Origin of the sequence: Chryseobacterium barbadense (genome assembly GCF_042849955.1) — a bacterium.
In the GTDB taxonomy this organism is placed as follows: Bacteria; Bacteroidota; Bacteroidia; order Flavobacteriales; family Weeksellaceae; genus Chryseobacterium.
Map to the genome: position 1 here is coordinate 1 of NZ_BAAFHL010000001.1, position 57671 is coordinate 57671.

A 57671-nucleotide genomic window follows, 5' to 3' on the forward strand; every position below is an offset into this window, starting at 1 on the left:
AACCGGATGTTAGGGTTTTATAGCAAGGATAACGAACAAAAAAAGGCTGAAGCGCAAGTTTCTATTTTTCAGTTACCAGACAATAAACGTTAAAAAAAATATATAAATGGAAAAAATATTGATCCTTGACATTGAAACAACAGGATTCCTTCAAGCAGGTGGAAAAATCGTTGAAATCGGAATTGTAGAACTTGACCTTTCAAATGGTGAAAGAAAAATCATATTTGATGAGGTTACACACGAAAAAGGAATCACCAAAGATGAGGTTGAAAATTCCTGGATTGTTAAGAATTCAAATCTTACTGTTGAAGAAATAAGAACATCAAAGTGTTTGGATGTGTTGAAACCAAGAATTCAAGAAATCCTGCATTCTTATCAACACGGATCCACGGCCTTCAATAATGTTTTTGACTTTGGATTTATGGAAAACCGTGGCTTTGTCTTTCCTAAAAAGTTGGCATGTCCCATGAAAATATCAACCAACATTTGTAAGATACCAAAATCAAGCGGGTTTGGTTACAAGTGGCCAAAAGTTGAAGAAGCCTTTGAATTCTTCTTTGGAAAAACCGGTTACATCGAATCACACCGTGGGGCGGATGATGCATTTCATGAAGCTGCAATTGTATATGAACTTTTTAAAATGGGAAAATTTACAATTTAATGACATGCCAGACTATTATTTCATAGACGCGAAAGCATTACGGGTTGAAAATTTAGTTACATACAATGGCAGCGTATTTAAACTAAAAAAGATTTCAAAATACAAAGTAACTGCAGATAGAGGGAAAGGGGATGTTGAATTTGATATTGGCGATTTATCACCGTTGAAAATCACTGAATATTGGTTGAAAAGATTAAATTTTGAATTTGATGAGTTTGAAAAGCCAAAAATAAAAGTCCCTTCCGAACTTGGATATGCCAAATTTGAATTGAGTGAAAACGGTATTTTCTTAATTGACGGCGATCAATCAACAATTGGCAAAGAATTAAGATTTGTTCATGAGGTGCAAAATTTGTTTTTCGCATTAACTGGTGAAGAAATGAAAATCAGTGAGTAACATTAAGATCATAAGACCACAAGAAGGGTATCAAATGAAAGCCCTTTCATCCCCTGCCGATATTCTTGTTGGTGGGGGTGCTGCCGGTGTAGGTAAGACAACCTGTTTATTGTTGGAACCATTAAGACACATCAATAATCCAAACTTTGGGACTGTTTTCTTTCGTAGGACTTCACCAATGATTAAGGCAGAAGGTGGATTATGGGACGCTTCGCAAAACTTGTATAAATCCATAATTGGAAGTGAACCAAGGGAATCAACATTGGAATGGTTCTTCCAATCAGGTGCAAAATTTAAAATGTCGCACATGGAATATGAGAAAAACAAGTACGATTGGCAAGGTGCAGAAATTCCGCTTATTCTTTTTGATGAGTTGACGCACTTTTCACAGTCAATGTTTTTCTATATGCTTTCAAGGAACCGTTCCATGTGTGGTGTTGATCCTTATGTTCGTGCAACGTGCAACCCAGATCCGGACAGTTGGTTGGCTGATCTGGTGGATTGGTGGATTGAACAAGACGAAAAATCCCCCAATTATGGATATCCGATTCCGGAACGTCAAGGAATGCTGCGATATTTCACAAGGGAAAACGGAAATCTTATTTGGGGTGATTCTGCACAGGAAGTTTATTATAAGTGCAAAGATTCCATTGATGAAATGATTGCGAGATCAAAGGGCATAATCACCGTTAAGGACCTGATTAAATCATTTACCTTCATTGGTGGTTCAATCTATGAAAACGTTGAACTATTGAAGGTGAATCCGGCTTATCTTGGAAACTTAAATGCACTTGATGAAAATGAAAAATTAAGGCTTCTTGGTGGAAACTGGAAGATTTCTTTGAAAGGTGATGATATCTATGATTCAAAAAAATTCAATGATATGTTCACCAATAGTTATGTTCCGGAAGGTGAAATGTTTATTACAACTGACATTGCAATGAAAGGATCTGATAAATTCATCATTTATGTTTGGTCCGGGAAAAGGTTGATTGATTTTCATATCATGGAAAAATCAAAAGGAAATCAAGTCATTGATCTTATCAAAGACAATTCATTCGCACACGCCGTTCCTTATTCAAGTATTGTATTTGACAACGATGGTGTTGGTCAATTTGTTGATGGATTTATTGACGGGGCACGGGAATTTAACAATGGTGCTGCACCATTACCAAATGATGAAACCGGCAAACCTGAAAGTTATAAGAATTTAAAGGCTCAATGTTTTTTTAAATCTGGGGATGCAGTTGCCAGGGGTGAATATTACATCACACCTTATGCAGCTAATAAACGCTATGATGATAAAATGACTTTGAAAGAACGAATGTTGTTTGAAAGGAAAGCAATCAAACGTGGCAGCATTGACAAAGATGGAAAATTGTGCGTTATCAAGAAAGAAGAAATGAAAAATTACCTGAACGGCCAATCCCCCGATGTGATGGATTGCTTCATGATGCGCGAATGGTTTGAATTCAAGGTAAATCAAACTTCAAAAGTAACATCCCATTCATTAAGGGATTATGACAATGGTCTTGAACTGTTGGATTTTTTAAGATAAAATATGTAACATTGTTACATAAATTTTATATATTTACACTTTAAAACCAATCTATTAAACAATTAGTTATGTTAAACCCGGAACAAGTACAAGAAACGATCAACGATGTTCAGGAACTAAAGGATAAAATCCTTGAAAGACATCAACAAGATCCAACCTTTTGTTTAAGAACCGAAAGCGTTTTTAATCAATACATCAACTCACTTTCCTACATTACAGGAACCGTAAATCCGCAAACTGCTTCTTATGGTTTCACCCCTCAACCTTTAAAATCTGTTATCGGTAAACCTATTGGGGAAAAGTCTTCAACAAAATTAAATTTACCCGTTATCAGTAACGATGATATCGAAGCATTCAAAGAAACTGTTCAACTTTTACATGATGGCTTCCTTGATCGTGAAAATGTTCAACTTTTGGATTCATTAAAAGAAATCGAAATCCGTGGTGTTGCAAACATCGCCGGTCTTGATGATTTCCGTGAAGCTGAAATCAATGGGGCTTATATCGAAAAGATCAAGGAAAAGATCAAAGCCAATAAAGACTTGGAAACTGTAAGGGAACAAAAGAAACTTGAACTTCAAGGTGGAGCACCGGTAATTGAACCTGCACCGGCCCCCGTTGTAGATCAAGCACAAAATGAAGGATCTGCACCGGTAACAACACAAGAAGATTCCCCGGCTAATAACACCCCGGATCCTGCAGATAAGACAGCCGGAAAAAACGAAAAGCCTAAAACACAAAACACAAAGAAATAATGGATTTTCATTGGAAAGGAAAAACTTATTCTCTTCCGGTAACTATGAATCAAATCACAGTTCGTCAAAGAATTGAATTTGATGCACAGTATCGGGACCAGATCATTCAACTTCAGGAAAATGTTTTCAGAACGGATGAAGAAGGAAACGAATTGGAAGTTGATGAAATGGATGTTTCATTGCTTAATGTTTCTGTTGCTGCAATGAATCTTTCATATTTCACCGGAATCCCGATGAATGAAATTGATTCTGAAATGTCGGTTGATGATGTGATGAATTTATATTTCTCATGCTTTCATCAACTGTATGAAGAACAAAACAATATTGAATTGCGTGAAGAATACTTGTTCAGGGATGAATTTTGGAAGATAGAACCGCCGGTGCTTAGTCATGAAAGCAAGATCACATTCAATGAATTAATCACTTCCAAGCAGGTTATTAAGCAAATGCAGGAACTTTCAGCCGGTAAATGGGATGCAATCCCAATTCTTGCTGCGATCTATCTTAAAAAAGAAGGTGAAGTGTTTAACGAAAGTTGGCTTACACCTGGTAACGAAAGACTTGAAATGATGTATGATCTACCAATGGATATTGCCCTGGCGATCGCTTTTTTTTTGCAAAGTTCAATGAATATGTATTTGAAAACTTCAGCGTCTTTTCAGGGGGAAAATCCGGAGACGGACCAAATTTAGAAGCACACTTTGAAAAGTGGGGATGGCTTTCTTTCTTGACGTTTGTTGCTGAAAAAGGAACAATCTTTTATAAGAACAACGGAAAGTCTAATTTGGATAATATCAAGGAAACAAAGGCTTATGACATTCTTCTTTGGGCTTCAGAACAAAAGGACCATGAAGAATTTATACAAGAATATTACGAATCTTTAAAAACAACATAGTATGAATACATGCGCATTCGGATCCCCTTCTTATGAAGGTTTATCTTCCAGACATTGTGAATCTGGTAAATCAATCGAAAATCCAAGGAAAACACCTACACAGGGACTTTCTGGAAAAACAAATTTTCATCACAAATTTAAAAGTGGTAAAAAACCACAAGGAAAGTTTACGAGTATGAAAGCTAAATAATTAAAAAGCACTTACCCAGAAAGGAATTTAAAAATTGGTAATAGTTTCATTTAGGTTTCATTCAGCGTAGAAGATCATTGTAAGTGCTAAAATGCCGATTTGTTCGAGTGGTTAGAAGGTAGTCTGCAAAACTACACACGCGGGTTCGATCCCCGCAATCGGTTCGATTAGGATTTTTCTTTTTCATTATGTGTTTTCCCGACTGGCTTATGTCGGTCGGGTTTTTTCAAAAATATGTAACAATGTTAAATATTATTAACCAAATAAATTTTAAAAAATGAATCAACAACAGCAAGATTTTGAAAAATTATTCAAGGAAAGACTTGAATCAGTAAAATTTGAAATTCCAAAAGAGAATGCCGACAATTTAATTCCAATCTGGAAAAAATTGATGGATGTGAGTTCATTATATCACCTGGACTGTGATCTTAAAATTCATGCAAGTATTATGAATGAATTGTCAAAAGATCAGCCGGAATTTAACCTTTTCACCGTTTCATTCCTTCTTAACACACTTACAAGAACATCACCGAAGGAATTGGGAATCACAGCCGGTGAATATCATGTGTATTTATTCTATTCGGATGATCTGTCAAAGAAATGGAATGAATTGGTTTTGCCAATCAGGACTGAACTTATGAATAAGCTGCAAACACAGGCTGCATTACAGCAACCAAAAAATGGCAGAAATGTAATTCCACCATTCAAAGGAAGATAATATGAAGACTGTAAAATTAATTGCCGTAGGAATTAACTTTCAAGTAGCAGAAGCACTTGCAAAACAGTTTGAATTAAAGTGTTTTCATAGGGAATTGGGTTTCAAAATGGATGGTTGGTATGTGACCGATGATGAAATTGTTTTTGATATGAAAGGATATGCAAAGGCAAAAGCGGGAAATTGTCCGGTTACTTCAGAACCATTTACAGCGTTACCAAGGCCAACAATTAAGAAATATCCATTAGGCGGAATTCTTTCAAATGAAAAAGTTGGATTTGCAGAAGATTTCAATGAAGTTGGTGCAAGAATGCTTGAAGCAATTCAATCTGGAATTAAAAAACCTGAAATCGGTTTGATGCCTGAAAAGATTTGGCAGGAACAAAGGTTGAAATCTATCAACGAAGCAATTGAAAGATACAACAAAAATCAACAAATTATTCCTGTTGAATGGATCCGTGAAAGAAACGAATTAATTGAAAAAATCCATGGAAACAAAGCAGCAACTTAATAAAACACAGCTTGGAGCCGGTTGCGTTGTGATCGTAATTATGGCTGCAGTTTGTATTGGCTTAGGGTTTATTATTCATAAATATTGGTTTTGCGGATGTTAAAACCCTTTCACATATTAAAAGGTTGGTTCCGGTCCTACTTCTGGGCTTCAGAAAAAGTTAAAACACTTTCTGAACAAAGGCTTGAAGTGTGCCGGAATTGCCCTTTTGCTGTCGAAAAATCATTTCTAAAATTCAGAGAAAATGAAGCAGTGGAAGAAAAAACGAAAGCCTGTCAATTTTGTGGGTGTCCGGTTATTGAGAAAAGTTTGGTTAAAGAAGAAAAATGTCACTTAAACCTATGGAAGAAATAAAATGCAACGGAAAAACAATTTACTTATCCCAAAGATTGGCAAATACTGCAATGAACTCAATAAAAAGGACAAGTCATAGAAATAGTATCCCGAAACGATCCTATTTCTGCAAAGAATGTCACGGCTGGCACTTAACAAGTAAAAGAAATAAACCAAACATTGAAGAAGGTGAATGAATTAAATCTATATCAACTATTTAAGGACATCATATCCAAATCAAAGGTGATGAGGAGATTTGTTACCGCTCCGAACTTCGGGAATGAACTCAATAAGAATAATGCAGGGGAAATTTTGAATGATATCCTGGAAGGAATTAATGACGGCAAGAAATATCCGATTTGTATCATGTTTCCACCCGTGGAATTACCGGATTTTGACAACAATTGGAGTAAATACAAATGTAGATTGTTATTTCTCACCACTCAACATAATGACATCAACGGAACCCAAAACAGAAATCCCTTCAATAACCTTTCCCGACACACTATTGAACAAACATGGAAAGATATGGGAGTTTGTGCGAAAGACTTCAGGAGGTTTTTAAATGAAGTGATTGCCAAAAATCCAGGGTCCGGAATTAATGAATGCTCTTCTGTAGATGTTATTGAAAGGTATTCAGGTGTTGGCAATGACAAACTTGCAGGCGTGGGGCTGTCTTTTGATATTCATCTTGCTGTTAACTGTAATATGGAAGACTATTCCGAAGCAGACATAAATAATTTTGAAATAAACACAACTGATATACATCCACATCATGAGCATTAAGAAAATAGCCCAACAAATTCCGGATGAAGTAAGAAGCCAGGTTCTTCTTACTGATAAGGACGTAATATCAAATGCGGTTGCAGTATGGGAAAATGAAAACATGCAAACACTTTTGAAGGTTTGGCACACTTTCATAGAGCCGCAAAAGGAGATTACTTCATGTCCTATTTGTTTAGGTAACATACTAACCAATTTCGTTCAAATGAAGCCTATTTTGATCGAATTAGAGAACGATTTTAGAAAACTGGAATCATTATGAAACAAGTGTTTCAAAAAGTAGAGGACCTGTTGTCAACTCAATTAGTCAAACAATTAGCAGATCAGGGACACCGATTGACGGGATCTCTTGAGAATTCTATTATTAATTCTGCAAGGATTATTGAAGGAAAAAACAGGACGGAACTTTTTGGATTTGCTCTTGACTATGCTCAAGATCTTGAGAAAGGAACAAAAAAATTTGGCAGGGACCATGTGCAGGAATTATACAAGTATTTCCTTTTGAGGGGGTTTAATAAGATCCAAGCAATGGAGGCTGCTGTATTAACCAATAGAAAGCACCGTCAGGAAGGAATGCCAACAAAAGCTTCATCCAGGTTTTCAAAAACAGGGGAAAGGAAAAACTTTATTCAAAATACCTGGAAGGAAAACGAACAAAAAATTGATTCATTGATTGACCAGGGAACGGACCAATATTTCAACGAAATATATAATCTACAAAAATCTGAAACCATTTAATTATGCCAATTACAGGAGTAACATATCAGCCGGGGACTTCTTCATTAAATTCTGCTTACAGACCATTTATTTTCAGATGTAAGGCTAAACTACCAAATGCAACCGCCCAAAACTATATTTGTCCGGTTGTTTATTGTGATATATATGTTGAGGGTGTTTATTATAAGACACTTTCCAGAACTCAATTTATTAATGATGAAAATCAAAATCCTGAATATGAATTTGATATTCAAGATGCAGTTCAGGAATTAATGGGTTACAATCTGCCAAAAATGGAAGGTGAAACCATTGAAACGTTTCCTAATACCATAAAAAAGATTTTTGTTAAGTTCAGAAACTCATATTCGGACAGTAATGGTTTCGTGACATCTGAACAACCTGTACCCGTGCAGGGAACTTCAACAACCCCATCCGTTTCCGGAGGTGGTACGCAATCAAATGAAGTGTATGTTTTGAATTCAGCCATTCAGCATGAAGAAAATCAAAATCTTGATGAACTCCTTGCTTCTTATCAAACGGGATTATGGTTTAGCAACGCTTTTCCTTTAACGAAAAGACCAAAGGAATTTAAAATTTGCGCAAATGACAGTTCGCACTTTCCTTTTGTATCAAGCATAAAGCCAGAGAAGATTTGTGTGAAGGCAAAAAAGAAAACGGGTGAAATTATTGATTTATGTAATGATCTTTTGGAGGCATGTCCGAAGCTTATGAATATTCAGTACACAATTACCGAAGATCAAGTAAATAATGTTCAGGTTATAGAATTTACCTGGACTAATCCTCCGAATTTGCCCCCAGTACCTTATGAAGTTAAAATTTACCGAAGATCAACAGGATCAACCGGACCGTGGTCCACTTTGCAATTTACAGCAAATCCAACCCCGATAACCTCTCAAACAATGGTGGTCCCATTTGGGTTTTATGATTTTGTTTTTGAAATTGTAGGAGCCTGCAAAGACCTTAATTTTAATGAACTTCCAATTCTTTATAATGTTGGAATGGTAGAGTTACCAGACAACAACCCACCGAGTGTCAACATTAAATGGCAGGATAATAATGGAACTGAAGTTAGGGTTTGTACTTCAGTTTGTTCAGCTTATACAATACTTGTTGATGCTACGGATCCGGATAATGATATTTCAACGAAAGAAGTATTTGTGAGTAATGACAATGGAACTACCTGGTTAAGTATCATTTCCAATTTAACCGGAAATACATTTTCTACGGGAACATTGTCAACTATTGGGACAAGATTGTTTAAAGTGGTTGTTACTGATTTAAATAACAATACAGCTACTTCAAATAACCTTTCTTACACAAAACAACAAGCAATAAATTCACTTTATAGAAAAGTAATAACAGGAATTTCATGTACAGCTAATGGAGATAGCCCAACCAATTATGATGTTTGGTGTACAGGATCTAATGATTTTGCATTCTCTGATAGTGGCTTAATAAATACTTCTGTTGGATTCATAAGATTAAAAGTTGCAGGGACTTCACCTGAAATTGGGCTTACTAAATCCGGCGGTGGGGTTCTGGTTATCGATGAAGTTATTCCTATTAATACATTGTTAACGGCTTCTTATGCAGCAGCCGGGCAAAATCCGCCTTCTGCTTATCCGTGGGGTTATCCGGCAAATGTTCCACCGGTAATTTACTCTTTTGAATATAGTGCAAACGGAACAACAGGTTGGACCCCTTTTGATCTTTCTATTGATGATTAATGTTAGCAAAATAGAAGTTTTAAAACTGTTGGCGCAAATTGACGATGTCATATTTGTGGGAGGTGCATCTGAATATTTGCAAGGGATCAAAGCAGAATTGAATGATATTGATATTTCAGTGAGTAGTAAAGAGGTTTTGAATGAAATCGGTTATGTACATACTAATTCAGATAATTCTTTTTACGGACTATCCGGAAAGCGTGGATTCATTCCTTTGAAATCTGTTTTGATTGACGTCTTCATAGATGAAAAAAAACCGCAATTCAGGCTTGTTGACAGCTTCAAATGTGAAACGGTAGATTCTATGATTGCATTACAGGAAAACACCTTGAAATTGGGCTTAAAAACACTTTCAGACAAAACAAGAATAAAACTTACAAACAACATAAACAGATTGAAATCATGGCAAGTATAGAATATAATGTTTATTACATCCCGGAAGGCGTTCCCAATATCCAGGAATATTTTCCAACCATAAATTTCAATGAGGTTGAAGAATGGACTGTTTATGTAAAAGATTCAACTGACACAGTTCTTGCAACATCCCGTGTCAACAAATTGGGTTGTTGCTGCCTCGAAGGAAAATCCCGAATTCATTTTATTAATTCTTTGGGGGAAATTGATTCAATCAACTTCATCCGTGTCCTTGAAGAAACAGAAGCCAAATCCGATACATGGGAAAAAAGCCTAAAGTTTCCATTAGATAAAACAAAAGGAGGGGTATACCGTAAAAATATTAAATCAAACGAATCTTATGAGGTTGAAACTAAATGTTACAGTGAATCAGATCAATATTGGTTCAAAGATTTAATTGCCACACCTAAAGCTTGGATTGAAACTTTTCTTCCGAACGGGTTCCAGGAAAGTACCGAAAAACAATTTATTCCTATTGAAATAACTGACATAAAACTTCCAACTAAAAAGAACACTGGAAGGTATGAATATATTGTGAAAATCAAGTTTTCAATGAGTAATGACAATATAACTTTAAGATAATGGCAGGGGATTATTTAAAACTAACAATGGAGAATCAGGAATTGGATATCGACACCAATTCAGATTTTCCGATTGCTATAGATTACCAACTTGAAGATGTTGAAAACTTTCAGGCTAAAAAAAGCAGCGAATCAACTGGGATAAAGCTTCCTGCAACAACGAACAATCAAAAAATCCTTAATACTTTCAATAATACTTCTGTTGAAGATCTCACGCCAAACGAATTCTTCAAAGGTATGAGACGGATCGTTATTGAAGCCAATGGGGATGAAATTTTCATCGGAAAAGCAATTCCGAAAAGAGCATACAGTATTTCCGGAAAGCCAACTTCTTTTGAGATTGATGCATTCGGAAACAATGGGGATTGGATCATTGACATGAAGGAACTCACGTTGTATGAAGTTTTAAAAAAAATTGAACTTACTTTCGATAAAACTACTATAATTAATTCATGGCAATTTGATGGAACTAATGAAGATTTGCCCTATGTTTTTGCGCCTGTGAAATATGCTGATCCTTTGGATCTTGATGTTGGTAACGATAAAAATTATCACATCAAAAATTTCCGTCCGGCAATATCTAAGTTTTTCACCATTTTTTGGGCTTTTCAAATGTTTGGCTACAAAATAAAGAGTGATTTTTTAAATACAGCTTATTACAGAAGACAAGTCATGCCCTGGACCTTTGGGAATTTTCTTTCTTCAGGTGGCAACAAGTATGATATTCATAAGTTTTTGGCTAAAAGTGATGTTGAAAGGAGATTTGAAGATATTGACGATTTTGTTGATTTGAATGTTCTTGATACACCAACCCCGCCGTGTTTTGACAATAACAATACTGTTGCTAATGGTGATTACACTTATTCAAACAAGGAAATGCGTTGGAAATACAACACGCCTCATTATGGACCTTTAGAAGTAACATTTTCTCATAAGATTTTTTATGATTACAAGATAGATCTTTCCTCTATTGTAGAACTCAATGTTTTTTGGTACAAAAAAGACGGGGTTTCCGGTGTGACAACCCAGATGCAGCAAAATCAAATTTTCGACCATCAAGCACCCACTTTTGGCAGTACCGAAGGAAGCAACATGGAAACCGTATATTTTTCAACATTAGTACAACCCAATGACGAAATAATTTGCAAAGTAAAAGTTAGGGTTGATCCAAGTAAAACAGCAACCGTTGCCAGATGTATTCTAAAAGTTGAAGAACATCAGATCGATTACTTTAAAATTCCCATTGGTGGTCAAGTAACCTTTGATTCATATTTGCCATTACAGAAATACAAGTTCCTTGATTTTTTAAGGGGTGAGGTTGACTTGTTTAATTTATCCTTCCAAACGGATCCTGTTAATAAAGTTGTCTTGATTGAGCCAACTCATGAATATTCTGAAACACACGATTTATCACAGAAAAAGAAAGGTTATTTCAATGGTGACTTTATCGACTGGACTGATAAAGAAGATATTTCCAGGGAAAGCCATGTAGAAATTTATAATAGCAACGCCCGGGAATTCGTGTTCAAGTTTAAAGATGATTCCAATGATGGAGCCTTGAAAATTGTTCAGGATCGTTACAAAATAACTCTGGCTAGTGGTAAATACTTGTTTTCTGAAAGATTCAAAGCAGAAAAAAAGGAGTACGAAAACCGGTTTTATTCTCCTACCATGCACTATTTAGTTGACGAATTTTCCGATGTTACTGGTGAAGCACCACAAATGATTTGCCTTGTGCCTGAAAATATTTCCAACACATCAAGTGGAGAATCTCAAAACACTTTTTTACCGAAATCAGCCTATTATAAAGGGGTTATTTCTGGTGTAGGAGGTTGGAGAATGAAAGACCATACCGGACAAATAACCACATATAACACATTCCCGTTCATGTTTGCGGTTAACTACAAGAACGGCGGTGAAAATGATCCCATATTATCGTATTCAGATGAAAAAATCGGAAGCGGATCCGGTGTAGTTGGCAGGGGTTTGATCAAAAGATTCTTCTGGCAAAGGTTGGCAATTATGAATGATGGCAGGCAGCTAAACAATTATGTGATGCTGAATAATAAGGATGTAACCAATTGGTTCCACAGGGAAAGGATTGTTTTTCATGGAGAATTGTTTGAACTTATAAAAATTGATGGTTACAAGGCAATGAAAGGAATTTCCACCGGGTGTTTATTAAGGAAATGGGTTCCGATCACCGAGCGGGAAAGTAAAAACACCTATCCCAGTGAAAAAAGTATTCTTACTGATGCTGTTGAAGTCCTGACAGAACCAATAAGTAATTCAGACAACACAATAATAGACAAGGTTTTTGATACTCAATATAATCGCTTAATGTGTTTGTATACGGATATTCCTAGATAAAAATTTTAAACCAAAATATTGCAATTATTGCAATAAATATTAAATATTATGGCTAACATTACCAAGATTTACGAAATAAAACTTCAGGGACAAGGAGTTCTCCTTGAAGAAATGAAAAAGGTAAACAAGGAATTTGATGATTCCAGGAAAAAATGGAAGGAACTAAAAGACCTTATTTCAAAAGGGGGGCTTTCTTCTGCTGAAATGGCAAAATATAAGGAAGAAATGAATCAAGCGAAATTGGAGACTGAACGCTTGAGACAAGAGACCATAAGATTAAGGAATGAAAGTCTTGCATTAGGTAATGCCAACAAACAACAGGCTAATGATCAGAGAAAAGCCCGTGAAGAAGCCCGCCAAACAGCCGGGGAATATAAGCAATTATCCCGTGAACTTACCGAATTGCGAAACAAAGCAAAAGACACTGCTGTTAAATTTGGAACGGATTCAGGCGAATTCAAAAGGGCGCAAAATGAAGTTAATTTATTGGACCGCCGTTTAAAGGATATTGATGCACGTTTGGGACAATATCAACGAAATGTTGGTAATTATCCTGGGAATAATATGCTTCAAGGTCTTAATAAAAACACAATTCAATCTTTAAGCGGGGCGGGGCTTGGAAGTGTGATTGCATCCCAGATCAATGAAGCCAAAAACAAAGTTCGTGAACTTGATGTTGATCTTGAAGGATTAAAAAGAAGATTGAATACTGTTAGAACTTCCGGAACCGGGGATCTTGAAGCCATTCAAAGGGAGATTATTGAAAACAGGAATGCAGCTTCACAATTTACCCGTGAAATTGATCGTATTCAAACTGAATTGCGAAATACTGGAACAATCGGCGGTCAAGTCACCAACAATCTAAAAAACTATTTCCGAAATCTGAAAGGAGAAATCACCGGCTTTATGGTTGGTTTCTTCTCCTTTCAAACTGCTATGGCTAAAGGTCAAGAACTGATTGATAACACATATCAGTTAGCAGATGGGGTCTCAAGCATGGAAGTAGAATTGGAAAAGGCTGCGGGTGGTGCGCAAAAGTTAGTTGATAAACTTGCTGAACTTGATACCAGGACCAAACTTCCGGAATTGGTCAATATCGGAAACATAGCAATCAAAGCCGGGGTTGATGAATCAGAACTTGTTGGGGTTGTTTCTGGAATCGACAAAATTAAAACTGCATTCGGTAAAGATTTCGGCGATGTTGAAGAAGGCACGGAAAGCCTTGTTAAATTGATCAACGTTTTTGAAAACGGAAATGTTACGGAACAACAAATGCTGAAAACCGGGAACGCCGTTAGAACATTGGCAAATGAATCCGTTGCATCCGTTCCATTCTTAAATGATTTCGCTAAAAGGATGGCAGGTCTGAAGGGGATTTCAGACATAACCCTTCCTTCTGTTTTGGGATTAGCTTCCGGATTTGAACAATATGGTCAAAGTGCAGAAGTCTCATCCACTGCATTAGTGCGTATCATTCCCAAAATCGCAAGCGATACGGAAAAGTTTTCAAAGTTTGCTAAAATGACACAAAAGGACTTTTCAGACCTGATCAATTCAAATCCGGCTGAAGCCCTTATTCGTGTGGCTGAAGGAATCACAAAAGACAAAGTAAGTATTGAAGAATTGATTCAATCATTGGGCGATTCTGAACTTGCTAAAAAAGGAGGTGCGGGGATCGTTTCAGCATTAGGGGTATTGGGTAAAAATTCCGAAACCTTCAGAAAAAGCATCAAGAGTGCAGGAGAAGCGTATCAAGATACTTCCAATATAACTACAGCATTTGAAAGAAAGAATCAGAATTTATCTGCAAGTATGGATAAATTAAAGAAAAATTTCGTTGATGCTGCAAACAATCAAAATTTTCAAAACTTCCTTAAAGGTTCAATTGCACTCATTGGAATTTTAACTTCTGTAATTTCCGGGATCCCTTTATGGGCTTGGTATACCATTATTGGATTGCTAACATTGGCATATTATGAGAATATAAAGGCATTAGCAATTTCAATTTCTCAATCAATTGTATATGCTGCAAGGACCATAATCGGAAATGCATTGATTACGGCCTCTAATCTACTATTAAGGGCGCAAACTATAGCGTTATTGGCAACAAATACTGCTTGGAGAATTTTAAATGCTACTGTTTTATTCTTTTCAACGATAATTCCAGGTTTAAGAACCGCCTGGATTTCCTTAAATCTTACAATTCTGGCAACCCCAGTTGGTTGGATCATTGGCGGTTTGGCTGCAATTGGTGGGGCTATGGTATTAATGAGTTCTAGGGCTGAATCGAGTGCAGAAAGCTTGAAAAAACAAGGTAATGCAATCAAGCAATCAGCAACGGAAATGAAATTAAATGCTGAAATCACTAAAAAATCTACCGAAGCAACTGTTGACACGATTTCAAAAGTTGAAATTCTCACCCGTATTCTTAAAGACAATTCCGTTGCTTATGATACTAAGAAAAAAGCTATTCAGGAATTAATCAATTTGAATCCTAAACTTTTAAGTGCCTTAACATTAGAGAATATTAAGACGGCAGAAGGAACAAGAATTCTTGAAGAATACAGAAAGAAAATCCTTGAAGTTGCCCGGGCAAAAGCTGTTCAATCTCTTGTTGAAGAAAAGCAGAAAAGGCTTACCGAACTTGAAATGCAGGCGATTAATGACGCAAATAATAAGCTTGAAGCCGATAAGTATAAAAACGATGTTTTTGACAAACGTTCCTGGGGGGAATTCGCCCGTGGTGTGGGTGGTTTGGTTGGAATCGGTCCGGGTGATGCTGAAGATGTTTATAATAATAACTTAAAAGAAAGGATTTCACTCCAAAAAGAACTTAACGTTCTCACCAAAGAGCAGGTTCAAAATGTTGTTTCCGGAAAATCAACAGATTTCACAGGCGGTGGCGGTTCGGTATCTTCCAGAACTTTGGCGGCTTTGCGTGAAGAAATCCAGGCATTAACCGAAGAATTCAACCAAGCAGAAATTGGATCGAAACGTTATTATGAACTTCAAAAAGAGATTAAAAGCAAACAGGATTACCTTGATTCTCTTACGAAAACTGATAAACGAATTGATAAAGGTTCCCGTCTTACAGGAACTCAAAAAGATTATTTAAAGGATCTTGAAGCTAATAGGAATGATCAGTTGGCTATCATTGAAAAATCATTTGTTAAAGGTGAGATTTTAGAAGAAGAGTATATCAGAAAAAGCCTAGCCGTTAATGTATCTTATTTTGATAAAAAAATTGCCTACCTGAAGAAAGGGAATGCAGAAGAAAGAAAACAAGAATCTCAAGCCCAATTGGATAAAATTAAGGCGTACAGGGATGCGAATGATAAGCTGTATGCATTAAACAAAAAAAGGCTTGATGATGAATTGAAAAATGAAGAAGATTCCATTCAAAGGAAACGCGATCTGGTTTTAAATTCTCCATACTCAACGGGATTGGAAAAGTTGAATGCTGAAAAAAAATATTATGAAGAAAGCACAACAGCACAAATTTCCTACAACCAAAAAATGTTGGATCTACAAATTCAATATTCAAAAAATTCTGTTGAAGAAGTTAACGCTTTAATGAGACAACTCAAGGAAAAACTGGATGCTGAAAACAGAAACAAACTTGAATACACAATATATGTCAGAGTTGAAACATTCAATATTATCGACAAGGAATCAGAGAATTTGAAGAATATTAATTCAATTCAGGCTGCTTCAGATTCTAAACTTGTACTTCAGAATAAAGAGTTAAGCAACATTCAAAGAAAAATAGAACTTCAGAAAATTTCTGCCAGATTAGAGTTGCAAAATATTAATATAGAACTCGGTAATCTAAATGCTAAACTTAGATTTATGGATGCTGAAATCATGGCGGGGAAAGAATTAACTGAACAAGATTGGGAAAGATGGAATCTTTTAAGAAAACAAAAGGAGGAACTAGAGTTTCAAAAAGCACAAGCCGAAAACAATGTTGCGGTTTCAGGTGCAGCGGTTCCGGTCGGCGCCCCTGGATCCGGTGTTTCCGGTCTTGCTTCTTCTTTGGCAAACAGCTTAAAAGATGGAAACGGACAATTCCTTTTGGGTGGTAAGGATGTTTCTGAACAATTAGGATATGCCATTGCTCAATCTTTCGATATCGCTCAACAGGCTATGAATAGTTATTTCGACATGGAACGTCAAAGAGTTGAAGAAAGCAAACGATTGGCCTATGAAAGAATTGATTTGGAAGCAAAACAACTTGAAAGATTTGCACAGTCTTCAGCTGAACGAGAAAGTATCGAAAGACAAACAGCAGAAAAAAAGAAAAAAGCCGATAAGGAAGCAGGTGAAAGGCTTAAAAAAATTAAAAAGTCCGAAGCTAGAATTGCCTTCTTGTTAGAATTAGGGAATATTTGGTCAACCGCTATGCAATTGGGACCGATTGCCGGTCCTATTATGGGGGCGGTTTTATCAACTATTGCAACCGTGCGATTTGCTGCAACAATGGCAAACATTGATAAAGTTAAGTATAAAAGAGGGGGTAAATTTTTAGGAAGAGGGGGAAAACTAACTGGTCCTTCACACACAGAAGGGGGAATGCCTGTTTATGATCCAAATACAGGTAACAAAGTTGCTGAAATGGAAGGTATGGAAGGAATTATCAATGCTGATTCCATGAAAGATAAAAACACATATACCGTTTCCGGAACCCCTTCGCAAATTGCATCAAAAATAAATTCAATTAGCGGTGGTGTTGATTGGGATGGAGGCGCTACCATGAAGAAATTCATGAAAGGCGGAACATATCTTGGAAGCAACTTGCAACCACCGGTCTTCCGAAGCTATTACGAAAATCCAAGCTATTCCCAATCCGGAAGTGAAGGAAACAACGAACGTATGGAAAGAATTGAAAGAAGCATTGAAGAAATTGCAGCTATTCAGAAAAGGGAATCCATGAAAAAGGTTTATTTACCGCAACGTGATATTGATAATGCACAAAAAGAAAACAAACAAAGATCAGAAATTGGAACACTATGACATTTGAAGAATTAAAATTTGAAATACTTGACCGCCAAAGAAAAAAAGAAATAAGCAAGCTTTTTCACCTTTACGTTAAGGCTGAAACCTATCGTGATATTTTGGCAATTGTAAAATCTGAAGGAAACTTCCGTTGGATTTTAAAAAATGGATTCCGAGACCTCATACAATATTTCCCGGTTGAAGATCTGGAAATTGAGGGCTTTTACGATCGAGAAGTTGAATTGTCTGATATGTCAACAGATATAATCATTCTTTCTAATGGAATTTTAAATTTAAGCCAAACCGGAAATAAACGATGTAGGGTTATTTGTGATGGTGGGAGGCTAAATATTACCCAAAATGATTTTTCAATGGTGGAAATAGAATGTTATGAAAGATCTCTTGTTTACATGACAGCAAATTCTTATTCGTATGGCTATATTACCACAAGGGATCAATCCAGCGTATCAATAACCGGGAATGATAATACAACTTTTGTGTTGTATGGATTCGGAAATTCATATTCATCTGCTGAATTACAACCCAATTCATACGTTAATTACAAACTTGAAGATCAAGCCAGATTTAATTTTATAATATAAATTATGAGTGAAAAAGACACTAAACCAAAATTGAATTTTCAGGATAAACATGAAGCCCTTGATATGGCAATAAAAGATTTTGATCAGTTTTGCAGATATGCAGGTATTGACACCACTCAATTAAAAGTCTGCATTGAAAGAAACAAAGGGTTAACAATGGGACAGATCTCCCAAAAACTTAATGTTCCAAAATCAACAGTGAGAAATATTTGTGAACGCTGTTTTGATTAAAAAGTCGTGCCTTATTTTGGCACGAATTTATTGCAATTATTGAAATAAACAACTCTTTCAAAATACCTTTGTAATTGACAAATAAGGGTATGAAAGAGAATCCAATATTTTTTAATTATAAAGTTTCCAACAGTGGTGAAAGACTTGATGTTTTCATTGATGGAACCATTGTGGATGCAGAAACTCAAGAAATTTGGAAAGAGTGGTTCAATGATGATACTTCTGTATCATTTAAGTCTTTCCGAACTGAAATTCTTGATTCCGGTTTAAAAAATATCAGAATTACAATCAATTCTTTTGGCGGTCAAATTGGCGATGCTATGGCAATGCATGACTTCATTAAGCAACTTGAAAATGATGGTTATGCTGTTGAAACCATAGGAATGGGAATGATTTGTTCTGCTGCAACTTATCCATTATCTGCTGCGAAAAATTCAAAAATTTCTCCGAATTCTTGGTATATGATCCATAACGTTTCCGGTTTTGCCTGGGGTGATGTGAATGAAGTTGAGAAACAGGCTAAAAACTTGAGAAGTTTCAACAACAATATCCGTGATTTCTATGTGAATCTAACAGGTAAATCCAAAGAACAAATTGAAGAATGGATGAACAATGAAACCTGGTTCACTGGAACACAAGCGGTTGAAAATGGGTTTGTTAAAAGCACAACCGATCAGAAGGAAGAATTTAAGCCAATCAATGTAGCAAGTTGGAATTTTAAAAATAAAGCAGCTTTAACGGCTTTTAATTCCATCGCCAACGGATCCAAACCCCCTATTGAAAAACTCGAAAATTTAAATGAATACGATATGAACAAAATTGTTGATGCAATTGTTAATGCTTTCAAGTCCAAAAATTTGGTTGTAACTGAAGCCGGACAAAATGCCGAAACATTAACGGTGGAAAACCTTACAAGTGCCTTGAATGAGGCTTTTAAGGACTTTAATATTGAGCCAAAAGAACCAACTGAAGAGCAAATTAATAATGCGCTTACTAATTTCTTCAAGGAAGGTTTACCTGCTAATATGATCACACAGATCACTAATGCAGTGAAAGAAAATGTTAAGCCTGAAAACTTCAAAGATTCTGAAGAATTCAAAAATTTTGAAAACAGAATCAGCGATATTGAAGAGAAAGCGGCAAAAAATTTTGGTCAAGCAAGACCCAACAATAAGGGGGGTGGGGCTGAATCCAAATATGATGCTGAAGATGTAGGCTTTGAAGAATAATAAAAATTTAAAAATAATATGACTGGTTTTGAAAAGGATGTGCTGCAAAATCAACTTTGTGAAGGTTGTGAATGCACCGGCTTTGCTGCGAAACTGAATTATGCAGTTGATACAGAAGCCAAAACAGTAACAATCACCGATGCTTCTACCTTTGGGGCGGGCGATGATTTGAATGTTGCCAACGTCCATGTTTATGACAAGGACGGGAATGAAAAACACGAGCAAATTACCGCTGACGGTGGGAATGTTGTCTTGGATGTTTCAAGTTTGAATTTATCAAGTATTGACATTTTGGGGACCGTGATTTCCACAAAAGGTTGTAAGGCTGATTTAGGCATTTACAACATTGGAAGTGTCGCCCTTTCTGGATCACTTGGAAACAAAAACAATCAAGGAGTAAGAGACTAAAGAATTAAGCTATGAACGAAAGATTTTTAGTGGGACCAAAGAGCTACTACGAAATGTTAGTAAAACCACATTTCGCGGATCTTCTTCCTGATGGTTCCTTTAACGGAACTCTAAATGAGTTCACTGTGATGGATGATGTTTCCAGTAAAAGAAAAATTGTTGAGATTCTTGGAAATCAAAACATCTTGAAACGCAGGGATGCATCTTGTAACATCGTTTTCTCATCAGTTGGTAAAGCTTCCATCAGACAAATCGAAACAGATGAAATTTATGGAGCCACCAAGCATTGTGAAAACGAATTCTACAAAGGATGTTTGGAAGATTTCAGAAATAAGGATCCAAAATTCAGGGATTATATTATGGATTTCTTCATGAAAGCAATCAAGGTTGATATTACTTCCAATGCATATTTTGGAGATATTGACCGTGCGAGTGATGGAAACGGAATTTGGAGTTGGAACGTTTTTGATGGAATTTTTAAGCACTATGCAAAATTCATCAATGATGGAACAATAAAAGCTAATCAAACAACCGCTTTTGCAGAAGGTGAAATCACTCCAACAGATGGGAAAAATTATTTGGATTGGGCTTATAAAAATCAAGATATTTTCTTGAAGCATCTTCCGGATAATATGAAGGCTTTCTATGTTTCTCAATCTATTTTCGATGCGTATGAAGATTTCTTGATCCTAACAGGTGGTCAAAACAATATTGTTTTGTATCAAAACGGGTTCAAAAAACTGAAATACAAAAATATTGATGTTTTGGTAGAAACAACATGGGATCCAATCATGTTTGCTTTGAATGGTGGTGTTAAGGCTCATGCCTGCATTCTGACAATCAGAGGTAACTTCATTTTTGCAACTGATAAATCCTATGGAGAAGCAACACCGGCGGGTGTTAAAGCTTTATTGGTTTGGTATTCTAATGATGATTTAACTTGGAAGTACGCCAACTTCATGAGAGCCGGAACCGGAATTGCTTATCCAGAACATTCTGTTATTGGATTAACAAATATTGGATAAAAAAATTTAACAAAGAATATTGCATTTATTGCAATATTCTTTCCTTAACAATTTAAAATTTTTTAATTATGCTTTGTGTTACACTACAATCATATACAGCACCATGTTCAGCAACAACAGGCGGTGTTTCCGATATCTGGGTTTTTGATCCTTCGGATTTCAACTGGACGCAAGATGGTACTACAAAAAGCTATACCGCTGTTGCTTTAAGAACGGGGGCGGTTCAAGAAGAAGGAGCCAAAATGCACCAACTTAAATTCCAAAGAAAAGAAGCCGAATTCAAATTCAAGCATACTTTGAACGGGTGTTCAGTGAAATATGAATTTGATATTGATGCACAACTTCCAAATCTTTCCCAGGAATTAACCAATTACCTTGTAAGTCTTGATTCTGCCGGATGCTGCTGTGGATTGGGACTTATTGTAAGATTGAATTCCGGGAAAATATTTGTTCTTGGAGAAAGATACGTAAACGGAAGTACAATCCCTTATTTTGAGGTCGTAATGAACGGTACGGAAGGGGGGTCCGGAAGAAAGATGGAAGACTTCAACGGTGCTAAAGTCATGTTCAAGGCTGAATATGGCAGAATGGCAAACGAATTCACAGGGAATGTTTCTGTGATCGAGGCTTTTCAATAGGAGGTGATTCTCTTAAAAAAATCTTCGATGATACGTTTGACGATACATTTCAATAATCATGTTTTCAATAAAATCGAAATATAAAAACAAAGTGGTCGGGTTTAATGGCTCGGCTACTCCCCTCGGGGAACGTGATGATCTTGACATACTGGCAGAAATTGCAGTAAGAAGTCAAGATCCAACCTTGCTTGTTCTGTTTAGCAAAGTTCCAACAGAAGAAGACATCAAAAAATATAAGGCAAAAAATTTCTTAAAAGAAGAAGTCCCAAACAATGACTAGTTCTGTGAAAGATAAGAAGAATATTACTTCAAACGTTGCAACGCTTGATGCTAAAAACCCGATTCCCTTTGAACCTTCAGGGGAATCAAATGCATTTCATCTTAACAGGAGAACAAGGAGATATTTGCCTTTTCTTGAGCCAAAGGACAATTTCTTTCAATTATTATTAGAAGCAAAATTACTTTCTCCAACTAATAATTCATGCGTTAATTCCAAAACCAATTTTTGTATTGGAAAAGGACTTTATATCAAGGATAATGTTAAAAATAAAGATTTTGAAACATTTATTAAACGTGTCAACAAAAAAGGACAAAGCCTTGATAAATTAATTAAATCCGTTTTCAATAACCATTTCACGGTTGGAAACAATTTCGTTGAAGTTATTAGGGGAAAAATTGGAGAAAAAAAATTTGTTTGGCTAGTGAACCGTCCTTTTCTTGATTGCAGATTATCATATCCGAATGATGATGATATCTGCAAATCAGTTTTTATTTCTAAAGAATTCAGACGAAAAACAGCCTGGACTTTGGTTGATGATAAAACAGTGGAATTACCTGTTTATCGTGGTGATGAAGAAATGGCATGGTACAAAAGTGATTCAGGAACCGAACATTGTATTATTCATGTGAAAAATGATGTTCCAGGTTATGAATATTATGGAATGCCAGACAATATTGCGTCTTTGCCTTACCAGATTTTAGAATATAAAAATGTAAGATACAACCTTGATATCATTGACAATAACCTTGTTGCAGGGGGTGTTATCTTTTTAGAAGGAAATGTTACCCAGGAAGAAGGAAGAAAGGTTGGTCAAGATATTATATATTCTCACACAGGAGACGGGAAAAGAGGTCGTTGGACTGTTGTAACCGGCGGCAAAGGAATTACCAATTCAGCAATGCAACAATTTGATGTTAAAACTGATGGATCCTTTCTTAAACTTGATGAAAGTGTTGAAAATAAAATTGTGGATTCCAACAATTGGGACACTGCTTTATATGGTCAACACCAAAATTCCACTGGGTTAGGAAATGGAGGTTTTGCCTATTTATCGGCTGTTTTTGACACAAAAAATAAAACTGTAATTGAGCCAACACAAGAATTGATCTTCCAAGATTTAATTAAACCATTCTTTGAAATTTATGATAATTGGATGGGCACAGAATTCAGCGAACTTGATCTTGCATTTAGAGCCGTTTCACCTGCTTCATTTATTGGTGAAATTGATGTGAATTCTTGCTTAACCAAAGATGAAGGAAGGGAAATCCTGGGGAAACCTGCTATGGAAGATAAAAATAAAGGTTCAGAATTTATCACAACCTCAAAAAACAAAAAAGATGTACCGGCTTAATCACTTAAAAAGGGATGTATTAATTACCCCTGATGAAGTAATTTTTCACGCTCCAACTGATCAGGCAATTGATGAAAGACAAATTTTGCAAAATATTATTGTTGCAGAAGAACGTTGGATTGCCAACGCAATTTGTGATAAATTTTATGAAGACTTTATTACTAAAAAAAACATTAGGGTTACGGAAACCAATAAGGCTGACTTAACTATTAAAATTAACGCTTCTCTTGAGGCTGATGGTTTAAATCCAATCAAAGAATCTGATCTTAAAATTGGGATGATAATTAATTCAATTGAATTGGTTGATAACCCTTGGTATGTAAAACTTTGGGAAAGATTTCTTTGGAAAATTACTGCTGAATGTGTTGATGTCGCTGCAATTATTCCAACATGGTTACGACACACTTCATTAGGTCAGCAGTTGAATAATCCCAATGCAATCGGTGGGAATGGTGCTTCTTCTGCATCCGGTGGAGTTAAAGAAGTACAATTGAAACTAAATTCTGCTATTCAGGACAGAATTGATCCTTTGCTTGAAAGAATGCATTTGTGGATATGCCAAAATAAAGAGCATTTTCCCCTCTATTGTAAAGAGTGTGGGGGGTGCGGGTGTGATGGGGATTTAAAAGACGTTGACGGTGTTTCCCATATCAGAAAGACAAATTTTATTACAAACATTTATGAAGATTAAAAGCTATGAGTTACGAAACTATTCAAGAAAGATCCAACCAAATAAGAAATGAAACACAAGCGAAAGCCAATTCTAAATCCAGAATTGCTGATCAGTTTGATGATGTTGTAAATTATTTTGAAGAAAAGATAGAAGCAAAAGCTTCAGGATATAAAGGTTATTTGAGAATTTCAGATAACGAACCTGTTGGTGGATGGGAAATAGGGTTGTATAAATTATTAGAATTTGGAGAATATGACAATTTAACTCCTGCACAAGATGAAAATGGCAATCCAACTAACATTACAGCAGAAGAAGGAAAAATAAATGATGCTTTTTTCGATGGCACAGTTTGGAGAAATTCAAAAATTACTATTCCTCAAGCTGAAAATAAAATCGAAACTTGGGTTCCTGGAAATTATTCAACAGGTGATCAGCGAATAAATCCAGCAGATGAAACAATATATGAGGCCAATGATGTTGTGACAGCTTCAGATATTCCCGGAATTTCTCCAAAATGGTCAAAAAAAGTAGGCGGATTTTCTGAAGAAAAGTTTAATGAACTAGCAGAAGAGTTTAAAACCTATACTTTAGAATCTGCTGACGTGTCAGCAATCAATTTTACTCAGAATATCGCACCGGGCGCAGGATCTTCTATTTACATTGAAAAAATAACTGAGGCTAAACACATTGATAAGATTAGAATAAAAGTTCAGAGTAATGGTGTTGGGGATTTCACGCTTAAAAGAAGTGGTGTAAAAATAGAATTTGCTTCCAACATTCCGCTGGTAGCTGGATGGAATGAATTTGCGGTTGATTTAGATATTGAACCAAATGACAATATCGGATATAATACTGCCACTTCAACGGCAAGTCTTTATTTTAAGGATGGAGGCACCGGAAAATATATTGTAGATAGTGGTACAGAATTCCCAGGAAGTTTAGCCATTGAACTTTATTCAGCAGAAGGCCAAGTTAACACTTTTGAGCAAATCGTTAAAGCTGATTTGAGTGGAAATTCAGGTGAAACACTTGGTACATCTGCATTTAACGCTATCAATTCCTTAGCTAAGCCTAAATTAAGGGAAATTGACTATGGAGTTGTTTCTGCTTTCAATTTGCCGGATGAAACAGATTTATTAGGAAACAATAAAATCACAGTTACAGGCTCCTCAATAGCAGGAAATTTCCTTTATAATGATTATGCCTATACATTAGCTTTTACAGTAACTTTCCAGGCAAGATATACAACAACAAAGACAATTGCTAATATAAATCTTGGCACATATACATTGGATATTATTGCAGGAGGATCAGGGATATTCGGAAACATAGGGGCGCAGCAAAATGGTTTTAATTTAGCATATGAAAACTCTACTGTTAAGTTTGTCATTGTTGCAGATGCTTATTTTCTTAATATGTACGTTAACGGCACTCGTGTTGGTTTCCTTAACAAGAGTAAAAAGGCAACTCAGGTAAATTTTACTTTAAACAAACAAGACAGTAAGAGTTTTGGCAATATTTGCCTTTGGAATAGAGACATCTCAGAAGATCGAATCACACAGTGGAATTTGGATCAAAACCCATTCAATTTAAAAGGAATTAAGGATAAGCTTTTTCCGGCAAAAGGCTACCAAATCAGTGATCATTTATTGACAGGGAACCCATATTTTGAAATCCCTGCTGAACAATCAATTGTAAAATTCAAAGGAAAATATTTCTTGTATTTCACGGCTGCAAAATCTACACCGACAACTTTTATTGAATCTGGTATAGGTGTGGCAGTTTCAAACCGCCCTGATGGTGGATTTATGATGTACACTGACGATGTTGTTATAGGAGGAGATCGTAACAAGGCAGGCGTTACTAGGGCAATGGCTTCATGGGCAGGTGTTGTTGGGGATTATGTCTACATATTCGCTGCTATGGATTATACAGCATCAAATGCAGGAGGGAAAATATTTAAGTCTTCTGATGGTTTAAACTTTACATTAGTTGGTAATTTCATTACTTCTGGAATCTCATATTTAGCAAACATTTCTATATTCCCCGAAAAAAAGGGAAGTTATTATTATGGTATAGCTGAAGGTAAGCCGGGATCGACTTGGAAATCTTATCTGGTAAGATCACTAAATTTTGAATCCGGATGGGAAGTTGTACAAATGCTTACAAGCTTGGAAGTAACTTCAAATCAAATGTATGGTGGTCCTGAATTATTGAGATCAGCTAATGATGACCGCTGGATGTGTTTTTATCATGCAGCACATGAGCCGTCAAGTCCTTCAACTAATTCGCCTACTTCCCTATATTACGCAGAATGTTTCGACACCGAAGCACCTATCAACTGGGTAAACAAAAAGAAAGTATTAGATATAAATGATGAGTTGGATTTTTACGCTGCATATAACTGTGACCAGGTTGCAACACCTCAGTTATTTGAAGAGAATGGGAAATTATATCTTTCTTACGTTTTAGCTCAGAATGAACCAACACTTCACTGCCAGATTAGAGTAATTCAATTTGACGGAACAAAAGAAGAACTTGTTGGAGCTGTACCATTAGAATACGATAAAAACCCAGTTCTTAATCTGGGAAGCAAATTCAATTTATCCACGGTATCTGATACCAACTTACAATATCCTGAAGCGTTTACTAAAATTATTGCTTCGGGGACATCTATTACAAATGGAGTTGGCTCTGACGGTTCTACAGGAATTACTGAAGCAAATACTTGGAGATCTAAAATTCAAGCAACTCTTACAAGTTTTACGGGCAGGACAATTACGGTTGTCAATGGAGGTGTTAACGGTCAAAACACTACAGGCATGAAGAATAATCTGCCAGCTTTGCTTAGTGGAAATACTGGGCAAGTAGTAATTCTGGAAGGAGCTATTAACGATGCTCAGACAGCAGGCGTAGGTCTTCCGGTATCCACAACCATATCGAATTTAGGCTCTATGATTGAAATGGTGATCAATTCAGGTAATTACCCTGTATTGTCTACGCCGATGCCACTTGATTTTTCTAATTCTACAGTAGCAGCAGCCTACACAGTTCAGAAAAGAGATAATCTTGTACTCGCAGTACACATGTTGGCTAAGAGATATAAGATAAGATTAATAGACTTTGATAAAGCAGCAGAAAACAACGTGAGCTTGTTGGTTGATGGTATCCACCCGAATATCAATGGATATGCCTTCATGTCAGATTTAATAACTCCAGAATTAGTATAACCTTTTAAATATAATTTATGATTTTAGAGTTTTTAAAAGGCGACTATGCGGCGATAATCAACAAGCTAATTGTTGTTGGTATCTTATGGAGTGCTGTACTCCTAGCGATGATTATTGATTTTTATTTTGGTATTCGCAAAGCAAAACAAATTGGAGAAGTTAGAAGCTCAGAAGGCTATAAAAGATCTGTTTCCAAATTCAATCAGTATTTCGGAATGTTGCTTTACGCTTTCATTTTCGATGCTATTGTACCGATTTCATACTTTTTTGAATATCCTATTTCTGCCATTCCAGTAGTTTCATTATTAGCCACGGTAGCACTTGTATTCACAGAAGCAAAATCAGTTCATGAAAAGGCCGATGAAAAGCAACGTAGAAAGGTGAACGCTTCTATATTTCAAGTTTTAGAGCTTATTGAAAAAAAGGATGAAGTATTTAATGAATTATTAGAAAACTATAAAAAACAAAAAAATGAGAATAACAGCACTGATAATGGTGATACTCCTGCTAATGGGGTGCAAAACTAAAAGAGCTGTCAAAACTTTAGATATTTCAAGCGAAATTTCTAAAACTCAAATAAAAAAAGACAGTAGTAAAAATGTATCGAAAGTCCAGGAGAAAAATATTGCGAAAGAAAATTCTCATGTTGAAAAGAAAAAAGAAAATCAAACGGACATTGAAGTTACGGGCAAAGCTCAAACTGGTGTTCCAATTGAAATCTACAACATTGAGAACGGCGATACTCTACAAGCTATTAAAGTTACCGGGAATGCAGAAGTTCAAGTTCGATCCAAAACATCGAAATCGGACCATTTAAAAAAAGAAAATTCATCAGAATCAATTATTGATAAGTTAAAAGAGTTTTCTGAAACAATTGTAAATGAGAACAATGTAAAAGAAAGAGTTCAGAATGTCAAGAAAAAATCCAAAGAAGCTGTTACCCGGACCGGTACTCTTTGGAGTTTCGGACTTATTGGAGGGCTTGGGGCATTTGCCATGCTATTGATTGCATTATTTATTTACTTTAAAAATTACAGAAAGAAATGAAAATTTCACAAAAAGGTTTAAACCTCATCAAAGAATTTGAAAGTTTGCATGATGGTGATCTAAAGAAAATCGGCTTGCAGCCAAAAATGGATCCTGTGGGAATCTGGACCGAGGGTTGGGGGCATGCAATGCGAGATAATAAAGGGAACTTCATCAAAGGTCCAGAAAATAAAGTTCTTGCCGAAAAATCAGCAACAATCCACACCTTGGAAGAAGCAGACAATGCCTTGTCTGAAGATATTAAGTCGTTTGAATTGTTCGTTACTAGGAAATTAAAAGTTCCTGTCAACCAAAATCAATTTGATGCTCTGGTTTCTCACACTTATAACACAGGTGGTTCTTCTACCTTGTTTGATCTTATTAATAAAAAAGCCTCAAAAGAAGCAATTTATAATTGGTTTACAAAAAAATATATTACATCTAAAGGGATAAAATTAAAAGGCTTGATAAGAAGGCGAAAAGCTGAAGCGGATTTATTTTTTAGTTAAAACTTCACATTACGGAAAACCGTTTCTATAATTTAAGAATCCCCTTTAATTTTATTGAATGGATTACTTATTTATAGAAAAATTAATTATAAATTTTATTATTATTGATTATCTGAAGGATGGTTTAAGTCAACATGAAATTGCCGAAAGGCTTAAAGAAAATGATATTAAACCCAATAGTTTAAGTTCTATTGAAAAACGCATAAATCAAATTAAACATTATTATAATGCAAAATCTATGTTTCATTTAGCTTGTATTTTACATAATAAAAAAGTTTTATAAAGTACGGAATCCCGTAACTGTGAATAAAAATTATATTGTATATTGCATTATATTAGAAACTTACAAATGAAAAAGATTTTATATTCATTTTTATTATTTCCTGGTTTTGTTTTATTATCTGCTCAAAATAATAAAGCTGTAATGGAGGTTAATTACGAAACAAAAATGATTTCCGATAGTTTAAACAGGGATAAGGTAAATATTTACGCTTCAACGTTATTATGTAACAATGTAGAATCTGTTTATTTCAGTAGAGAAGCTAAAGCGTTTTATAATGGTACATCAAAAGAAACAATAAGTACAAGCGCGGGGGCTATCCCTAAATATCCAAAATCTGTTGGCAGCGTTTACAAGACGAAAGAAAATTTATCCGTTTCACTTCCTGTTGGGAAATATATATTTACTTATGAAGAACCAAAATTGAATTGGGAAATTTTGAATGATACCAAGGATATTAAAGGATTTAAAGCCCGATTAGCAAAAACAATAACCGATACCGGTGATACTTATTTTGCTTGGTTTACCAATGATATTACAATCCCTGATGGACCATTCCGTTTTAAAGGTCTTTCCGGATTGGTTCTTGAAGTCTACAATAAAAATAAGACAATCGAAATTTATGCAACTGATATAAAAAAGTCAGATGAACTGATTGAGCCACTGAATTACGGGAACGATGTGAAGACAAAATCTAAACAGCAATTTTTGGAAGCAAGAAAAAATTATACTGAAAACCCGTCAATGTATAATGGAAATTTAAAAGTTGTGGATTCAAATGGAAATGACAGAACAAAAATGATGTCAGACCGATTAAAAAAAATGAACACTTTCCTTGACTAACTTTAATATTTAATATAAAAATTTCAACTATGAAAAAATTACTTTTCGTGGGCGCATTAGCCCTTTCAACATTAACTTTTGCAAATACAAAAGAAGAAGTAAAACCAGAAGTTAAGCATGAAAAAACAACAGAGGTTAAGAAACTAACCCCAGAACAACAAAAGGCATTAGCATTATATTTTGCTTGGTGGTCCGTTTCTTATACAAATGCTTGTGGAACAACAAACACTGTGTTTTTTCAATCTGATAATCCAGACGGAAGCCAGGCATTTATTAGAGAATTGGCATTTGCAGTTAACTCAACTTATGATGTTTGCTAAATAGCAGCTAAAATGATGTAAAAAAGCACCTTTTAATGAGGTGCTTTTATTTTTATATACAAATGTCAATGTTTTTATTTTTTTCAACTTGTTGTTCCTCATAATCAACCGCATAATTCAATGTTGTTCTTTCGGTTGTATGTCCTGCAAGTTCCTTTCCTTTTGATAGTCCGTATAGATTCGTAACCATGTTAATATATGAGTGTTTTAAAGCATATCCCGTAATATTTAACCCAACCTTTCTTAAATATCTTGAAGCGATACGATATAAACTATTCGCAGTTACAGGTTCATCATGTGGCATTTGGTTAAAACTAAATAAATATTGATTAGGTTTGGCAATGTCATATAAAGTTTTCCAATAATTCCACGCGTGAAAATTGATAGGTCGCATTGCCCGTGTATGCATCCCACCTTTTTTTAAATTGATCCAAAAAATGCTTTTATCAATTTCAACATCTTCTTTTTTTACATGGACCATTTCTTCAAACCTACTTCCGCAATAAAAGAAAATATACAAAAAAACATAAACATTATAATTCAGTTCTTTTATTGAATGAAATTTTTTCCAATCTTCAGCCGTTCGGATAATTGCTTTTTTGGCGGATGTGTGTTGAAGTTTTGAAATTCCTTTTACAAAATTCACCTCGAAAATATCAAGATCCGTGAAAAACTTAAAACATGATGAAATGTGAGATTTTGTTTTGTTTACACGGTAATTGCTATGTCCGTCATTTGTCATTCGCAGCAACATTTGTTTTATATCCCCTTTTGTGATTTCTTTGATTGGCTTAACATGGATCCGCAGCATTTTCGCATATTTTGAAATATGCTTCATACTGTTTGTCATATCGTCAATATGAGATTGAACACCTGGATTATTGTCAATAGCGGACTGCATGGCAGCCAAAAACAGCGTTTTCCCGTTTATGATAGGTATTGCATTTGAAGAATCATATTCTTTGGTTTTGGGGTTATATCCGCGATCCAACATATAAATTTCTTCATCAATAAGGCGTTTTGTTTCAGAAACACGTTCTGCATGGTCCTTAATGTGATTCATTCCTTTGAATGATGTATCATGCTCGACACCTTTTTGATCTATAAAGGTATAACGAACAATCCAGTCTTTTGAGATTGATTTTTTTGAAGTTTCCCAATTTATGGGATAAACCTTCATGTTAGAATAAGATTTCATTTTTGCACGGTTTTTTGCACGATCTGAAATCTAACGAGAATAAAGAGAATTTTTTAATTTTTAAAAATCTCCGCAAATCCTTTGTGGAAGGGGATTTGCGGAGTAGTACCCCAGGCGGGACTTGAACCCGCACGCCAAAAGAGGCACAGGATTTTAAGTCCTGCGTGTCTACCAGTTCCACCACCAGGGCGTGGAATGGAGCGAAAAACGGGATTCGAACCCGCGACCCCAACCTTGGCAAGGTTGTGCTCTACCAGCTGAGCTATTTTCGCATCGAATAGTGCGGATGAAGGGACTCGAACCCCCACGCCTCACGGCACCAGATCCTAAGTCTGGCGTGGCTACCAATTACACCACATCCGCTGGTTTTGTATGTTTCTTTTAAAGAACTTCTTTCGTTTTTGTGAGTGCAAATATAGGGCAATTTTTTGTATTTGCAAGAGTTTTCAGAGAAAAAATTATTTTTTTCACAAAATTTGTTGGGGAGACATTTTATTACATTTCATTTTATTACTTTTACATCGTTAATATTTATGATATGGAATTACAAGGAACGGTAAAGAAACTTTTTGATGCTCAAACATTTGCGAGCGGATTTCAAAAAAGAGAAATGGTTATTTTAACCCAGGAACAGTATCCACAGCCAATTAGCATAGAATTTCTTTCTGATAAGATCAGTTTATTAGATAATGTGACTGAAGGAGAAAATGTGAAAGTAGGAATCAACATCAGAGGGAGAGAATGGACTTCTCCACAGGGGGAAACCAAATATTTCAACTCTATTACAGGATGGAGATTAGAAAAGGTTTTTGATAACGGTTCTGAACCTACACAAGCTGCTCCGTCACATTCTGCAGCACCGGCATCAAATGAAAATCCGTTTGCAGGAGACGATGATGATGATTTACCTTTTTAATTAAGATAAACAACGAAATATCAATCCTGCTTTTTAAGTGGGATTTTTTTCTGAAAAATGGTTCGATTAGACGAAAACGAAATTTCTTTCCCGGATCCCGAGCTTTATGACGGGCATGAAGGACTTATTGCATTTGGCGGCGATCTGTCTGTAGAAAGAATTTGGTTTGCCTATCAATTGGGAATTTTTCCCTGGTATAATCCCGGGGAAGAAATTCTTTGGTGGTGTCCGGACCCAAGATTCGTTTTGTTTCCTGATGAATTGAAGGTTTCAAAATCCATGAGGAAAATCTTAAACAAAAACGTTTTTACCTTCACGGAAAATCAAAACTTTAAGGGAGTGATCAAAAACTGTCAGAATGCCAACAGAAAAGGACAATCGGGAACCTGGCTTTCAGATGAACTGATGGAAGCTTTTATTAAGCTTCATTCATTTGGACTGGCAAAAAGCATCGAAGTGTGGCAAGGCGAAGAACTGGTGGGAGGATTTTATGGGTTGCAAATCGGGAATGTTTTTTGTGGCGAAAGTATGTTTGCCAAGGTAAGCAATGCTTCAAAGGCAGGTTTTATCCACTTTGTTGAAAGCTATAAAGATAACTTAGAGTTAATTGACTGTCAATCGCATACCGAACATCTGGAAAGTCTTGGCGCCAGAATGATTCCTAAAAAAGAATTTTTAAAAATTTTACACAAAAACAATGAACGCAGATAAAGAAAAATGGATTCTTTTAATTGTACTCACCATTATTTGGGGATCATCTTTTATTCTGATCAAGAAGTCACTGGAGCATTTTAATCCGTTTCAGGTAGGAGCTTTAAGGGTTCTTATTGCTGGAATAATTTTATTGCCAATAGCGATTTCCAAGTATAAACTGTTCCCGAAGAAACATTTAAAGTGGCTTCTTCTGGCTGCGTTTACGGGAAACTTTATTCCTATGTTCTTATTCCCTATTGCAGAAACTGAAGTAAGCAGCAGTATTGCGGGAATCATCAATTCTATGATGCCGATCTTTGTGATCATCGTCGGAGCTTTAGTCTGGAAATTTGAAACCACGAAAAAACAGATCGTAGGAACGCTGATCAGTTTCACAGGAGTTTGCCTACTGGCTTTTGGAGGTGGTGAAGGTGGTGAATTTAAGCTCGTTCCGATATTATTACTGCTTTTGGCAACATTATGTTACGCTGTGAGCACCACCACGGTAAAATCTAAATTGATGGAAGTTTCTTCCACTATTCTTTCGGCTTTTGTATTTTCTTTTGTTTTATTCTTCCCTTCTATTATTGCTTTAGCATTTACGGGGTTTTTCTCCACTTTCAGCTTTAATGAGGATAATATGATGGGATTGATGTTTGTAAGTCTATTGTCCGTTTTCGGAACAGGATTGGCCATGATGATGAATTATCGCTTACTAAAAGTCTCTTCTCCTCTTTTTGCCTCAACGGTAACTTTACTGATGCCCATTGTTGCTATTATCTGGGGTATTTTAGACGGTGAAAAACTCACTGTGATGCAATTCGTAGGAGCAGCAGTTATTATTGCCGGATTGATCTTCCTGAGAACAAACCCCAATGTGATAAAAAAATAAATCCTGCATTTCTGCAGGATTTTTATTTGTTCTGTCATTCAAATGACAAATGTTTTAATTTTTCTTTTTCACTCTGGCCTTAGCTTTCTTCACTCCATCTTTGATGAACGGATATTTCTTCTGCATATCCTGTACAAGAGAAGAGTCGAGTTCCAATGCCTTTTGTAAAGCTTCCGTCGCCTTCTCCTGATCCTTAAGATTGAAGTAACAGTTGCTGAGCTGATAATATAATTCTGCTCTTTCGTGCTTCTTCACGGCATTGATTAATACTGTAACAGCTTCTTCATACTCTCCCACAAGCATCAATACTTCGGAATATGCATACCAATTATAAAATCTTGACGGTTCAGCTTCAACCAGTTTTTTCAGGCAGGAAAGGCTTTCTTCAAACTTTCCGGAATCAATGAATAAAAAGGCTAATCTTTTCTGATAGTCGAGATTGTTTTCATTTAACTGAGTAGCTTCTTTGGCGAAGTGTAAAGCTTCCGTCATTCCCCCCATTTCCTCGTACAGGTATGACTGCTCCATCATCGAAAGATAAAACTGAGGGTCTTCTCTCAAAGATTTCTGGAAGGAATTAAGCGCTATGATCGGCTGCTTCAATGCTTTATAACAAAGTCCTATCTTATAAAAAGTAAATGCTTTAGTATATTCCAGCTCCAGCATTTCCTCGTATACTTCAATGGCTTTTTTATATTGTCCTAAAGCTTCGTAACAAGCTGCTTTATTTGCATATACTCCAACGGAATTTGAATTGATCGCCAACAGGTAATCATATCCTTTGATGGCTTCTTCGTAATTCTTTCTGTTGAAATAAAACTGTCCGTATTCAAACCAGGCGGTTTCGGAATAAGGAAATTCATCTAAATATTCATTCAGAAAGGCTATAGCCTCCTCACTCTTATTCAGGTCGCTGAAGCAAATCATACAGTTTTCCAGCGAGTATTCATCCGCCGGATCTTCTTTCAATGCTTTTTGGTAATGTTTAAGAGCGTTAAAGGGATCTCCCAGGTTCACATATTCATCCGCAATAAAGTTGTGAAGGAAGTTTTCTTCTTCCCCCAATTGTAATGCTTTTTTACAAATTTCAATGGATTTTCTCGGATTTCCCAGGTTCGAATAATACTTGGCGTAGCAAACCAAAAAGTCTGTGTTCTCCATGGAAGAACCTTTCAGCTCATCAATAAGCTCTTTTGCCGTATTATACTCTTCCCATTCCAGAAGAACTTCAAGTTTTTTAATCTTGATATCCAAAGAATTGGGATGGAGCTTAAGGCCATAATTCACTGCATTATCTGCGTAATTAAAATCTCCCAGCTCCAGGTAGTAAACGATAATGTCTTCTAATTCTTCTGTATCGAAATAGAATTCATCATGGTTTTCCATCATTTCTTCGAACTTTTTCACAAGTTCATTTCCAAAATACTCTTCCAATATAAACAAGTTTAAGATCTAAGACTTGAGATATGAGATATACAAATACTCGGTTCTGAAAATCTTAATACTATAAAGTTAATAATAATTCTTTTTTAAAATGATGAAAATGATGTTAAAATTTTTAGATCAGGCTATTAATTTTTTCGATCATTTCATCTGCTAACTGATCGGCTTCTTCCTGGGATTTTGCTTCTGTATAAATTCTGATGATCGGTTCTGTATTCGACTTCCGAAGATGAACCCAGTTGTTTTCAAAATCTATCTTTACACCATCCACCGTAGAGACCTCTTCTGTTTGATATTCTTTTTCCACTTTAGTTAAAAGAGCATCTACATTGATCTCCGGAGTCAGCTCAATTTTCTTTTTTCCCATAAAATAACTTGGGTATCCTGCTCTTAATTCGGAAACAGTCTTATTTTCTTTGGCCAAGTGGGTTAAAAATAAGGCTACTCCTACTAAAGAATCTCTTCCGTAATGCAGATCAGGGTAAATAATTCCTCCGTTTCCTTCCCCTCCGATTACTGCATTTTTTTCTTTCATTAAGGTAACCACGTTTACTTCACCAACGGCACTCGCAAAGTAGTCTGAGTTGTGAGAGCGGGCAACGTCTCTCAAAGCACGGCTCGAAGAAAGGTTGGAAATCGCTACACCGTTCTTATTCTTCAACAAATAATCGGCAACCGCTACCAACGTATACTCTTCGCCAAACATTTCCCCTTTTTCATCAATTAAAGCTAATCTGTCCACATCCGGATCTACCACTATTCCTAAGTCCGCATTCTCTTTTTTCACCAGTTCACAGATATCTCCCAGATGTTCTTTCAAAGGTTCCGGATTATGCGGGAAATGTCCGGTAGGTTCGCAATATAGCTTTACTGTTTCACAACCAAGTTTATCTAACAGCATTGGGATTGCGATTCCTCCTGTAGAATTCACAGCATCTAAAACCACTCTGAAGTTTTTGGATTTAATGGCTTCTACGTCTACCATTGGTAAATCAAGAATCTGCTGAATATGAATATCAAAAGCATCATCTCTGGTTTCATATTTTCCTAAATCATCCACTTCTGCATAGTTGAAGTCTTCACTTTCAGCCAAAGCAAGAACTTCTGCCCCGTTTTCTCCGCTGATGAACTCTCCTTTTTCATTTAATAATTTAAGAGCATTCCATTGTTTCGGGTTATGGGAAGCGGTAAGGATAATTCCTCCGTCTGCATTTAATTCGGGAACCATTACCTCAACAGTTGGTGTAGTAGAAAGCCCTAAATCAACTACATTGATTCCCAACCCTTGTAAGGTGGCCGTTACCAGAGAAGAAACCATTTGTCCTGAAATTCTGGCGTCTCTTCCGATGATTAATGTTAAATCCTTTTTATTTTTATTATTTTGAAGCCAGGTTCCGAATGCCGAAGCAAATTTTACTACATCAAGCGGCGTTAAGTTGTCGTTTACTTTTCCCCCAATAGTTCCACGGATTCCTGAAATCGATTTTATTAGCGACATTATATTTTGTATTTTTTAGTTGTTCGTTGTAAAATTTTGTGCAAAGATACTTATAAAATAGGAACCTGTTTTTGAATTTTATCATAAGTATTTTTTACGGCTTTGGGTGGTGCAAAACGATATCCGATATAGATTAATCCGTATGTATTATTATTTTCAACGATATAATTATCCCTTTGATCATAGGCCGTCGCATTAAAATTAAACTTTCCGCCGAATAAAAAACGGTCTGAATTGTACCCTATATGAAGTCCCCCCGAGCCTCTTACAGCCACATACTGGGCTTTTTCTTTCGGTCCTTTCGATCCGTCTTCCCGTGTATCTCTGAAATTGGTGAACTTTCCTCCAATCCCTCCCGTTAAATAGGGCGCAACGCTTACTTTACCAGCAATAACCCAATTATAAAAATAGCCGATATTCGCTCCAATATTATATTGATATTCTTTACCTTTCCTGCCGTCCAGAAGTTCCCGGAAAATGGTGAGGTCATAATCTAAAAAGGGAACAAAGCTTCCTCTGCTGTTTTTTTGCCATTCTCCTTGTGTGTAAATGCTTTTTAATGAAAATTCTTTCTTTAAAACATAAGAGGTGGAACCTCCGAAAGTCTGTACTCTTAAATCGGGAAACTGTATGTATTTGTCTCTGCCTTCCTGCCAGCCAGGAATCAGATCCTGCATATTTTCCACATAAAACCCTTTTACATTCTTATAATAGACTGTCTGGATAAATCTTCCAGGAAAAAACCTGAATCTGAAATCGGTGTAAGAACTCTTTCCTTTTAAGTCATTATCATTATTTCCGGGAAACAATTTCGGCATAAACGACACCGTAGCACTAATGTTTCTATAATCAACAGATAATGAGGCCCTTGTCTTATTATTAACGGAAACAACCATTTCTTTTATTACATCTTCCCCGTTTACTTCTGAGAAGGTAAAGTTTTCCAGGTTGGTATCAAGATTAGCCCGGATCATGATCTGGTTCACATAGGACTTGATGTTTGTACTGTCTGCTTGTCCTTGTACATGATTAAACATCAGAACCAGTAAAAAAACATATACTGCTTTTGGTTTCAAATGAATTGGTATTATTCCCAAAAATTATTTTTTAACAGATTTAAATCTATGAACAACCACAATCTTTGTCGCAATTCGTCCTTTTAGAACTGAATTTCTTCGGTGCAACGTTCTTCCTGATGATCCTGAATAAAGAATAACAGGCAAACGCCACAACGAGAAAGACAATGATGTACTGAAAAATTAATGATGCGCTCATTATTTTAAAATTTGATATACTAACATGGACACAAAATATGCCAAACCAGTCATCATCACTACCTGAAAAACTGTCCATTTCCAGCTTTTGGTTTCTCTGTAAACTACTGCCAATGTGGAAACACACTGCATTGCAAATGCATAAAACAAAAGGATGGAAACTCCTGTGGCAAAGCTGAACACTTTTTCGCCATTAGGTTTTACATCTCTTCTCATTTTATCAATTACTTTCACTTCGGGGGCGTCATCTTCCAGACTGTATAGTGTGGACATAGTTCCTACGAACACTTCTCTTGCAACGAAACTTGTCAAAATCCCAACTCCCATTTTCCAGTCGTAACCAAGGGGTTCAATCACCGGCTCAATTCCTTTTCCCATTTTAGCCAAATAGGAATGATCAAGATGAACGTCTGTGGCAACCCATTCGTTGGATTTCTGCCCGGGCCCGAAATAGCTTAGGAACCAAATGATAATGCTGACAATAAAAATAATTTTACCTGCTCCGGTAATGAAATCCCAAACTTTACCTAAAACCATTTTAAAATCGTATCCGAAAAGCGGTTTTTTGTAAGTAGGTAAGTCCATTACCAGATACGTTTTTCCTTTATTTTTAATAAATCTTTTAAGAATAGATGCTGAAAACAGGGCTACAAGGAATCCTAACAGATACATTCCCATCAATACCAATGCTTTGTATTTTATACCTAAAAAAGTTTCATCTGAAATAATCAGTCCTATGATGATACTGTATACGGGAAGCCTCGCAGAACACGTCATGAAAGGCGTTACCAAAATCGTTAACAGTCTTTCTTTGATATTTTCAATATTCCTTGTGGAGATCACGGCGGGAATAGCACATGCGGTTCCTGAAACCAATGGAACAATACTTTTTCCATTCAACCCGAACGGCCTTAGCATTCTATCCATTAAGAAAACAACTCTTGCCATATATCCCGAATCTTCGAGTAAGTAAAGGAAGTATAATAAAATCCCGATTTGTGGGGCAAAAACAACAATCCCTCCGATTCCGGGAATAATTCCGTTTGAAATGAGGGAGTTGACAGGCCCTTCCGGGAGATGTTCTCCTGTAAAAGCAGATAACCATGAGAAAAAATTCTCGATCCAGTTCATCGGATATTCTGCAAGGAAGAAAACGCTTTGGAATATGATCAGTAAAACCGCAAGAAATATCACATATCCCCAGAATTTATGAACTAAAATCTTATCCAGTCTTTCGGTAAGCAATTCTTTAAACTGAGGTTTCTTAGAAATAACATTGGCGAGGATTTTGTCCACATTCTGATATCTCCTTACCGTTTCCTGAACCTGCAATCTTTTCGGGACCAGACTTTTACTTTCTGGTTCATGGAGTAGCTTATGAATAGATTCTATTCTTCCCAGCTCTGCGCCTGAAGAAATAGACATCCATGCTTTATAGGGGTTATCGAATCCCTTTTGGGCGGCAAGCTTTTGAAGAAAATCTTTATGCTCGTTCGGGGTTTCGAAAGAAATGGTGTCTGCTTTTACAAACTCATTGTTGAAAACCGCCTCTTTCACCTCATCTATTCCAAGATGTTCTTTGGCGTTTGTCTGGATAATTTTAATTCCCAATGCTTCAGAAAACTGCTGAATATTGATATTGATCCCTCTTCTTTCTGCCTGGTCGATCTGGTTCACGATCAGGATCATCGGGATTCCCAAATCCTGAATCTGCTGGAATAAAAGAAGTCCTCTTTTTAAGCTTAATGCTTCAAGGATATAAATAACTCCGGCATAGCTTTTCTGCTCATCAATAAGAAATTTGGAAAAAATAGCTTCGTCTTCCGAACTTGGATAAATACTGTATGACCCTGGCAGGTCGATCACCTCCACATCCTCATTCTTGTACGTATAATTCCCCGAATGGCTTGCTACGGTAACACCGGCATAGTTCCCGGTTTTCTGCTTTTTGTTACAAAGCGTATTGAAAACCGTTGATTTTCCTACGTTAGGATTTCCGACTAAAAGTACTTTTTTTCTCTTATTGTTCTGCATCAATTCAATTCTTCAACAATGATATAGTCACCCTCTTCTTCGCGAAGGGCGATGCGGCTTTTTTCTTCTCCGAACTCCACATACATAGGCCCGTTGAAAGGCGCCTGGTATAAAATCCTGAAAACGGTTTCCGGCAAAAGCCCCATTTCGATGATTTTATTGGGCATCTTTAAATGATCATTGTCGTAGCCGAGGATCTTTCCCGTTTTGTTTTTGGGGAATCCGCTTAATTTATGTGCATCCTTTTCTTTCAAAAGCCTTTTTTTGTGAATGCAAATATACGCTATTTAAATTTAATCTAAATAATATCTGTGTGTAAAAAAATAAACCCAAATGCACTGATACATTTGGGTTTACCAATATAATTAGTTGATATGAAATGCTATTTTTTCTTTTTCTCTATTACCTGATCTTTCTCAATAGGATTATCATTGGCGTTATAGAAATCTTTGTATTGCTTCTCCTGCTTTTTCATCATGTCTCCAATAGTTCCGTCCATCCCCGGGATTGTTTTAGACATCATTTCCTGGGTCATCATCGGTCTTACGGAGGCAAAAGGGTCCTTTTTGAAATCATTGAACGTTTTTTCAAATTTATCTCTTGGCAGCTCTTTCACTTTTCCGCCTGTAGCCTGCATCAGGTTTTCGATGTATGAAAATTCAGAATAGTCTTTTACTTTTTTATTTCCCTGTAATACCCATGAATAGTTTTTCTCGTCATCTTCAATTTTAACGATCAGTCCCGGAAGTCCTGAAAACTTGTATGGCCCGTCTTGGAATGGTAAATCCGTACTAAACCAAGCCGTCCATTTTCTTCCTCCGAATTCTGTCGTCGCTTTCTGTGCATTGTATGCCCCAATTTTCTGTTTCTCATTCAAAATATTCCAGTTGAATTTCAAATCCTCACTGTAGCCGATGTTACTTGGCGTGAATCCGTTGGCTACTTTATCCACATACTGCACCTGCATCCCCGGATAAGTCTTATATATTCTTGCAGAAATTTTAGGAGTCTTAAGTGTTTTTGAAAGGTCTTTCATGATCCCTGCCTTCTGCATTGCCTCGATCTCCACTTTCATAATAGAGTCTTGTGCAATTACCGTATAATCCTGATAAATAGATCTGTTTTTATCTGTAATATCCAAAATGGTAATCACCTTATCCATTTTAGCGGAGTCTTTTTTAGGCTTAAAGGTAAGCTCATAGAAAAAGCGGTTAGCCGTTTCTTTAGAATCTTTGTCCTGCGCATTGGAAAAGACAAAAAGGGCAATAAAAAGTACTAAAAGGAATTTTTTCATTTTAACAATGTTTACTTAATTAGTTACTCATTGTCAGATTTTGTTACAGATTTTTCTGAATAATTTTTGATCTGCCTGTCGGAAGCCAAATTTTATGATTTCCTTACGATTTTCCCATGCTTTAAATTTTTAACTTTATGTACCTAAAAAAACAAAATATTATGGACACCTTATCTCAATTGAAATCCGAATTACAGGGAGAATATCAAACTACGAAAAAGTTTATTGAGCTGTTCCCTGAAGGGAAAAACGATTATGCTCCCCATGAGAAGAGTATGAAAATGATGCCTCTTGCTACCCATCTTGTAGAGGTTTTCGAATGGCCGAATACAATTTTAAATACTTCCGAGCTTGATTTTGCCAAAGGAGAATACAAACCATCTGTTCTTTCCACCAAAGGAGACCTGCTTAAAAAACTTGATGAAGATTACGAAGCCGGAAAAAAAGCATTGGAAAATGCACAGGAAGATGATTTGAATCCGAGCTGGACGATTAAAAACGACGGTCAGGAACTGGCAAGCTGGAGCAAGTATGGGGCCATAAGGCATGCTTTAAACCAGATCACTCATCACAGAGCGCAACTGGGAGTTTATTACCGGTTAAATAATATTCCTCTTCCCGGAAGCTACGGCCCGTCTGCGGATGTACCGAGCTTTTAAAGAATAAAATTAAATGATTAAATAAAAAAACCAATCTCGGTGAGATTGGTTTTTGTCATTATTTAAAGTTGAACTTTACAGTAAACATTACCTGGCTTGGACGAAGCTGATATCTTGTATAATTAATATTTGTCGTATTAATCTCGTATGTCTCAAATACTTTTTTATTGGCTATATTCATCCATTTCAGCTCGAAATCGATTTTCTTTTTTGACCAACTGAACTGATAGGAGAGATCATAGAATCCATTGTTATATTTCTGGTCTCCGGCATTGGTATTCACCTGATCCCAGTTGAATCCGATTGTATGATTTTCAATAGGATAGAAGAAAACCCCAAGATTATGAGTGAAGCCTTTTCTGGCAGCATTAGAGTTTACTCCTCCCTGGCTTGTCTGCTTTGTTCTTGAGATACTTGCATTATAATCAATACTCATCCAGCTGAAATAGGTATTATTGAATTTAATACCATATGACTGGCTATTGTTCTTATTGGTATAAGCAGCATTGTCTAAGAATGCATCTGATTTTGAAGTATTATTGCTATAACTTACAGAAGCGTTTGTTTTGAATTTTGGAAAATATTTTCCAACTTCTGCACTATAGCCGTTATTAATTACATTATTATCCTGTTCAATATATTTCATAATCGTATATCCTGCTTCATTGATCCTTGGATTGGAAATCAGGTTTCTTTTTGCATTTGAATATCTGTAGTTCACATTAAAGAATAAATTGTTCAATGGATTTCTATATTCCAATCTTGTTCCTGCCGATTTGTTATTGTTCTGAGGGATTGGATTTTGGGCATCCATTGCATTGATCCCGTTTGGTGAGGTCATTAAAAATCCGGAATAAGCAGAATTGATTTCACCAAAATTGTTATTGATATTGGCATTCACTGACGCTTTCCAGAAAGAAGCAAATGTATACTGAGCAAAAATGCTTGGCTCAAAAGTAACTTTGTTGACTTCTTTAGATACCTGTCTCGCCGGATCTTCTGCTTTAATATTATTTGAGTTTACCGGGAAATTGGCATATACCATCCATGCATCATTTTTATAATTTACTCCTACACTTCCATACGGGGTTGCCGTTGTATATTTAAGATCATTGCTATAGTCTGAAATCGAGGGTTCTTCATCATTAGGATCAGGAGTCGGAATGGCGCCAATATTGGATAAGTCTGAAACTAAATTCGTTGTTTTGAAATTAAATCCTACTTCCGGAGTAAAAGTCCATCCTTTAGCAGAAAAGCCAATGTTTGCAGAATGATTGGCTTCAAAAGTTTTTAATCTTAAATCTTGTCTGACCAAATTTGAATTGAGATCTGGTTTAAATCCTGGAATTTCCAGATAAGATGATGGAGATACTTCCAACGTTTGCTTATCTGTCTGATAATTAATGAATGACATTACATTGACCATTTTCTCTTTCCAGGGAATGATGGTACTCAATGAGTTTTGGAACGATGTGGTAGGAGATTCTATGGCTTCTTCCCCATATCTGTTGCCGGCTGTATCTGTTCGGTCTACCACCGCTCTGTCTGCATTCCAGAATTGAGAGAAGCTGGTTGTATTTTTAAAAAATCCTTTCTTAGCGTTTTTAGTAAAAATCAATTCTCCTTTTGCTTTATCCGTATAAAAGTTATTAAGAATGTTTATAATATTGGATGCGCCATTGAAATAATTGTTTTCAGTATAAGATTCTCTTTCTACTGCATTATTCGTATAATTGGCATTCGCTTTAAGTTCCCATTCCTTTTTCTTATCAATATTGGTAAGATAATTGGCAGATAAATAATGCACGTTATTCATCAAATACCTTTTCACGGGAAGATTCGGTGTGCTTGCGTTTTCCACATTCAGCCAGTCGTTTTGAGATGCATTGATTCTTCTTCCTTCAAACCTGCTTCCGAACGCTAAAATATTCCCTTCATTTTCCACCTGTTCTCCCATATTGTTGGTCTTATAATTAACCACCCACTGGCTTTTCTGTCCAAAAAACATTGGCGTTAATTTTACATTCCAAAGCCATGGTTCCCCGAAACCGGATCCTACTTCTCCTCTTCCGGTCATCGTTACGGAATTTTTCAGCTTGATATTAATAGCTGCCTGATCGGAAGGAACTTTATCCTGAAGTATTTTTACAGGTTGGTGATTTTCAAGGACTTCTACTTTCTGTACGGCATCTTTAGGCAGAGAGTTATTGATGGTTCCGTATCCACCCTCCATTAGGTCTTTCCCGTTGACATAAAATTTGTTGATGGCATTTCCCTGATAAAGAATACTTCCGTCTGCATTGACTTCTATTCCGGGAATTTTCTTCATCACATCCGCAAGAGTCCTGTCATTTTTGCTATCAAAAGCCTTAAGATCATAAGAAATAGTGTCGCCTCTCGCTGTGATCATCTTTGTTTTCAGCTGAACTTCTTTTATTTCCGTAGCTTCAGACTGCATTTTAAAGCTCAATGTCTGATCGCTATTGCTGATTTGCCTGGTTAATGGTTTTTGATTGAAAGCTTTTACCTTTAGATCCACATTGGATTCAGCAGAAGTAAAGGTAACCTTATATTCCCCTTTGGAGTTGGTAATTCCGTAAGCCAAAATTGCATCTTTTCCGGGCTCTTCTATGGTTACGCTTGCGCTGGGTATTGCCTGTCCGTCTTCATCAGTAATTTTTCCCGAAATGGTTTTTTGTGCCATGGTAAGCACGGAGAAAAAAATCATTATGAATACATAAATATTCCTTTTCATAATTTATTATTTGGCTTATTAGTTAGGGTTTGTAATTTTTTGTTACACACTATACAGATTCATTTTTTAAGAAAAAGTTAAAAACCGGCACTATCACTGTATTTATAGTGATATTTTTTTTCAAAATTATTTACTGTTTAAAATCCGGGCTTCAAGTCCGGTTTTCCTGTGCACAACAATTTTTAAAATTTTGTTTAGCGATTAGTGTGTATCAATTTGTTTTTCCCATAAATTTGACGAGGTGTTTTTATTTAGTCTAAATATTTAAAATAGTGATTTGAATCATAGATTAAAAAAAACTTAATCTCAGCTTCGTAAATATTTATTTAATAATTTTGTAACATAAAATTTATAAAATGGGAATTAATTTAAAGCCGATAGATATTGTAGATGATATTACTCAGGAAGAGTTCATTGAAAAATATCTAAAGCCGAGAAAGCCTGTTGTGATCAAAAACATGGCAAGAAAATGGCCAGCGTATCAGAAATGGACCATGGACTATATGAAAGAGGTTGTTGGAGATGTGGAAGTTCCGCTATATGATAGTTCAAAAGCTGATCCGGCTGCTCCCATCAATGCTTCTGCCGCTAAAATGAAGTTTGGAGATTATATAGATCTTATTGAAAGAGAGCCTACGGATCTGAGGATTTTTCTTTTTGACCCTATTAAATATGCTCCCAAACTGCTGGAAGATTACATTTCTCCCAAAGAGCTTATGGGAGGCTTTTTAGATAAATATCCGAATATGTTTTTCGGTGGAAAAGGTTCTGTAACCTTCCTCCACTTTGACATTGATATGGCGCACATTTTCCATACCCATTTTAACGGAAGAAAGCATGTTCTCCTTTTTGATTATAAATGGCGAGAAAGGCTATACCAGATTCCTTACGCTACCTATGCATTGGAAGATTATGATATAGAAAACCCGGATTTCACCAAATTCCCGGCATTGGACGGTGTGGAAGGCATCGAATGTTTCCTTGAACATGGAGATACTTTATTCATGCCTACCGGTTGGTGGCACTGGATGAAATATCTTGACGGCAGTTTCTCGATTTCCTTAAGAGCATGGGATAAATCATGGGCGGTGAAAGCTCATTCTTTGTGGAATCTTACCGTACAGCGTAAGTTTGATGATATCATGAAATCCAGCTTCAAGAAGAAATATATGGACTGGAAAGAAAAAGTAGCCATCAAACGAGCAGAGCTTGCTTTGAAAAGGGGCTTACCAAGATAGCAATCATTTTATCCAAAATAAAAGCGTGATCCTTTATCACGCTTTTTATTTTACCTGTAATAAAAGTTCTTCCATATTCCTGGTAACTTCATTGCACGAAAAGCAGGCTTGCTTTCCATCCTGATGAAACCATCTGCATTGTGTCCGGATAGGGCAATACGATAATTCTTTCGTCCTCTTCACAGAGCCCAGATCCTGTACTTTTTGAGATAAGGAGCATTTGGATTCTTCACTATTCCATTGGGCACATCCTTTTTCCACACATTTCCCCGTAAAGCGGAATCTTTGCTCAAGATTGCTTTTTCCTTTATTAAGCCTTAAAAATTCTTCCGTAACGGTGAGTGGTGTGATAAACTGCACCTTCCCTTCTTTGTTGACTACTCCAAAAAGCTGTGCCCCGGCTTTTCCTATATAACTGGGACACCTCTTTTTTGAATGCGAATCAGCCTCCATAACTTTTGATTTGTGACTGAAGGTCTTTAATCTGAGACTGGATGTCTATTCCCGGCTTGAAAATAATGATTCCCCAGGGAAACCAGTCTTTAATTCTTAAAGGTTTGGTAAGCCCTCTGAAGTCTCTTTGAGCGGCAAAAGATTGACTGTTATCAATTTTTGAAAGTTCGGAAAGCACGACGTTCTGGATTCCCTTGTCAATGCTTTTTAATTGTTCATCGGTAAGATCCACGCCTTCCAATGAAATGAAAAAATGCTTTTTGGTTGCCATGATTATTGCTTTTATGGGTTGTTACTTAACAAAGCTAGCTGTAACATCATAAAAACTCATCAGGGAAAAGCCCAAAACCAACGAGTTAAAATACGGTATTTTATTTCATAATCAATTAGTTACAATATCCTGTACACGGGATACTGCCTGAACGTTTTTTCTTCAAAATAAGGAGAATTCCTGTAAATCCAATCCAGCTGAGCCTGTCCGTCTTCAGCGAGTTTTTTATCCGTCTTTTTTTTATTTTCAAAAGCTTCTTTCAGTTTTTTGTCTTTCTTTAACAGTTCTGAAGCGGTATCTTCAAATATATAAGCTGAATAATATTCTTTCTGAGCTAAAATTCCGTCAAAAAAATTCCAGTTGAAGAAAGAATCCAGTGCTTCAGGTTCAAGGGTTTCAATGATATATTTTACACCTTCCTGTTGGGTTGGAATTAAGTAGTCTCCCGCTGAAAATATAACCTTCTTGTTGGTTTTATCCACTGTTGTTTCGTAATGAAGATAATGACCTTCATAAGGGTTTTTAACGGTTTTAAAATCGTTGATCTTATAAGATTCCACCAGAATGGTGCTGTCTTTCTGAAGGGGTTTCATCTGAACTTTATTTCTTTTGAATTCCTCTATTACCCTGTATTGGGATTGTGGAATGACATAATATTTTGGAATGGTAATATATCCGGTAGGAACAGCAGTTGTAAAGAGTTTTATATTCTTAGTAAAGGGTTTTGACCTGTCATAATACAATCTCGGCTTCCCGGAAATTTCACTGGGCTTATATTTCCCCTCATATCCTTTGAAATCCATAGTGGTAAATTGGGTGGAATCTATTTTCCAACGGATCCCGTATTGTTTTCCGGCTTGATATTGCTTTAGATTTTCCAAGCGAAGTTCTTTTATTCTTTTATAATCTTTATCTAGGTTTTGAATATTGACAAGCATATATTTATAAGTAGCATCTACTCTTTTATCATACGGTTTCAGCATATGTGTTTCGGGAACGGTTCCTAAAGAATTAAAGAGAGAAGTGTATCCTGTAGAATATCTCGGAGAATCTTCAAAAGCAGCAAAACCCACTTCAGGAACATCGCCATGAATATTCACATACGGAGTACTTTCATATCCCAATTTCTTTAAATCTTCAAGGTTTTTCGCCTGATAATTCTTGTAAAAATATTCTCCCAACACATTCCCTAAGCGCTCTTTAAAAGTTGAAATATAGGTAAAAGTGTATTGATAATCTGCACCGTTGCTTACATGATTGTCGATAAAAACATCAGGTTTCAGCCAATGATAGATTTCCTGAAAGCTTCTGGTATTCTTAGAATCTGCTTTGATAAAGTCCCTGTTCAGATCATAATTTCTGGCATTCCCTCTGAAGCCATAGTGTTCCGGTCCGTTTTGATTGGCCCTGGAATAGGAACCCCTGTTGAGCATTCCACTGACGTTATAAGCAGCAATAGCGGCAACAATAAAATTCTGCGGAGTTTTTATTTTTTTCGTGGCCAGATCTTTCATCAGCATCATAGTGGCATCAATCCCGTCCGGTTCGCCGGGGTGAATTCCGTTATTAATGAAAAGAACAGCTTTCTCTTTTCTGAGTTTTTCCAAATCTTTTTCAGGGAAAGGATTATATATTACCACATAAATGGGTTTCCCATTGTCGTCCTCTCCTTTTTTCAGGTATTGAATGGTATTAAAATTTTTAGACAGATCCTGATAATAGGCATTCATTTCATCATAGGTAACGGTGGTATTTCCGTTTCCTTTTTCAAATGGAGTCTGAAGGTTTTGAGCGAAAAAAAGGGTTGAACTCAGAGAAAGCAAGAACGTTTTCAGTTTCATGGATGTGATATTTCAGACTTTAAAATTACTTAAAGTTTTGAGAAAGGTGAATAACTGATGTTTTTTCTCTCGCAGATTGAGCTGATTTTGCAGAGGATTGTGGATGTTTTGTGTGTTACTTTTCCTAATTTTCAGTCCTGGTTTCTCCCTTTTTCGTCCGGATATAGGGAGGAAAGCGGATCGCTTTGCCAGACCTTTTTGGAATCTACATCCATCATTGATAAAGCTCCGGTAAATGCAGCACCCGTATCCATATTCCAGACATTGGCTTTGTTGAGAGGTTGATTAACCCCTAAATGTAATGTAGGAGTATGGCCAATGTAAATTTCATTGTATAAAAGCAGTCTCTTGGGATATAGTTCTGAGTTTTTGGCCAGCTTTTTATCCATCGCAACAGCCGTTTCCCAAAGGGTCCTGTCCCAACGATAATTGGAGGAATATACTTCTTTCTCAGGACCATGCATGGAAGAATATCCCGCATGGATATACAGCCGGTTTTCTTCATCTACATAATAGTTTTTCATTCTTTGGAAAAATTCCAGATGAAGCTCCAGCTCTTCCAATGGAAATCCTGTATAGCTTTCAACAGTGCTTCTTCCCCCATTGAAAAGCCACACATCCTCTCCTTTTCCAAAAGAAAGCCAGTCTTCACACCAAGCATCATTATTCCCTTTAATGAAAATGCATTCCTGCTTTTGTGAAAGTTCTATCAGAAATTGGATCACCTTTGAAGATTCACTCCACCCGTCAACATAATCTCCGAGAAAGATCAGCTTGTCATCGAGGGTAACTTTCGCCCGCTCAAAAACCTGTTTCAAAGCTTTAAATCCTCCGTGAATATCTCCTACTACTAAAGCTCTTTTCATTATTTCGAAATGTATTTTGCATCTACAAAATCCGTAAGCCAGACTCCGTTATCAGAAAGATAAAATTCTATTCCTTCTTGGAACATAAGACCGGTTCTTATGGTCAGAATCACAGGTTTTCCATGGCGCATTCCCACCTTGGTGGCGGTTTCTTTATCTGCGCTCAGATGAACATGCTGTCTACTTCTTTTTTGAATCCCATTTTCTAAAATGGAAGAGATATTGATTTCCGCTGTTCCATGGTAAAGAAACTCCGGTGGCTGTTGGGTTTTTAAGGCTAGATCAACATCAATAGAATGCCCCTGATTTGCCCTTATTCTGGTTTTATTTTCATTAAAGGCAAATCTTTTTTTGTTATTGGTTTCCACTACTTCATCCAATTCTTCAGAGGTAAAGTATATTTTGTTTTTTGCAGATTTAGCCATCAATTCATTAATATCCGCCCAACCGTTCTCATCCAATTCTAAGTTGATGGTTTCCGGCTGATGCCTCAAAATAAGGCTTAAAAATTTGCTTATTTTTTTCTTTTCTGTTTCGTTCATGATTTAATTATTTCATCAGTTTGTTTTCGAGTCTGATGCAAAGGTTTTCAATGTCATCTTTTCTTACGAGTTCTGAAATCCATTCCTGAGGGATATTTTCAAATCCATAATATATTCCGGCAATTCCTCCTGTAATAGCTCCTGTTGTGTCTGTATCCTCTCCCAGATTGACCGCTTTCAATACAGCTTCAGAATAGCTTTCTGAGTTCAGAAAACACCATAGTGATGCTTCTAATGAATTCAAAACATATCCGCCGCTTTGAATTTCATCTTCCTTGTAACTGGAAATATCATTTTTTAAAACCCTATAAAAAAGCTGTATTTCTTTTGGGTTAAACTCCTGGTTTTCTGCATGTCTCAAAGCAGTTTCCTGTATATAATCATACGCTTCTGATTTACTTTTCCCTTTTAACAGCTGTATTGCGAAAATCACATAAATGAAGCATGCAAAAACGGAACGGAAATGGCCGTGAGTAATTGCAGAAACTTCCTTCACAGTTTTGTATAGCTTATCAATATCTTCTTCATCTTTAAGGTAGAAAGCCAAAGGAAGAGTTCTCATTAAAGAGCCATTCCCGTTATCTTCTTCAAAAATATTTCCTGAAAATCTTGCGCTTTCTCCTTTGATCAATCTCGCAATAGAATGCCTTGTCGTTCCTCCTATATCAAAAAGTTTTCCATGAGCAGTCCAATGACCATATTTGTTCCATTTTACAAAACTTTGCCCGATTTTTTCCAAGTCATATCCTTTTGTGAGCTCTTCAGCAATGCATAATGTTAAGGAACTATCATCGCTCCAGGTTCCTTTAGGCTGATTCCAGGACATAAATTCCAAATACCCAGTCACCGGAAAACGTTTAAGAGTTTCTCTGGTTTTAAACTCCACCGGAACACCTAAAGCATCTCCAATACAAACACCAAAAATTCCCGCTTTTACTACATTTTCCATCATGCCATGTTTACTAATTTATCAAACAACAGCTTCATTCCCTTCGTTGCGGTTTCTTTAATCACTACCGCACGTTTTCCATAGCTCATCCTGTCATCGGGATTAATAACAATCAGCAAGCAATCATCTTTGATATCCTGTAACAATCCTGCTGCAGGATACACCTGCAATGAAGTTCCGATGACTAAAAAAATATCTGCCTCTTTGGTTATTTTCATGGCCTCAGTCATCATCGGAACATCTTCCCCGAACCATACGATGAATGGCCGAAGCTGTGCTCCGTCTTCTGCTTTATCGCCTAATTGTATATCTCCTTTTTGATCATAGATCAGACTTTTATTGTTACATGAACAGGATTTGAAGAGTTCTCCATGTAAGTGTAAAACATGGGAAGAGCCTGCTCTTTCATGCAGATCATCAATATTTTGGGTGATAATCTGTACCTCGAAATATTTTTCCAATTCAGCTAATAATTTATGAGCATCATTGGGCTGTACTTCATGAAGCTGACGACGTCTCTGGTTGTAAAAATCCAGTACCAACTCTCTGTTTTTTCTCCATCCTTCCGGGCTTGCTACCTCCGTCACGTCATGATTTTCCCAAAGACCATCACTGTCTCTGAATGTTTTTATTCCGCTTTCGGCGCTTATTCCGGCCCCGCTTAATATGGTGAGTTTTTTCATTTTTCTAATCGTTTTTTATAAATTTCTTCATTCTCATCATCAAAGCAAACAAAAATAATTTTCTGTATTGTTTCAGGCTGAAAATTCTGCACTTCCTGAATAGCAATCTCAGCCGCCAATTCTTTAGGGAATTTGTATATTCCCGTACTGATATTTGGGAAAGCTATAGTTTTAACCTGAAGATTTTCCGCCAATTTTAATGATCTCTTGTAGCAGTTAGCCAACAATTGTGAACATTTTTCTTCATCACCGTTCCAAATGGGACCGACTGTGTGAATAACATATTGTGCAGGCAAATTTCCGGCTGTGGTCACAACAGCTTCACCTGTCTTGCATTTTCCCTGTTTATTTCTGATCTGGATACATTCTTCTAATATTTTTGGCCCTCCTGCACGATGGATGGCTCCATCAACCCCTCCGCCGCCGAGTAAAGAAGAGTTGGCAGCATTTACAATTGCATCAGCATGAATTTTTGTGATGTCTCCTTTTGTTAATTCAATTGTAGGCTTCATTTAATTTTAATTTTTTATTCAATTCTTCATTTGCAAACCGTAATGGTTTTTCTTCTGGAAGAGTAAGATTTTCCATCTCATCATTTAAAACGAATTGACTTTGTTCTTTTACATAATCTGAAATATCTTCAATAAGAATAATATCTTCATTAGCAAAAGTATGGATGAATTCGTTTCTTAAGCCAATTTGAATTGCTCTTCTTTCTAGCTTTTTTCCAAAAGGGTCGTGATCCGGATCCCACTGGAGTCTTACTGAGGATGTTTTCACTTGTTCTTGCCATTCCTGTTTGGAAATCTCTAAACCTTCATTATATGATGAGTAAACAGCATTTTCCAGGTACCTTTCAAAAGCATCTATTTTCAGGTGAATAGCCAGAACACACTCTTGACCTTCTTTTGTTCCCCATCCATTTCGGTACATCATCCAGAGAAAGTTAGGTTTGATCCATGTCATTCTTTCAAAGCTAAAAGCTCCACCAAAATATTGATTATTAACCGCAAAATTTCCTATTTCTTTTTTGTATGACTGGTACACAATAATTTTTTCATCATCATATTGTGCCATGATGTGATATCCTTTTAATGGCCAGTTTTGTAATTGCTCTTTATATTTTTTTAATTTTATTTTCATTGTTTAGTTTTAATATCATGTTCTCAACTTCATCATTTCCGGGTCTTTTAAAGTTTTCACCTATAAAAACTTTTGTAACTATAATATTTCCTACAATAGCCTGATTAAAAGCTTCTAATTCTTCAGAAGGAACCCACAATTCATTATGATTTTTTGCTCCTACATTTTGAGATGGATATTTATTAACAATCTCTTCCAACACTTCAAACTGAGTTACAAAACCCAGATAATTTCCAGATTCATCCCTTGTATTCCATTTTTCAGCAATCTCGGAAGCATACTCTTCATCCAAAACAGGATAAAAAATAGGTTGCCATTCTAATCTTGGTGGAAATTCTTTGTAATTGCTTTCAATAATTAAAATCATTTCCTTTTCTCCCACCGGTCTGTAAAGTGTTTTTGTTTTCATTTTTTTTTAATTCATTACCAAAACCGCTTCCTCATCAGAAAACTTTATTTCTGCCGTTGCTCCACTGTTAAACTGCAGAAAATCCTGCTCAATTCCATCACTAAATATAAAGCCATTATTTGGCATTAAAGATTCTACAATCAGCTTATTTCCTTTTTTCAATTTACCTCCACAAATTTCTGTTTGTGTTCTGATGCTTTTAAAAGGTTCTCTTACTGCAAAATACAAATCTTCCTCCTTCATTGTAGGATATCCGAGTTTTATGGATCCTAAAATTCCGTAAGCCATATTAAAAATGGAGCTTAGCCATCCTGTACTTCCCGTTTTTGTAGAAACTATAATTCCACTGGAGGAATGGACTTCTTCTTTTCCGTTCAGCATAATTTTGTATCTCGCAGAACTATGGGAAGAAATTCCGATGAACAGATCATTAACAGCGAGTAATTTTTGTCCGTCATTCAAAACTGCTTCCGCAAACCTCATCTTTTTTACTTTACAACTTTCGTTAATCACCCCATTTACTCCATTTAAAAAGTTTTGTGGATTAAACGGAAGCAATACGCCATCATACCTTTCTTCGTCAGGATTAATTGCTATAATGGGAATATGCTTAGAATATTTGGCCACATTGGCGACCAATCCGTCCTGACCAATCACGATAATCATATTTTTTTCAGAGAAAATATAGGAAGGAACAAATTCTTTTTCCACCACTTTATTTTTGATCACTTTGGACAGTTTGGTCTGAACTTCCATGAAGGACTGATAAAATCTTTCATGCTCTTCCACATATTCCCGGAAATCTCCACCTGAACTTTCAATATAAAACCGGGCCTGAGCTTTGGTATTGAATCTTTCGATCAAAGATTCCAGTCTCGTTTTATTTTTAACAATGATGGCATATTCTGGTTTCACGAGATTATCTTTTCTGTTACTTTTCAGTGAGCAATGTTTCCAATAAGTCCGGACTGATGTTAAGTGTTCCTATTTTACCTGCGTTCTCCGCCAGTTCTCTAAAAGCTAAAGCAATACTTGATTTGGCATCCTGGTTACTGTTTAAAGCCGTTAAAACTCTCCAGTCCAATTCTTTATAAGGCTTCAACGCAGCTTCGAGAGCATATCCTTTGGTTTCCGCTTCTTTTCTGTCGTTTTCCGTTTTTTGATCAATCAGTTCTTTTCTTTGGTTTTCAACGGCAATATCTGCGGCAATCTTCATTTCTCTCAGGATTCTGCTGTTTTCTTCTTTCTGAACTTCCGCTTCCATTCTTTTTTCATCAATCTGCTTTTGTTTTTCTTCTACAGCGATTTCTGTGTTAAGCTCGGATTCCTTGATCTTTCTTTCTTGTTCTACCGCAAAATTCCTTCTTTCATATACTGCTTCATCTGCCTGTTGCTGTAGTTTTTCTCTTGTTTCTGTCTCCAATGCTCTTGCCATTTCAGGAGTGGCCTGTACCGCCAGAATACTCACTCCCAAAATTTCTATACCCATGGTTTGAACCGCTTCTGAAGCCATTAATCCTTCCAGGATATTTCCTTCTATATCTTTAGCGGAACGGATGGCGTCTTTTAAGTTCAGATCATGAATAAATGATGATGTGGAAGTTTGTGCAAGATTGATGATCCTTTGATTCAGTTTTTCAATATCATTTTTCTTATAAATTCCTTCTTCGTTTACCGTAAAATCCAAAGTATTGGAAAGCGCTTTCGGATCTGTGATCTTATAGCTGATCTGTCCCTGAATTTTTACCGTCTGATAATCGAACGTATTTTCATTGAAAATGAACGGCAGATCATTACTTCCCATCGGAATAGCAATGATGGAGCTGTTTGGAGCAAAATAGAAGAATGATAAACCTCTTCCTTCTCTTACGACCCCTCCATTTTTAAAATGAAGAACATAGGTCATTGAATCGAATTTGATGTGTCTGAAACCAAACATAGCTTTATGTTTTTAAATTGATATTTGTGTTATTTTTACGCTAATTGAAAATTGCATGAGAATCTTCTACTCTTTTGATACAATTTATTAATTGCGTTATTTTTACACAAATTTAATTAAAACAATTTTCCTGTCCAAATTTATTTGCGTTTATTTTACACTAATAAATTAAGTAATTGATTTTCAGTAATATTTTTTTTCTTTGAAAACTATTTTATTTCAAAATAAAATCCTTGCTCTTCAAGCTCTTTATACTTTTCCTGATTGAAAGTAAAAAGTTTACCCGGTCTGCCACTCCCTTCCTTTTTTACATTATTGGTTTCATTAAGGAGCCCATAACTCATAATTTTTTTACGGAAGTTTCTGCGGTCGATTTCCTGCCCTACAATGGTTTTATAAAGGTTTTCAAGGTCTGAAAAAGGAAATTCTTCATTGAGAAGATTAAAACCGATTGGCTGATATTGAATTTTGGTGCGCAATCTTTTAAGCGCAGTATCTATGATCTTTTTGTGATCGAAAGCTAGCTTCGGCAGTTTATTGACGCTGAACCATTGGGCATCCTCTGCATCAGAATCGGCAAACAATTCATGATAAGACGGGTTAACAAGCCCTAAATACGCTACAGAAACTACTCTGTTTCTTGGATCTCTTCCTACATCTCCGAAAGTATAAAGCTGTTCCAGAAAATCAGGTTGTATTCCTGCTTCTTCATATAATTCTCTCTTGACCGCATCATCCACACTTTCATCATCCATTACCAATCCGCCGGGAAGCGCCCATTCTCCTTTAAAAGGATCTATCTTTCTTTTGATTAAAAGAATTTGCAGGTCTTTTTTGTCAAAATAACCGAAAATAACTGCATCTACGGCAACTTTTATATTCTGCATAGCTTATTTGCGTTATGAATACACAAAATTACGATTTAGAAATTAATTGACAGGCATTAAAAAAGAATTTTGAATCAAAATAAATTTACTACATTTATAAACAACTTAAAACTAAACGATTATGAAAAATTTACTATTGGCTTTCAGTACTGTTTTTTTACTGATCGCCTGTGAGAAAGGAAAAACCGATACCACAAAAACTACTGGTAAAACAGATTCTGCAACAGCAAATACTGATTGGAAACCGGTAGATTCTGCCACGGCAACCAAAGCCTGGATGGAATTTGCTACTCCCGGAGATATGCACAAAATGTTAGCCAAGTCTGACGGCACCTGGACCGGCGAAAATACCATGTGGATGGAGGAAGGCGGACAACCTATGAAAAGTACTTCTGAGTGCATCAATAAAATGGTTTTCGGCGGACGCTACCAAATAAGTGAACATAAAGGTAGTTTTATGGGTATGCCTTTCGAAGGAATGAGTACGACAGGATATGATAACAGCAAGAAAAAATTCATAAGCACCTGGATCGACAATATGGGAACCGGCGTAATGTATATGGAAGGAGAATGGAATGCTGCTAACAAATCTATTGAGTTCAAAGGAAAAATGACGGATCCTGCCCGACCTGGTAAAGATTGTGATGTAAGGGAAGTTTATACATTCATTGATGATAATAACCAAAAACTGGAAATGTTCGGACCCGATTCCAAAACGGGAAAAGAGTTTAAAACAATGGAGATCAACTTTGTCCGCAAGAAGTAATGCTCTGTTTACAAATTACTTTCAGAAAAAATATATAACATAGATTTAAAAGTAAAAAGACCGATTATAATCGGTCTTTTTTTATATTAGTCGTTTAGCTTTAATACGGCCATAAATGCAGACTGTGGTACTTCTACCCTTCCAATCTGCTTCATTTTCTTTTTACCTTCTTTCTGCTTTTCCAATAGCTTACGTTTTCTGGAAATATCCCCTCCGTAACATTTTGCGGTAACATCTTTTCTTAAAGCTTTGATCGTTTCTCTCGCAATAACCTTCGTTCCCAAAGCCGCCTGAACAGCAATATCAAACTGTTGTCTCGGAATCAGCTCACGAAGCTTTTCACACATCTTTTTACCGATATGATAGGCATTACTGTCGTGAATTAATGAAGAAAGCGCATCCACCATATCTCCGTTGATCAGAATATCCATTTTTACGAGCTTGGAAGCTCTGAAACCGATCGGATGATAATCAAAAGAAGCATAACCTTTGGAAATGGATTTCAGCCTGTCATAAAAGTCAAAAACAACTTCTGCCAAAGGCATATTGAAGATCAGCTCTACCCTGTCTGATGTTAGGTAACTCTGATTAACAATTTCTCCTCTTTTTTCTATACACAACGTCATTACAGAACCTACGAAATCGGATTTTGTAATAATTGATGCCTTAATGTATGGTTCTTCTACTCTGTCAAGAATCGAAGGGTCCATCATTTCAGACGGATTGTTGATCAGTATAGGTGTTTCCGGTTCTTTTTTAG

Annotated in this window: 60 protein-coding genes and 4 tRNA genes (1 of these 64 running past the window's edge); 39 read left to right on the forward strand and 25 right to left on the reverse strand. The window is 36.2% G+C overall.

All coding sequences use genetic code 11. The annotated features are described in order from the left end of the window. Positions 1-106 precede the first annotated feature (106 nt). The 33 genes from ACGHIN_RS00005 (at position 107) to ACGHIN_RS00165 (ending at position 30268) form a co-directional block, all read left to right on the forward strand. Complete coding sequence (locus ACGHIN_RS00005; RefSeq protein WP_390449962.1) at positions 107-661, forward strand: exonuclease domain-containing protein; 555 nt, start codon at positions 107-109, stop codon at positions 659-661. A 4-nt stretch (positions 662-665) separates the two neighbouring features. After that, a complete protein-coding gene (locus ACGHIN_RS00010; protein WP_390449963.1) occupies positions 666-1058 on the forward strand; it encodes a hypothetical protein in 393 nt (130 codons plus the stop codon). A 34-nt stretch (positions 1059-1092) separates the two neighbouring features. Next, complete coding sequence (locus tag ACGHIN_RS00015) at positions 1093-2616, forward strand: terminase large subunit domain-containing protein (protein ID WP_390449964.1); 1524 nt, start codon at positions 1093-1095, stop codon at positions 2614-2616. Between the two features lie 68 nt (positions 2617-2684). Then, positions 2685-3371, forward strand: a complete 687-nt coding sequence (locus tag ACGHIN_RS00020; RefSeq protein ID WP_390449965.1) for a hypothetical protein — start codon at positions 2685-2687, stop codon at positions 3369-3371. Further along, on the forward strand, positions 3371-4063 hold the full coding sequence (locus ACGHIN_RS00025) for a hypothetical protein (protein ID WP_390449966.1): 693 nt from the start codon (positions 3371-3373) through the stop codon (positions 4061-4063). Before ACGHIN_RS00020 ends, ACGHIN_RS00025 begins: the two co-directional genes overlap by 1 nt. 204 nt (positions 4064-4267) lie before the next feature. Further along, a complete protein-coding gene (locus tag ACGHIN_RS00030; protein WP_390449967.1) occupies positions 4268-4456 on the forward strand; it encodes a hypothetical protein in 189 nt (62 codons plus the stop codon). Positions 4457-4549: 93 nt separating this feature from the next. After that, positions 4550-4620, forward strand: a tRNA-Cys gene (locus ACGHIN_RS00035). A 113-nt stretch (positions 4621-4733) separates the two neighbouring features. Continuing rightward, on the forward strand, positions 4734-5174 hold the full coding sequence (locus ACGHIN_RS00040; protein WP_390449968.1) for a hypothetical protein: 441 nt from the start codon (positions 4734-4736) through the stop codon (positions 5172-5174). A gap of 1 nt (position 5175) precedes the next feature. Beyond that, entirely contained in the window at positions 5176-5682 is a 507-nt protein-coding gene (locus ACGHIN_RS00045; protein WP_390449969.1) for a hypothetical protein, read from the forward strand. Positions 5683-6261: 579 nt separating this feature from the next. After that, positions 6262-6801 (forward strand): hypothetical protein, encoded by a 540-nt coding sequence (locus tag ACGHIN_RS00050; protein ID WP_390449970.1) that lies wholly within the window; start codon positions 6262-6264, stop codon positions 6799-6801. Continuing rightward, positions 6791-7060 (forward strand): hypothetical protein, encoded by a 270-nt coding sequence (locus ACGHIN_RS00055; protein ID WP_390449971.1) that lies wholly within the window; start codon positions 6791-6793, stop codon positions 7058-7060. Before ACGHIN_RS00050 ends, ACGHIN_RS00055 begins: the two co-directional genes overlap by 11 nt. Then, a complete protein-coding gene (locus tag ACGHIN_RS00060; protein WP_390449972.1) occupies positions 7057-7536 on the forward strand; it encodes a hypothetical protein in 480 nt (159 codons plus the stop codon). The genes ACGHIN_RS00055 and ACGHIN_RS00060 overlap by 4 nt, the downstream gene beginning before the upstream one ends. A gap of 2 nt (positions 7537-7538) precedes the next feature. Continuing rightward, positions 7539-9263, forward strand: coding sequence for an Ig-like domain-containing protein (locus tag ACGHIN_RS00065; protein WP_390449973.1), 1725 nt, complete (start codon positions 7539-7541; stop codon positions 9261-9263). Next, positions 9256-9678, forward strand: coding sequence for a hypothetical protein (locus ACGHIN_RS00070; protein ID WP_390449974.1), 423 nt, complete (start codon positions 9256-9258; stop codon positions 9676-9678). The genes ACGHIN_RS00065 and ACGHIN_RS00070 overlap by 8 nt, the downstream gene beginning before the upstream one ends. Further along, complete coding sequence (locus ACGHIN_RS00075; protein ID WP_390449975.1) at positions 9666-10259, forward strand: hypothetical protein; 594 nt, start codon at positions 9666-9668, stop codon at positions 10257-10259. Before ACGHIN_RS00070 ends, ACGHIN_RS00075 begins: the two co-directional genes overlap by 13 nt. A gap of 26 nt (positions 10260-10285) precedes the next feature. Then, complete coding sequence (locus tag ACGHIN_RS00080; protein WP_390449976.1) at positions 10286-12628, forward strand: hypothetical protein; 2343 nt, start codon at positions 10286-10288, stop codon at positions 12626-12628. A 48-nt stretch (positions 12629-12676) separates the two neighbouring features. After that, positions 12677-17641 carry a phage tail tape measure protein gene (locus ACGHIN_RS00085; protein ID WP_390449977.1) on the forward strand — a complete coding sequence of 1655 codons (4965 nt, stop codon included), beginning with the start codon at positions 12677-12679 and terminating at the stop codon, positions 17639-17641. Next, a complete protein-coding gene (locus tag ACGHIN_RS00090) occupies positions 17638-18225 on the forward strand; it encodes a hypothetical protein (RefSeq protein ID WP_390449978.1) in 588 nt (195 codons plus the stop codon). The genes ACGHIN_RS00085 and ACGHIN_RS00090 overlap by 4 nt, the downstream gene beginning before the upstream one ends. Before the next feature lie 3 nt (positions 18226-18228). Continuing rightward, positions 18229-18456, forward strand: coding sequence for a hypothetical protein (locus tag ACGHIN_RS00095; RefSeq protein ID WP_390449979.1), 228 nt, complete (start codon positions 18229-18231; stop codon positions 18454-18456). Positions 18457-18545: 89 nt separating this feature from the next. Next, on the forward strand, positions 18546-19685 hold the full coding sequence (locus tag ACGHIN_RS00100; RefSeq protein ID WP_390449980.1) for an ATP-dependent Clp protease proteolytic subunit: 1140 nt from the start codon (positions 18546-18548) through the stop codon (positions 19683-19685). An 18-nt stretch (positions 19686-19703) separates the two neighbouring features. Continuing rightward, positions 19704-20093 (forward strand): hypothetical protein, encoded by a 390-nt coding sequence (locus ACGHIN_RS00105; RefSeq protein WP_390449981.1) that lies wholly within the window; start codon positions 19704-19706, stop codon positions 20091-20093. An 11-nt stretch (positions 20094-20104) separates the two neighbouring features. Then, complete coding sequence (locus tag ACGHIN_RS00110) at positions 20105-21118, forward strand: hypothetical protein (RefSeq protein WP_390449982.1); 1014 nt, start codon at positions 20105-20107, stop codon at positions 21116-21118. Between the two features lie 68 nt (positions 21119-21186). Continuing rightward, a complete protein-coding gene (locus ACGHIN_RS00115; RefSeq protein ID WP_390449983.1) occupies positions 21187-21756 on the forward strand; it encodes a hypothetical protein in 570 nt (189 codons plus the stop codon). A 58-nt stretch (positions 21757-21814) separates the two neighbouring features. Then, a complete protein-coding gene (locus tag ACGHIN_RS00120; protein WP_390449984.1) occupies positions 21815-22036 on the forward strand; it encodes a hypothetical protein in 222 nt (73 codons plus the stop codon). Then, positions 22029-23387, forward strand: coding sequence for a hypothetical protein (locus ACGHIN_RS00125; RefSeq protein WP_390449985.1), 1359 nt, complete (start codon positions 22029-22031; stop codon positions 23385-23387). Before ACGHIN_RS00120 ends, ACGHIN_RS00125 begins: the two co-directional genes overlap by 8 nt. After that, on the forward strand, positions 23374-24078 hold the full coding sequence (locus ACGHIN_RS00130) for a hypothetical protein (RefSeq protein WP_390449986.1): 705 nt from the start codon (positions 23374-23376) through the stop codon (positions 24076-24078). The genes ACGHIN_RS00125 and ACGHIN_RS00130 overlap by 14 nt, the downstream gene beginning before the upstream one ends. A 5-nt stretch (positions 24079-24083) precedes the next feature. Continuing rightward, on the forward strand, positions 24084-27290 hold the full coding sequence (locus tag ACGHIN_RS00135; protein WP_390449987.1) for an SGNH/GDSL hydrolase family protein: 3207 nt from the start codon (positions 24084-24086) through the stop codon (positions 27288-27290). A gap of 17 nt (positions 27291-27307) precedes the next feature. Further along, the gene (locus tag ACGHIN_RS00140; RefSeq protein ID WP_390449988.1) at positions 27308-27817 is read left to right on the forward strand and encodes a phage holin family protein; all 510 of its coding nucleotides are present in this window, start codon (positions 27308-27310) and stop codon (positions 27815-27817) included. After that, positions 27762-28337, forward strand: coding sequence for a hypothetical protein (locus ACGHIN_RS00145; RefSeq protein WP_390449989.1), 576 nt, complete (start codon positions 27762-27764; stop codon positions 28335-28337). The genes ACGHIN_RS00140 and ACGHIN_RS00145 overlap by 56 nt, the downstream gene beginning before the upstream one ends. Next, positions 28334-28825 (forward strand): lysozyme, encoded by a 492-nt coding sequence (locus ACGHIN_RS00150; RefSeq protein ID WP_390449990.1) that lies wholly within the window; start codon positions 28334-28336, stop codon positions 28823-28825. The genes ACGHIN_RS00145 and ACGHIN_RS00150 overlap by 4 nt, the downstream gene beginning before the upstream one ends. Before the next feature lie 58 nt (positions 28826-28883). Then, positions 28884-29108, forward strand: a complete 225-nt coding sequence (locus ACGHIN_RS00155; protein ID WP_390449991.1) for a hypothetical protein — start codon at positions 28884-28886, stop codon at positions 29106-29108. Between the two features lie 66 nt (positions 29109-29174). Beyond that, on the forward strand, positions 29175-29948 hold the full coding sequence (locus ACGHIN_RS00160) for a GLPGLI family protein (RefSeq protein ID WP_390449992.1): 774 nt from the start codon (positions 29175-29177) through the stop codon (positions 29946-29948). A gap of 29 nt (positions 29949-29977) precedes the next feature. Further along, positions 29978-30268 carry a hypothetical protein gene (locus ACGHIN_RS00165; protein ID WP_390449993.1) on the forward strand — a complete coding sequence of 97 codons (291 nt, stop codon included), beginning with the start codon at positions 29978-29980 and terminating at the stop codon, positions 30266-30268. Between the two features lie 52 nt (positions 30269-30320). Here the strand turns inward: ACGHIN_RS00165 and ACGHIN_RS00170 are convergent, their stop codons facing one another. The 4 genes from ACGHIN_RS00170 to ACGHIN_RS00185 form a co-directional block, all read right to left on the reverse strand. Further along, a complete protein-coding gene (locus ACGHIN_RS00170) occupies positions 30321-31466 on the reverse strand; it encodes a tyrosine-type recombinase/integrase (protein WP_390449994.1) in 1146 nt (381 codons plus the stop codon). Positions 31467-31572: 106 nt separating this feature from the next. Then, positions 31573-31656 (reverse strand) — tRNA-Leu (locus ACGHIN_RS00175). Positions 31657-31662: 6 nt separating this feature from the next. After that, a tRNA-Gly gene (locus ACGHIN_RS00180) sits at positions 31663-31738 on the reverse strand. Positions 31739-31747: 9 nt separating this feature from the next. Beyond that, positions 31748-31829, reverse strand: a tRNA-Leu gene (locus tag ACGHIN_RS00185). A 175-nt stretch (positions 31830-32004) separates the two neighbouring features. Here ACGHIN_RS00185 and ACGHIN_RS00190 point away from each other — a divergent pair. Genes ACGHIN_RS00190 through ACGHIN_RS00200 form a run of 3 tightly spaced genes read left to right on the forward strand, consistent with a single transcriptional unit; the run spans position 32005 to position 33967 of the window. After that, entirely contained in the window at positions 32005-32382 is a 378-nt protein-coding gene (locus ACGHIN_RS00190; RefSeq protein ID WP_390449995.1) for a DUF3127 domain-containing protein, read from the forward strand. Positions 32383-32439: 57 nt separating this feature from the next. Beyond that, positions 32440-33093: a leucyl/phenylalanyl-tRNA--protein transferase gene (aat, locus tag ACGHIN_RS00195; RefSeq protein ID WP_390449996.1), complete on the forward strand. Its 654-nt coding sequence runs from the start codon at positions 32440-32442 to the stop codon at positions 33091-33093. Then, positions 33080-33967 (forward strand): DMT family transporter, encoded by an 888-nt coding sequence (locus tag ACGHIN_RS00200; protein ID WP_390449997.1) that lies wholly within the window; start codon positions 33080-33082, stop codon positions 33965-33967. The genes aat and ACGHIN_RS00200 overlap by 14 nt, the downstream gene beginning before the upstream one ends. A 54-nt stretch (positions 33968-34021) precedes the next feature. Here the strand turns inward: ACGHIN_RS00200 and ACGHIN_RS00205 are convergent, their stop codons facing one another. The 6 genes from ACGHIN_RS00205 to ACGHIN_RS00230 form a co-directional block, all read right to left on the reverse strand. After that, complete coding sequence (locus ACGHIN_RS00205) at positions 34022-35401, reverse strand: tetratricopeptide repeat protein (RefSeq protein ID WP_390449998.1); 1380 nt, start codon at positions 35399-35401, stop codon at positions 34022-34024. Between the two features lie 124 nt (positions 35402-35525). Beyond that, the gene (gene glmM, locus ACGHIN_RS00210) at positions 35526-36908 is read right to left on the reverse strand and encodes a phosphoglucosamine mutase (protein WP_390449999.1); all 1383 of its coding nucleotides are present in this window, start codon (positions 36906-36908) and stop codon (positions 35526-35528) included. Positions 36909-36958: 50 nt separating this feature from the next. Further along, positions 36959-38005 carry a DUF4421 family protein gene (locus ACGHIN_RS00215; protein WP_390450000.1) on the reverse strand — a complete coding sequence of 349 codons (1047 nt, stop codon included), beginning with the start codon at positions 38003-38005 and terminating at the stop codon, positions 36959-36961. Between the two features lie 177 nt (positions 38006-38182). Then, positions 38183-40216, reverse strand: a complete 2034-nt coding sequence (feoB, locus tag ACGHIN_RS00220) for a ferrous iron transport protein B (RefSeq protein ID WP_390450001.1) — start codon at positions 40214-40216, stop codon at positions 38183-38185. Further along, positions 40216-40470: a FeoA family protein gene (locus tag ACGHIN_RS00225; protein ID WP_390450002.1), complete on the reverse strand. Its 255-nt coding sequence runs from the start codon at positions 40468-40470 to the stop codon at positions 40216-40218. Before ACGHIN_RS00225 ends, feoB begins: the two co-directional genes overlap by 1 nt. Before the next feature lie 128 nt (positions 40471-40598). Then, on the reverse strand, positions 40599-41510 hold the full coding sequence (locus tag ACGHIN_RS00230; protein ID WP_390450003.1) for a GLPGLI family protein: 912 nt from the start codon (positions 41508-41510) through the stop codon (positions 40599-40601). Between the two features lie 161 nt (positions 41511-41671). Here ACGHIN_RS00230 and ACGHIN_RS00235 point away from each other — a divergent pair, with 161 nt between their 5' ends. Continuing rightward, complete coding sequence (locus ACGHIN_RS00235) at positions 41672-42169, forward strand: DinB family protein (RefSeq protein ID WP_390450004.1); 498 nt, start codon at positions 41672-41674, stop codon at positions 42167-42169. A gap of 58 nt (positions 42170-42227) precedes the next feature. On the opposite strand, the gene ACGHIN_RS00240 is transcribed toward ACGHIN_RS00235, so the two are convergent. After that, positions 42228-44924, reverse strand: a complete 2697-nt coding sequence (locus ACGHIN_RS00240) for a carboxypeptidase regulatory-like domain-containing protein (protein ID WP_390450005.1) — start codon at positions 44922-44924, stop codon at positions 42228-42230. Between the two features lie 356 nt (positions 44925-45280). Between ACGHIN_RS00240 and ACGHIN_RS00245 the strand changes: the two genes are divergently transcribed. Beyond that, on the forward strand, positions 45281-46162 hold the full coding sequence (locus ACGHIN_RS00245) for a cupin-like domain-containing protein (RefSeq protein WP_390450006.1): 882 nt from the start codon (positions 45281-45283) through the stop codon (positions 46160-46162). Between the two features lie 45 nt (positions 46163-46207). Here the strand turns inward: ACGHIN_RS00245 and ACGHIN_RS00250 are convergent, their stop codons facing one another. The 13 genes from ACGHIN_RS00250 to ACGHIN_RS00310 all read right to left on the reverse strand — a co-directional run bounded on the left by ACGHIN_RS00250 (position 46208) and on the right by ACGHIN_RS00310 (position 56145). Then, positions 46208-46615 (reverse strand): hypothetical protein, encoded by a 408-nt coding sequence (locus ACGHIN_RS00250; protein ID WP_390450007.1) that lies wholly within the window; start codon positions 46613-46615, stop codon positions 46208-46210. Next, positions 46605-46886, reverse strand: coding sequence for a hypothetical protein (locus ACGHIN_RS00255; RefSeq protein WP_390450008.1), 282 nt, complete (start codon positions 46884-46886; stop codon positions 46605-46607). The genes ACGHIN_RS00250 and ACGHIN_RS00255 overlap by 11 nt, the downstream gene beginning before the upstream one ends. A 119-nt stretch (positions 46887-47005) precedes the next feature. Beyond that, complete coding sequence (locus ACGHIN_RS00260; RefSeq protein ID WP_390450009.1) at positions 47006-48727, reverse strand: M14 family metallopeptidase; 1722 nt, start codon at positions 48725-48727, stop codon at positions 47006-47008. A gap of 131 nt (positions 48728-48858) precedes the next feature. Beyond that, on the reverse strand, positions 48859-49593 hold the full coding sequence (locus tag ACGHIN_RS00265; protein WP_390450010.1) for a metallophosphoesterase: 735 nt from the start codon (positions 49591-49593) through the stop codon (positions 48859-48861). Next, entirely contained in the window at positions 49593-50135 is a 543-nt protein-coding gene (locus tag ACGHIN_RS00270; RefSeq protein WP_390450011.1) for an RNA 2'-phosphotransferase, read from the reverse strand. The genes ACGHIN_RS00265 and ACGHIN_RS00270 overlap by 1 nt, the downstream gene beginning before the upstream one ends. A 7-nt stretch (positions 50136-50142) precedes the next feature. Then, a complete protein-coding gene (locus ACGHIN_RS00275) occupies positions 50143-51084 on the reverse strand; it encodes an ADP-ribosylglycohydrolase family protein (RefSeq protein WP_390450012.1) in 942 nt (313 codons plus the stop codon). Further along, positions 51084-51767, reverse strand: coding sequence for an SIR2 family NAD-dependent protein deacylase (locus ACGHIN_RS00280; protein ID WP_390450013.1), 684 nt, complete (start codon positions 51765-51767; stop codon positions 51084-51086). The genes ACGHIN_RS00275 and ACGHIN_RS00280 overlap by 1 nt, the downstream gene beginning before the upstream one ends. Next, positions 51764-52279 carry an O-acetyl-ADP-ribose deacetylase gene (locus ACGHIN_RS00285; protein WP_390450014.1) on the reverse strand — a complete coding sequence of 172 codons (516 nt, stop codon included), beginning with the start codon at positions 52277-52279 and terminating at the stop codon, positions 51764-51766. The genes ACGHIN_RS00280 and ACGHIN_RS00285 overlap by 4 nt, the downstream gene beginning before the upstream one ends. Further along, entirely contained in the window at positions 52263-52910 is a 648-nt protein-coding gene (locus tag ACGHIN_RS00290; protein ID WP_390450015.1) for a DUF4291 domain-containing protein, read from the reverse strand. Before ACGHIN_RS00290 ends, ACGHIN_RS00285 begins: the two co-directional genes overlap by 17 nt. After that, positions 52885-53319, reverse strand: coding sequence for an ADP-ribosylation/crystallin J1 (locus ACGHIN_RS00295; protein WP_390450016.1), 435 nt, complete (start codon positions 53317-53319; stop codon positions 52885-52887). Before ACGHIN_RS00295 ends, ACGHIN_RS00290 begins: the two co-directional genes overlap by 26 nt. Before the next feature lie 6 nt (positions 53320-53325). Beyond that, positions 53326-54234 carry a diacylglycerol kinase catalytic domain-containing protein gene (locus ACGHIN_RS00300; RefSeq protein WP_390450017.1) on the reverse strand — a complete coding sequence of 303 codons (909 nt, stop codon included), beginning with the start codon at positions 54232-54234 and terminating at the stop codon, positions 53326-53328. Between the two features lie 16 nt (positions 54235-54250). Further along, the gene (locus ACGHIN_RS00305) at positions 54251-55258 is read right to left on the reverse strand and encodes an SPFH domain-containing protein (RefSeq protein ID WP_390450018.1); all 1008 of its coding nucleotides are present in this window, start codon (positions 55256-55258) and stop codon (positions 54251-54253) included. Between the two features lie 209 nt (positions 55259-55467). After that, a complete protein-coding gene (locus tag ACGHIN_RS00310) occupies positions 55468-56145 on the reverse strand; it encodes an NUDIX hydrolase (protein WP_390450019.1) in 678 nt (225 codons plus the stop codon). 121 nt (positions 56146-56266) lie between these two features. Here ACGHIN_RS00310 and ACGHIN_RS00315 point away from each other — a divergent pair, with 121 nt between their 5' ends. Next, positions 56267-56911, forward strand: coding sequence for a DUF1579 domain-containing protein (locus tag ACGHIN_RS00315; protein ID WP_390450020.1), 645 nt, complete (start codon positions 56267-56269; stop codon positions 56909-56911). A gap of 86 nt (positions 56912-56997) precedes the next feature. Here ACGHIN_RS00315 and lepA read toward each other — a convergent pair whose 3' ends face one another. Continuing rightward, positions 56998-57671, reverse strand: partial view of a translation elongation factor 4 gene (gene lepA, locus ACGHIN_RS00320; protein ID WP_390450021.1) — the end only. Its footprint extends 1123 nt past the window's final position; 674 of the gene's 1797 nt are visible here — the last part of the coding sequence; its start codon lies beyond the right edge, outside the window — the gene reads right to left on this strand; it ends in the stop codon at positions 56998-57000.

Bases quoted from the DNA above. Each gene is read 5' to 3' on its own strand.
- ACGHIN_RS00190 (WP_390449995.1), top strand. From the start codon at position 32,005: ATGGAATTACAAGGAACGGTAAAGAAACTTTTTGATGCTCAAACATTT.
- ACGHIN_RS00005 (WP_390449962.1), top strand. From the start codon at position 107: ATGGAAAAAATATTGATCCTTGACATTGAAACAACAGGATTCCTTCAA.
- ACGHIN_RS00270 (WP_390450011.1), bottom strand. From the start codon at position 50,135: ATGAACGAAACAGAAAAGAAAAAAATAAGCAAATTTTTAAGCCTTATT.
- ACGHIN_RS00240 (WP_390450005.1), bottom strand. From the start codon at position 44,924: ATGAAAAGGAATATTTATGTATTCATAATGATTTTTTTCTCCGTGCTT.
- ACGHIN_RS00135 (WP_390449987.1), top strand. From the start codon at position 24,084: ATGAGTTACGAAACTATTCAAGAAAGATCCAACCAAATAAGAAATGAA.
- ACGHIN_RS00245 (WP_390450006.1), top strand. From the start codon at position 45,281: ATGGGAATTAATTTAAAGCCGATAGATATTGTAGATGATATTACTCAG.
- ACGHIN_RS00105 (WP_390449981.1), top strand. From the start codon at position 19,704: ATGACTGGTTTTGAAAAGGATGTGCTGCAAAATCAACTTTGTGAAGGT.
- ACGHIN_RS00080 (WP_390449976.1), top strand. From the start codon at position 10,286: ATGGAGAATCAGGAATTGGATATCGACACCAATTCAGATTTTCCGATT.
- glmM (WP_390449999.1), bottom strand. From the start codon at position 36,908: ATGTCGCTAATAAAATCGATTTCAGGAATCCGTGGAACTATTGGGGGA.
- ACGHIN_RS00050 (WP_390449970.1), top strand. From the start codon at position 6,262: ATGAGGAGATTTGTTACCGCTCCGAACTTCGGGAATGAACTCAATAAG.
- ACGHIN_RS00110 (WP_390449982.1), top strand. From the start codon at position 20,105: ATGAACGAAAGATTTTTAGTGGGACCAAAGAGCTACTACGAAATGTTA.
- ACGHIN_RS00010 (WP_390449963.1), top strand. From the start codon at position 666: ATGCCAGACTATTATTTCATAGACGCGAAAGCATTACGGGTTGAAAAT.
- ACGHIN_RS00200 (WP_390449997.1), top strand. From the start codon at position 33,080: ATGAACGCAGATAAAGAAAAATGGATTCTTTTAATTGTACTCACCATT.
- ACGHIN_RS00305 (WP_390450018.1), bottom strand. From the start codon at position 55,258: ATGTTTGGTTTCAGACACATCAAATTCGATTCAATGACCTATGTTCTT.
- ACGHIN_RS00280 (WP_390450013.1), bottom strand. From the start codon at position 51,767: ATGAAAAAACTCACCATATTAAGCGGGGCCGGAATAAGCGCCGAAAGC.
- ACGHIN_RS00160 (WP_390449992.1), top strand. From the start codon at position 29,175: ATGAAAAAGATTTTATATTCATTTTTATTATTTCCTGGTTTTGTTTTA.
- ACGHIN_RS00265 (WP_390450010.1), bottom strand. From the start codon at position 49,593: ATGAAAAGAGCTTTAGTAGTAGGAGATATTCACGGAGGATTTAAAGCT.
- ACGHIN_RS00165 (WP_390449993.1), top strand. From the start codon at position 29,978: ATGAAAAAATTACTTTTCGTGGGCGCATTAGCCCTTTCAACATTAACT.
- ACGHIN_RS00015 (WP_390449964.1), top strand. From the start codon at position 1,093: ATGAAAGCCCTTTCATCCCCTGCCGATATTCTTGTTGGTGGGGGTGCT.
- ACGHIN_RS00125 (WP_390449985.1), top strand. From the start codon at position 22,029: ATGACTAGTTCTGTGAAAGATAAGAAGAATATTACTTCAAACGTTGCA.
- ACGHIN_RS00045 (WP_390449969.1), top strand. From the start codon at position 5,176: ATGAAGACTGTAAAATTAATTGCCGTAGGAATTAACTTTCAAGTAGCA.
- ACGHIN_RS00020 (WP_390449965.1), top strand. From the start codon at position 2,685: ATGTTAAACCCGGAACAAGTACAAGAAACGATCAACGATGTTCAGGAA.
- ACGHIN_RS00145 (WP_390449989.1), top strand. From the start codon at position 27,762: ATGAGAATAACAGCACTGATAATGGTGATACTCCTGCTAATGGGGTGC.
- ACGHIN_RS00230 (WP_390450003.1), bottom strand. From the start codon at position 41,510: ATGAAAAAATTCCTTTTAGTACTTTTTATTGCCCTTTTTGTCTTTTCC.
- ACGHIN_RS00075 (WP_390449975.1), top strand. From the start codon at position 9,666: ATGGCAAGTATAGAATATAATGTTTATTACATCCCGGAAGGCGTTCCC.
- ACGHIN_RS00235 (WP_390450004.1), top strand. From the start codon at position 41,672: ATGGACACCTTATCTCAATTGAAATCCGAATTACAGGGAGAATATCAA.
- ACGHIN_RS00025 (WP_390449966.1), top strand. From the start codon at position 3,371: ATGGATTTTCATTGGAAAGGAAAAACTTATTCTCTTCCGGTAACTATG.
- aat (WP_390449996.1), top strand. From the start codon at position 32,440: ATGGTTCGATTAGACGAAAACGAAATTTCTTTCCCGGATCCCGAGCTT.
- ACGHIN_RS00250 (WP_390450007.1), bottom strand. From the start codon at position 46,615: ATGGAGGCTGATTCGCATTCAAAAAAGAGGTGTCCCAGTTATATAGGA.
- ACGHIN_RS00155 (WP_390449991.1), top strand. From the start codon at position 28,884: ATGGATTACTTATTTATAGAAAAATTAATTATAAATTTTATTATTATT.
- ACGHIN_RS00060 (WP_390449972.1), top strand. From the start codon at position 7,057: ATGAAACAAGTGTTTCAAAAAGTAGAGGACCTGTTGTCAACTCAATTA.
- ACGHIN_RS00170 (WP_390449994.1), bottom strand. From the start codon at position 31,466: ATGAAATCTTATTCTAACATGAAGGTTTATCCCATAAATTGGGAAACT.
- ACGHIN_RS00095 (WP_390449979.1), top strand. From the start codon at position 18,229: ATGAGTGAAAAAGACACTAAACCAAAATTGAATTTTCAGGATAAACAT.
- ACGHIN_RS00275 (WP_390450012.1), bottom strand. From the start codon at position 51,084: ATGGAAAATGTAGTAAAAGCGGGAATTTTTGGTGTTTGTATTGGAGAT.
- ACGHIN_RS00255 (WP_390450008.1), bottom strand. From the start codon at position 46,886: ATGGCAACCAAAAAGCATTTTTTCATTTCATTGGAAGGCGTGGATCTT.
- ACGHIN_RS00310 (WP_390450019.1), bottom strand. From the start codon at position 56,145: ATGCAGAATATAAAAGTTGCCGTAGATGCAGTTATTTTCGGTTATTTT.
- ACGHIN_RS00100 (WP_390449980.1), top strand. From the start codon at position 18,546: ATGAAAGAGAATCCAATATTTTTTAATTATAAAGTTTCCAACAGTGGT.
- ACGHIN_RS00130 (WP_390449986.1), top strand. From the start codon at position 23,374: ATGTACCGGCTTAATCACTTAAAAAGGGATGTATTAATTACCCCTGAT.
- ACGHIN_RS00120 (WP_390449984.1), top strand. From the start codon at position 21,815: ATGTTTTCAATAAAATCGAAATATAAAAACAAAGTGGTCGGGTTTAAT.
- ACGHIN_RS00260 (WP_390450009.1), bottom strand. From the start codon at position 48,727: ATGAAACTGAAAACGTTCTTGCTTTCTCTGAGTTCAACCCTTTTTTTC.
- ACGHIN_RS00285 (WP_390450014.1), bottom strand. From the start codon at position 52,279: ATGAAGCCTACAATTGAATTAACAAAAGGAGACATCACAAAAATTCAT.
- ACGHIN_RS00040 (WP_390449968.1), top strand. From the start codon at position 4,734: ATGAATCAACAACAGCAAGATTTTGAAAAATTATTCAAGGAAAGACTT.
- ACGHIN_RS00315 (WP_390450020.1), top strand. From the start codon at position 56,267: ATGAAAAATTTACTATTGGCTTTCAGTACTGTTTTTTTACTGATCGCC.
- ACGHIN_RS00065 (WP_390449973.1), top strand. From the start codon at position 7,539: ATGCCAATTACAGGAGTAACATATCAGCCGGGGACTTCTTCATTAAAT.
- ACGHIN_RS00140 (WP_390449988.1), top strand. From the start codon at position 27,308: ATGATTTTAGAGTTTTTAAAAGGCGACTATGCGGCGATAATCAACAAG.
- ACGHIN_RS00295 (WP_390450016.1), bottom strand. From the start codon at position 53,319: ATGAAAACAAAAACACTTTACAGACCGGTGGGAGAAAAGGAAATGATT.
- ACGHIN_RS00090 (WP_390449978.1), top strand. From the start codon at position 17,638: ATGACATTTGAAGAATTAAAATTTGAAATACTTGACCGCCAAAGAAAA.
- ACGHIN_RS00085 (WP_390449977.1), top strand. From the start codon at position 12,677: ATGGCTAACATTACCAAGATTTACGAAATAAAACTTCAGGGACAAGGA.
- ACGHIN_RS00070 (WP_390449974.1), top strand. From the start codon at position 9,256: ATGATTAATGTTAGCAAAATAGAAGTTTTAAAACTGTTGGCGCAAATT.
- ACGHIN_RS00030 (WP_390449967.1), top strand. From the start codon at position 4,268: ATGAATACATGCGCATTCGGATCCCCTTCTTATGAAGGTTTATCTTCC.
- ACGHIN_RS00150 (WP_390449990.1), top strand. From the start codon at position 28,334: ATGAAAATTTCACAAAAAGGTTTAAACCTCATCAAAGAATTTGAAAGT.
- ACGHIN_RS00055 (WP_390449971.1), top strand. From the start codon at position 6,791: ATGAGCATTAAGAAAATAGCCCAACAAATTCCGGATGAAGTAAGAAGC.
- ACGHIN_RS00115 (WP_390449983.1), top strand. From the start codon at position 21,187: ATGCTTTGTGTTACACTACAATCATATACAGCACCATGTTCAGCAACA.
- ACGHIN_RS00290 (WP_390450015.1), bottom strand. From the start codon at position 52,910: ATGAAAATAAAATTAAAAAAATATAAAGAGCAATTACAAAACTGGCCA.
- feoB (WP_390450001.1), bottom strand. From the start codon at position 40,216: ATGCAGAACAATAAGAGAAAAAAAGTACTTTTAGTCGGAAATCCTAAC.